At 57.2% G+C, this 57,671-nt stretch carries 40 protein-coding genes; 20 read left to right on the forward strand and 20 right to left on the reverse strand.

Going from position 1 to position 57,671, the window contains the following annotated elements; genetic code table 11:
- The first annotated feature begins 196 nt into the window (after positions 1–196).
- From CA85_RS13050 to CA85_RS13070, 5 genes are all read left to right on the forward strand, one after another.
- Positions 197–907, forward strand: coding sequence for a DUF1573 domain-containing protein (locus tag CA85_RS13050; RefSeq protein WP_186774922.1), 711 nt, complete (start codon positions 197–199; stop codon positions 905–907).
- Positions 891–2,684, forward strand: a complete 1,794-nt coding sequence (locus CA85_RS13055) for an ArnT family glycosyltransferase (protein WP_146391792.1) — start codon at positions 891–893, stop codon at positions 2,682–2,684. The genes CA85_RS13050 and CA85_RS13055 overlap by 17 nt, the downstream gene beginning before the upstream one ends.
- Complete coding sequence (locus tag CA85_RS13060; RefSeq protein WP_146391793.1) at positions 2,635–3,603, forward strand: DUF1559 domain-containing protein; 969 nt, start codon at positions 2,635–2,637, stop codon at positions 3,601–3,603. Before CA85_RS13055 ends, CA85_RS13060 begins: the two co-directional genes overlap by 50 nt.
- A 129-nt stretch (positions 3,604–3,732) precedes the next feature.
- Entirely contained in the window at positions 3,733–5,118 is a 1,386-nt protein-coding gene (locus CA85_RS13065; RefSeq protein ID WP_146391794.1) for a sulfatase, read from the forward strand.
- Between the two features lie 284 nt (positions 5,119–5,402).
- Entirely contained in the window at positions 5,403–5,849 is a 447-nt protein-coding gene (locus CA85_RS13070; RefSeq protein ID WP_146391795.1) for an HAF repeat-containing PEP-CTERM protein, read from the forward strand.
- Between the two features lie 1,080 nt (positions 5,850–6,929).
- On the opposite strand, the gene CA85_RS13080 is transcribed toward CA85_RS13070, so the two are convergent.
- A complete protein-coding gene (locus CA85_RS13080) occupies positions 6,930–9,755 on the reverse strand; it encodes a DEAD/DEAH box helicase (RefSeq protein ID WP_146391797.1) in 2,826 nt (941 codons plus the stop codon).
- Positions 9,756–9,945: 190 nt separating this feature from the next.
- On the opposite strand from CA85_RS13080, the gene CA85_RS13085 reads away from it, so the two are divergent.
- Complete coding sequence (locus tag CA85_RS13085; protein ID WP_146391798.1) at positions 9,946–11,343, forward strand: dicarboxylate/amino acid:cation symporter; 1,398 nt, start codon at positions 9,946–9,948, stop codon at positions 11,341–11,343.
- Here CA85_RS13085 and CA85_RS13090 read toward each other — a convergent pair.
- The 5 genes from CA85_RS13090 to CA85_RS13110 all read right to left on the reverse strand — a co-directional run bounded on the left by CA85_RS13090 (position 11,329) and on the right by CA85_RS13110 (position 17,315).
- On the reverse strand, positions 11,329–13,053 hold the full coding sequence (locus tag CA85_RS13090) for an SLC5 family protein (RefSeq protein WP_246112765.1): 1,725 nt from the start codon (positions 13,051–13,053) through the stop codon (positions 11,329–11,331). The genes CA85_RS13085 and CA85_RS13090 overlap by 15 nt on opposite strands.
- Before the next feature lie 149 nt (positions 13,054–13,202).
- On the reverse strand, positions 13,203–14,426 hold the full coding sequence (locus CA85_RS13095) for a Gfo/Idh/MocA family protein (RefSeq protein ID WP_146391800.1): 1,224 nt from the start codon (positions 14,424–14,426) through the stop codon (positions 13,203–13,205).
- Positions 14,427–14,512: 86 nt separating this feature from the next.
- Positions 14,513–15,001, reverse strand: coding sequence for a carboxypeptidase regulatory-like domain-containing protein (locus CA85_RS13100; protein ID WP_146391801.1), 489 nt, complete (start codon positions 14,999–15,001; stop codon positions 14,513–14,515).
- A 215-nt stretch (positions 15,002–15,216) separates the two neighbouring features.
- Positions 15,217–16,317, reverse strand: a complete 1,101-nt coding sequence (locus CA85_RS13105; protein WP_146391802.1) for a DUF1559 domain-containing protein — start codon at positions 16,315–16,317, stop codon at positions 15,217–15,219.
- Positions 16,318–16,457: 140 nt separating this feature from the next.
- Positions 16,458–17,315, reverse strand: coding sequence for a GntR family transcriptional regulator (locus CA85_RS13110; RefSeq protein WP_146392013.1), 858 nt, complete (start codon positions 17,313–17,315; stop codon positions 16,458–16,460).
- Positions 17,316–17,441: 126 nt separating this feature from the next.
- Between CA85_RS13110 and CA85_RS13115 the strand changes: the two genes are divergently transcribed.
- From CA85_RS13115 to CA85_RS13130, 4 genes are all read left to right on the forward strand, one after another.
- Positions 17,442–18,620: an enolase C-terminal domain-like protein gene (locus tag CA85_RS13115; RefSeq protein ID WP_146391803.1), complete on the forward strand. Its 1,179-nt coding sequence runs from the start codon at positions 17,442–17,444 to the stop codon at positions 18,618–18,620.
- A 92-nt stretch (positions 18,621–18,712) separates the two neighbouring features.
- A complete protein-coding gene (locus tag CA85_RS13120; RefSeq protein WP_146391804.1) occupies positions 18,713–20,113 on the forward strand; it encodes an alkaline ceramidase in 1,401 nt (466 codons plus the stop codon).
- Between the two features lie 45 nt (positions 20,114–20,158).
- The gene (locus CA85_RS13125; protein ID WP_246112766.1) at positions 20,159–21,091 is read left to right on the forward strand and encodes a dihydrodipicolinate synthase family protein; all 933 of its coding nucleotides are present in this window, start codon (positions 20,159–20,161) and stop codon (positions 21,089–21,091) included.
- Between the two features lie 240 nt (positions 21,092–21,331).
- Positions 21,332–22,687: a Gfo/Idh/MocA family protein gene (locus CA85_RS13130; protein ID WP_146391805.1), complete on the forward strand. Its 1,356-nt coding sequence runs from the start codon at positions 21,332–21,334 to the stop codon at positions 22,685–22,687.
- A gap of 513 nt (positions 22,688–23,200) precedes the next feature.
- On the opposite strand, the gene CA85_RS13135 is transcribed toward CA85_RS13130, so the two are convergent.
- The 6 genes from CA85_RS13135 to pyrH form a co-directional block, all read right to left on the reverse strand.
- Entirely contained in the window at positions 23,201–25,219 is a 2,019-nt protein-coding gene (locus CA85_RS13135) for an ABC transporter ATP-binding protein (RefSeq protein WP_146391806.1), read from the reverse strand.
- A gap of 5 nt (positions 25,220–25,224) precedes the next feature.
- Positions 25,225–26,757 (reverse strand): YeiH family protein, encoded by a 1,533-nt coding sequence (locus CA85_RS13140; protein WP_146391807.1) that lies wholly within the window; start codon positions 26,755–26,757, stop codon positions 25,225–25,227.
- Positions 26,758–26,974: 217 nt separating this feature from the next.
- On the reverse strand, positions 26,975–27,598 hold the full coding sequence (locus CA85_RS13145; RefSeq protein WP_146391808.1) for a superoxide dismutase: 624 nt from the start codon (positions 27,596–27,598) through the stop codon (positions 26,975–26,977).
- A gap of 269 nt (positions 27,599–27,867) precedes the next feature.
- The gene (locus CA85_RS13150; protein ID WP_146391809.1) at positions 27,868–29,322 is read right to left on the reverse strand and encodes a zinc ribbon domain-containing protein; all 1,455 of its coding nucleotides are present in this window, start codon (positions 29,320–29,322) and stop codon (positions 27,868–27,870) included.
- 5 nt (positions 29,323–29,327) lie between these two features.
- Entirely contained in the window at positions 29,328–29,888 is a 561-nt protein-coding gene (gene frr / locus CA85_RS13155) for a ribosome recycling factor (RefSeq protein ID WP_146391810.1), read from the reverse strand.
- 127 nt (positions 29,889–30,015) lie between these two features.
- Positions 30,016–30,768 carry a UMP kinase gene (gene pyrH / locus CA85_RS13160; RefSeq protein ID WP_146391811.1) on the reverse strand — a complete coding sequence of 251 codons (753 nt, stop codon included), beginning with the start codon at positions 30,766–30,768 and terminating at the stop codon, positions 30,016–30,018.
- Positions 30,769–31,108: 340 nt separating this feature from the next.
- Between pyrH and CA85_RS13165 the strand changes: the two genes are divergently transcribed.
- The 3 genes from CA85_RS13165 (at position 31,109) to CA85_RS13175 (ending at position 37,281) form a co-directional block, all read left to right on the forward strand.
- Entirely contained in the window at positions 31,109–33,640 is a 2,532-nt protein-coding gene (locus CA85_RS13165; RefSeq protein WP_146391812.1) for a polysaccharide biosynthesis tyrosine autokinase, read from the forward strand.
- Between the two features lie 180 nt (positions 33,641–33,820).
- A complete protein-coding gene (xrtU, locus tag CA85_RS13170; RefSeq protein ID WP_222435447.1) occupies positions 33,821–35,629 on the forward strand; it encodes an exosortase U in 1,809 nt (602 codons plus the stop codon).
- A complete protein-coding gene (locus tag CA85_RS13175) occupies positions 35,626–37,281 on the forward strand; it encodes a tetratricopeptide repeat protein (protein ID WP_246112767.1) in 1,656 nt (551 codons plus the stop codon). Before xrtU ends, CA85_RS13175 begins: the two co-directional genes overlap by 4 nt.
- Before the next feature lie 146 nt (positions 37,282–37,427).
- On the opposite strand, the gene CA85_RS13180 is transcribed toward CA85_RS13175, so the two are convergent.
- From CA85_RS13180 to CA85_RS13195, 4 genes are all read right to left on the reverse strand, one after another.
- Positions 37,428–38,834, reverse strand: a complete 1,407-nt coding sequence (locus CA85_RS13180) for a sigma-54-dependent transcriptional regulator (RefSeq protein WP_146391814.1) — start codon at positions 38,832–38,834, stop codon at positions 37,428–37,430.
- Complete coding sequence (locus CA85_RS13185; protein WP_246112768.1) at positions 38,831–40,192, reverse strand: sensor histidine kinase; 1,362 nt, start codon at positions 40,190–40,192, stop codon at positions 38,831–38,833. The genes CA85_RS13180 and CA85_RS13185 overlap by 4 nt, the downstream gene beginning before the upstream one ends.
- Positions 40,193–40,292: 100 nt before the next feature.
- Positions 40,293–41,066, reverse strand: coding sequence for a ThuA domain-containing protein (locus CA85_RS13190; RefSeq protein ID WP_146391815.1), 774 nt, complete (start codon positions 41,064–41,066; stop codon positions 40,293–40,295).
- A 37-nt stretch (positions 41,067–41,103) separates the two neighbouring features.
- Entirely contained in the window at positions 41,104–42,528 is a 1,425-nt protein-coding gene (locus CA85_RS13195) for a DUF4912 domain-containing protein (RefSeq protein ID WP_146391816.1), read from the reverse strand.
- Positions 42,529–42,835: 307 nt separating this feature from the next.
- Here CA85_RS13195 and CA85_RS13200 point away from each other — a divergent pair, with 307 nt between their 5' ends.
- From CA85_RS13200 to CA85_RS13225, 5 genes are all read left to right on the forward strand, one after another.
- Complete coding sequence (locus CA85_RS13200) at positions 42,836–43,183, forward strand: AtpZ/AtpI family protein (RefSeq protein WP_246112769.1); 348 nt, start codon at positions 42,836–42,838, stop codon at positions 43,181–43,183.
- Positions 43,184–43,297: 114 nt separating this feature from the next.
- Positions 43,298–44,452, forward strand: a complete 1,155-nt coding sequence (locus tag CA85_RS13205; RefSeq protein ID WP_186774951.1) for a type IV pilus twitching motility protein PilT — start codon at positions 43,298–43,300, stop codon at positions 44,450–44,452.
- The gene (locus CA85_RS13210; protein ID WP_146391818.1) at positions 44,453–45,790 is read left to right on the forward strand and encodes an ATPase, T2SS/T4P/T4SS family; all 1,338 of its coding nucleotides are present in this window, start codon (positions 44,453–44,455) and stop codon (positions 45,788–45,790) included.
- A 790-nt stretch (positions 45,791–46,580) separates the two neighbouring features.
- Complete coding sequence (locus tag CA85_RS13220) at positions 46,581–48,308, forward strand: adenylate/guanylate cyclase domain-containing protein (protein ID WP_146391819.1); 1,728 nt, start codon at positions 46,581–46,583, stop codon at positions 48,306–48,308.
- Between the two features lie 426 nt (positions 48,309–48,734).
- On the forward strand, positions 48,735–50,441 hold the full coding sequence (locus tag CA85_RS13225) for an FAD-dependent oxidoreductase (RefSeq protein WP_146391820.1): 1,707 nt from the start codon (positions 48,735–48,737) through the stop codon (positions 50,439–50,441).
- A gap of 391 nt (positions 50,442–50,832) precedes the next feature.
- Here the strand turns inward: CA85_RS13225 and CA85_RS13230 are convergent, their stop codons facing one another.
- The 3 genes from CA85_RS13230 to CA85_RS13240 all read right to left on the reverse strand — a co-directional run bounded on the left by CA85_RS13230 (position 50,833) and on the right by CA85_RS13240 (position 54,481).
- Positions 50,833–51,837, reverse strand: coding sequence for an NAD-dependent epimerase/dehydratase family protein (locus CA85_RS13230; protein ID WP_146391821.1), 1,005 nt, complete (start codon positions 51,835–51,837; stop codon positions 50,833–50,835).
- A gap of 12 nt (positions 51,838–51,849) precedes the next feature.
- Positions 51,850–53,169 carry a TCR/Tet family MFS transporter gene (locus CA85_RS13235; protein WP_146391822.1) on the reverse strand — a complete coding sequence of 440 codons (1,320 nt, stop codon included), beginning with the start codon at positions 53,167–53,169 and terminating at the stop codon, positions 51,850–51,852.
- Positions 53,170–53,266: 97 nt separating this feature from the next.
- Complete coding sequence (locus CA85_RS13240) at positions 53,267–54,481, reverse strand: YheT family hydrolase (RefSeq protein WP_246112770.1); 1,215 nt, start codon at positions 54,479–54,481, stop codon at positions 53,267–53,269.
- Here CA85_RS13240 and thpR point away from each other — a divergent pair.
- Entirely contained in the window at positions 54,480–55,127 is a 648-nt protein-coding gene (thpR, locus tag CA85_RS13245) for an RNA 2',3'-cyclic phosphodiesterase (RefSeq protein ID WP_146391823.1), read from the forward strand. The two genes, CA85_RS13240 and thpR, sit on opposite strands and share 2 nt — an antisense overlap.
- A 52-nt stretch (positions 55,128–55,179) precedes the next feature.
- Positions 55,180–56,214, forward strand: a complete 1,035-nt coding sequence (gene tsaD / locus CA85_RS13250) for a tRNA (adenosine(37)-N6)-threonylcarbamoyltransferase complex transferase subunit TsaD (protein ID WP_146391824.1) — start codon at positions 55,180–55,182, stop codon at positions 56,212–56,214.
- A 603-nt stretch (positions 56,215–56,817) separates the two neighbouring features.
- Here tsaD and CA85_RS13255 read toward each other — a convergent pair.
- The gene (locus CA85_RS13255; RefSeq protein WP_246112771.1) at positions 56,818–57,639 is read right to left on the reverse strand and encodes a hypothetical protein; all 822 of its coding nucleotides are present in this window, start codon (positions 57,637–57,639) and stop codon (positions 56,818–56,820) included.
- Positions 57,640–57,671: the final 32 nt, after the last annotated feature.

A 57,671-nucleotide genomic window follows, 5' to 3' on the forward strand; every position in this document is an offset into this window, starting at 1 on the left:
CCTGCCCCGCTCATCGAGGTCATCAACAAGCGCGTTATATTTCGATCGGAGTCCATCGACCAGTGTTGCATCCGGCATTTAACCATTATGCAAATCCGTATGCCGCAGGTCGATGCCAATCAGGTAAATTATTTCCGAACGACGCCTAAGTTTCGCTCGAGGCGGGCTAATAGTAGGTTTGCTCGGAGGCGTATGCGTGGCGGGCTACGCACTGACTCAGAGCAAAGTTTTTCCGAAATCGCAGGCTGTCGCTTCTCCGGCAAAACTAGTGGTTTTTCGGGGGAAGGAGGTTTCGCTTGGATCGATCATTATTGGCTCCGGTGAAAAGCATCAAATCAATTTGGTCAATCAAACCGACCAGGTTGTGCGGATCGACGACATCGTTCCTAGCTGTGGGTGCGTGTTAATTGACCCGCGGCAAATGGTCTTGCAGCCCAACGAAGCTCACAAAGTTGACATCCAAATCACGGCGGCTAACTTGGGAAAAAACACTCACCAGCTGACCGTGAAGTCGGATCAAGCAACGATTGATGAAGCCACTTTAGCCTTCGACGGAGTCAACGGTCCTCGGCTTTTACCTCGAATGTCGCTCGTTGGCGCAATCTCAGCTCAGAAAAATAATCGGCTGGTGCACAAGCTGGAACTGGAAAACGTTGAAGCAAGTCAATTAGAAGTTACTGACGTGGAACTGTTGCAAGACGACGCACCGATCGAGATTGACCTGAGTTCTGCCGAGGAATCCAACTCTCAGGAACCGTTGCAAATCGGTATTGTGCTGAAAGAAAAATCAAAGTTTCGTGGACTCTTCTATTCAAATATTCGTGTGAGCATCAGTGACAACAGCGGCAGAGTGTCGACCCGGATGACTCCGATGCTGGCACAAATTGGAGTTGAGATTGTCGACTAGCGGGACGCTCAATCGGTGGGTCGTGCGAACTTGGCCAGTCGCTTTGATGCTGGTGCTGCTTTCGCTTCAATCTGCCTGTTTGGGATGGCACGCCTATCGTTCTTCACCCGTGCATGACGAATTCGGCCACTTCTATGCTGGACTCGCGTATTGGAAGTACGGTGATGTTCAGCTATTCAATGTCAACCCGCCACTGATTCGCGGACTCGGCACGTTTCCAGCGTCACGCTCGTCCTTAATGAACGATTTGGATCGAACGGACTGGGAGCCTCCCGATCGTCCTGAATTTCTGGCTGGTCGCCGTTTGTTCTTGCAACATCCAAGCGATTTTCAATCGGGACTTTTTCGAGGCCGATTGCTGGTCAGTGTCTTTGCGCTCGTCGGGACGGTGGTTTGTTATCTGTGGGGCCGGGATCTCAGCAACCGCCTCGGAGGTTTATGCGCCGCAACCTTGTGGGCTTTCCAACCTCAGGTTCTGAGCCATGGATCCTTGATCACAAACGATGTTCCCGTCGCCGTGATGATGGTCGCGTCAGCCTATCTATTCACCAAGTGGATTCAGGGCCGAACAGTCATCCACGCCACTGGCTTTGCAGTGGCTTTTGGAGTTGCATTGATTTGCAAGTTCACTGCGTTATTGTTGGTGCCGCTCTTCGCAATGTGGATCCTAATCACCACTCGTGCCAATCAATGGAAAGCGACGCTCTACCAGTCCGGCTTGTGCCTCGCGATCTGCTGGCTGATTGTTTGCCTTCCCTATCGATTCGCCGGCGTCTTACAACCGCTCGGCGAGCATGAGTTTTTTTCGACCACACTTAGCCAGAATGACGAGCCGGTTCCGTCGTTGACGGGAAATCGGTTCCGCGGAACATTCTTGGCGCTTCTGCCCACATTGGTTCCTGCCCAGTATCTTCAGGGGCTGGACCGTCAACAGTATGACTTTGATCGCGGCCTTTCTTCCTATGCTTGGGGCAGCAATCATACGCGAAGCTGGTGGTGGTTTTACCTCTACTCGATGATGGTCAAGCTGCCTTTGGGGACTTGGTTGGCGATTGGCCTGGGACTAGCTGCCACCGTTCGCCGATTTCAACATTTCAACCAATCGATCGCGCTTGCGGCAACCTCAGCCATGTTGATCCTGTTCGTCATTTCGGTGAAATCCGGGATTGGACAACAGGTTCGCTATGTCATCCCGGCCTACCCGTTTCTGTTTGTCTCGGTCGCCAACGCGTTCTCGGATCGCGAGACGATATCGCGGCGAACACATACTCTTTCGAACCTGATGCGTGGTTTGGCAATCTTCGGCTGCTTGTTGTCTGTGTCAGCCTCATTGCGCGTGGCACCGGACTGGATGCCATTTTTCAACCAAGCTGTCGGTGGATCGTCGCAAGGATTCCGCTATCTGTACAACGATGCCACGGACTGGGAGCAGTCACGCTATGATTTGGAGGATTGGTTTCAACAGCATCCTGGTGACAGGCCGGCATTTTTAGTGACCGGTACAGTGGCACGGGATGAATTGGCGCGATCGGACACGACAGCCTCCGTGCAGGTGACTTCTGTTTTGCCAGCGATACCTGATGGCGACTGCTGGCTGATTGTCAGCCAATCATCGTTGAGCCTGAGGAGTGACGAGAAATGGCTGTGGGATCAAACGCCAGTCGATTCGATTCACGGGGCATTTTTAGTTTACAAGGTCAGCGGGCAGCAGTGCCGAGAGAACCTGAATGCCATCCCCGAAATTTGGCGTGTTCCAGAAGAAGATTCTGCACAGTGACTCCAAAGTAAGGTCTTTTGAGATGTCGATGCGAAGGTGTGCCTTTACGCTGATCGAACTTCTGATCGTGATCGCGATTGTCGGTTTGTTGCTGTCGTTAACATTGTCCGCTGTCCAGAGCAGTCGGGAAGCAGCTCGACGCTTGGACTGCTTAAATCGAATGCGACAGCAGATTCTAGCCGTGCAAAATTTCCATGCTTCATTCAGTCTCATCCCTCCCAACGGCGGCCCAGCGTCCGGCAATGACTTGTCTCTGCTAGGTGGACCCGCGATTCAACCATCGACGTTCGAACGCAACGCAAGCGATTTGCTTTTGTGGGGAGTCGGCGACCCGAAGCGAGTCGGCCAGATGCAAACTGGACCTTGGACCTACAGTATTCTCCCACAACTCGAACTGGGAAACCTGTACGATGGAACACGTCCCGTCGCGAACATTCCCATCTACGGGTGCCCGTCCCGTTCCAACCGGACTCCCACAGCCACGGTCAGTGACCTCTATGGTGAGTACGAATCAGGTGGTTTGATCATGGCGAAAACGGATTATGCAGGCAATGAGTGGCTGATGATGGATCGCCCGCATTGGAAGCGATTCCGCGACGTCGAAGACGGCTTGAGCAATACCATCGCAATCGGCGAGAAGGCCTACGATCCCACCGTGCAAACGCCCTCTTCCTGGTACTGGGATGAGCCGGTCTGGATCGGCGGGAGCAACGGGACGGTTCGTCGTGGAAAGCTCATCGTGCCGGACTTGAAAGGTATTCCCTACCGAGACAACTGGGGATCGGCACACATCGCGGGAGCAAACTTTGCGAGGGCTGATGGCAGCACCCGATTCATTGCGTCTTCCATTCAAGTCCGCGTCCTCGGCGCTCTGTTGACTCCAGCAGGCCAAGACGGCATCCAAGGAAGCGAATTCTGAAGGGAGTTGGGTTCGGGGAGGGCTGATCGCGCTGGTTTGGGATCTCCCGTTGCGCAGTCGCGTATCCACTACGATAGAATTCTGTCATCCTAATTGCACACACTCTTATCGTTTCTCAGGACGATCTCCATGCTGTCTCGACTCCAGACTCTCACGATGTTCGTTCCTCTCTTTGGCTGCGTCGCGTTGGCATGCAATGCACACGCGAAGCCGCCGGTAGGAGAGCCCCCCAACATCGTCATGATCTTCGTCGATGACATGGGACCGAACGACCTCGGATGTTACGGCAGTACCTTCCACCGGACGCCGAACATCGACAATTTGTCCGCCCAGGGCATGCGGTTCAATCAGGCCTATGCTGCCTGCACGGTTTGTTCGCCGACTCGGGTGTCTCTTTACACCGGCCAATATCCCGCGCGAACAGGCACTACCAACTGGATCCGGGGCTCAGCAAAACAATTTCCCAACGAGAAGCTCAGCGAACCTCCCAATTGGAACGTCAGCGGCTTGAAGGATGCATGGACCACCCTCCCCGAAGTACTCAAGACCGCAGGCTATACCACGGCATCGTTCGGGAAATGGCATGCCGGTGGTAGCCCTGCGGGCCATGGCTTCGACCAAAGCTATGACGACTGGAATTTCAACCGTGAAAAAAATCAAGATGATCCCAAAGGCGTTTCCCGCCTTACCAACATGGCAACCGACTTTATCCAAGAGCATGCCGAACAACCCGTGTTTGTCGTCATCTCTCATTTCGCAGTCCACACGCCGCTTCGTTTCAATAACGACACTCGCGACGCATATGCAAACCGAGTCGACCAGGACAGCCCCCAAACCAATGCCGATTACGCAGCCATGGTTGACTCCCTGGATCAGAGCGTGGGGCAGCTATTGAATTTCCTCGATCAATCGGGCAAAGCCGACGACACGCTCGTTATCTTGTATGCCGACAATGGCGGATTGGACCTCGAAGTGAAGGGGCGAGCAAAGGGGCCAGCGAACAACGATCCGCTCCGAGGGAGCAAAGGATCCCAGTACGAAGGCGGCCTTCGAGTTCCGCTGATCGTCCGCTGGCCGGGCCGAGTGCCCGCGAACCAGACCAGTGATGTACCGATCATCACACCCGATTTCCTACCCACCTTGGCTGAGATTGCTGGCGTCGATCCAGCGGAGATGCCCGAGAACGTCGATGGCGTCAGCTTCACCTCGGTGCTCGCTGAGAATGGATCGCTAGCCGATCGCCCCTTGTACTGGCACTTCCCCCACTATCACCCTGGAGGTCGCCCCGGCAGCGTGATTCGTACGGGCGATCAGAAACTCATCTATCGCCCTGACGATGGCATCGTTGAACTCTTCGACCTCGCCCAAGATCCTTCCGAAGCCCACGACCTCGCGAAAGAAATGCCCGAGCGAGCCGAGAAGCTCAATGATCAACTGCAAGCTTGGCTGGAGCGAGTGGACGCTCCTCGCACCATCCCCAACCCAAATTACAAGCGAAGAAACGCTCGGTATTGAGTTGACATGATCAAATTGTGCGCTGAATTAGCTGGTGGGCGTTAGCCGGGGCCAGCTAATTGAGTGAGATCGAAAGAGTTCCTCGCGACTGCTCAGTCGGCGACCGACTCGCACCTCGAAGCGATCCCCGCGAAAACAAATCTCCGCACGAACGGTCCGTGGATCCACGGGGGAAAAAAATCCGCTTAAAATTTCCAGACGGGGGTTGCCAAACTCGCCCCCCCTTAGAACCAGTGCCGCACACTCCATTTTAGTATTGGCTCTGGATCTTATTGGGAAATTCGATGAATTTGAAACAGATTTTAAGTTGCTGCCTGCTGGCCATGCTCGCCGCTGCGCCAGTTGACGCGGGATTTATACTTCACCCTCTGGGCACCTTAGGCGGAAGCTACAGCCATGCCTATGGAATCAACGATTCAGGACAAGTCGTTGGGTACAGTAGTACGACCGGCGACATCGCCAGCCATGCGTTTCTATACGATGGCGCCAGCATGCTAGACCTAAACGATCTGATCAATTCCAGTCTTGGCATTACTTTGAACTCTGCGAGAGGAATTACCAGCAGCGGGCAAATCATCGCTCAAGGCACCGGCGGTGCCTACCTGCTAACCCCCGAAGCTGCCTCAGTCCCCGAACCGACATCGCTCGCGATCTTCGGTGTGTTGGGACTGCTCGCATATGGTAACCGACGACGGCGTGCTGCGGCGCAATCGCAGCGCTGCGAAGTCTGATCAACAAAAGCGGCGACCGTTTTGCATTTGTCATTGCAGGCCCGATGGCAGTAGTAGGCTAGAAAAATGATTCGATGCGTTTAGCATCGCGACGAACCCTTCTTCTATCCATAGGGTTTTGCTAGCGAATTCGCTCGACGGAGGTGACTGCACTCAGTCCCGAAAGGGACGGAAGCTCTCTGCCGGGGACGCAAGTCCCCGGACATACCGTAACACGGATCAATAGTCCCGAACGGGACGACAGCGACTCCACAACTGGCGCGCACCTCTCATTTACTGCCGCCACTCACGGGGCTTCGCCAGCTTTTGCATGCTGGACCGGGGACTAACGTCCCCGGCAGAGTGCTGTCGTCGCTTTCGCGACTTCGGATCGGGACTGGCCCATGAGACTACGGGCTGATGCTGGGCTGTTAAATCTGGCTCATCCGACGGAAGCGTGCGCTGGAGGTTTTGGAGGCATGGCTCCAGTATCCAATGATTGATTTATCGGAGGTGATAGTGAACGTTAGACTGGAGCTGCTGGGAGAAACGGAGCCGAGCTCTGCAGAGGTGCTGGCTTGGCAAGGGATATCTCGGTCGCCAGCGTTTCCCTGCAAAAGCGGTACGCCAATGGTGTTGCCGGTCCCTGGCGGACATTGGTTCGTCAGGGACGCATTTTTGTAAGATTATTGGACACTAGAGCCATGCCTAGAAAAACCTGCCCCTGTGCTCCGCGCACGCTTCCATCGGATGAGCCGTAAATCTTCGTTCTTGACACAAGAATCGCTTGCGCAGGTTTTTCTTCGACCTCTCCACCAGCTTTGCTGGGGGAGAGGTCGAACGGAGCCTTTAGCGACGTTCGGGTGAGGGGGCATCGACACAGGGCCAATCACGTTGAAATGGGTGGACGGTCCCCTCCCTCGCGTACGCCTGAACGGCGTCGCTCGACCTCCCCCGCAGCAAAGCTGCTGGAGAGGTAAAATCTAACAACGTCAATGGAATAAAAACACGACGTCAACCCCAATGATTTAACAGCCCAGACTAAGCCTCACTCATAAAATCGACGTCCCTCGCGAATGAAAATGGGTCAAAAAACCCTGCTCAACCCAACAACCGCGCCAGCGTCGATGCCAAGTCTCTCAGCGCGTCATCGCTCGGCAAACTGATTTTCAATTGCGGTCGGCCTTGCTCGTCTCGCTCGATCGATTCGCTCAGTTTGCTCGTTAACGCGTCCACTTTCGCTTGGTCAGGCTCCGCCGCCGTGTTGCCGACCAGTCCACCGGCCAAGGACAGCGCTGCCGATAACAATTGGCCGCCGGCTTGGGCGACTTGCTCACGGCGTTTCTCGCCCGCCAATCGCTCCGCCTCCGCTTCGACGCGGCGTTGTTGGCTTTCGTCCACCGGCGCGGCCAACTTCGGCGGCAAGATGACCTCCAACCGACGCTTGAGATCCTCCATACCGCTCTGCATCGCTACCTCATTGACGTCGCTATCGATATTGATCGATGCGTCCGCCAAGTCTTGCTTTGCCGCCAGCGTGGTTAACAATCCTTCTTCGATCGTTGGGCAGGCGGCATGAGTAGTCACGAACTTATAGATATGGACGGGTTGCTTCTGGCCCATCCGGTAGGCCCGAGCGATGCGTTGTTCAAGAACAGCGGGGTTCCATGGCAAGTCGACGTTGACCACGGTGTTGGCCGATTGCAAGTTCAACCCGGTCGACCCCGCATTGGTCATGCAAATCACCCGGCACTCCGGATCATTTTGGAACCGCGCGACAATCTCCGCTCGCTTTTTCTGGGGCACGTTCCCATCGAGCCGCACGTACTCGCAGCCCATCTCATCCATACGCGATTCAATGCGGCTGAGCATTCGTCGCCACTCGCTAAACAAGACAATTTTGCGACTTGGATCGGCAATCAATTCGGCCATCACCTCGGTGATCCGCTCCAGCTTGCTGCTGTATTCGGCCGCCTCTTGATCACAGAGATACGTGCTGTCGCAGGCCATCCGGGCGAGCAATAGACACTTCTGCATCCGCAGTCTGTCCATTTCTGTCATGAACTTTTTGCCAGCAATTTGGGCCACGATGCGGACCGCATTGTCGTGAATCTCGAGCTGCTCGGCCGTCGCTTCACAGCGGACGACTTGGTCGGTCCGTTCGGGTAACTGCCGGGCGACTTCCGTGCGGGTCCGCCGCAGCAGGATCGGCGACATCGTTTCACGCAGCGTATCCAGATTGCGATAGGCCAGCGTCTTGCCGCGCTCGTCAACGACGTGGTGATTATGAAAAAATCGGTAGGCGGGGCCGAGCAGATCATCATCGACGAAGCGTGCGACCGTGAAGAGTTCGCCGAGGCGATTCTCCAGTGGCGTACCTGAGAGCACGAGCCGGAACGGGCTTTGAAGCTGCCGGATCACGTTGCTGGTCTTGGATTCGTAATTCTTGATCCGCTGGCCTTCGTCCAGGATGATCAGATCCCAGGGAGCGTTCTCAATCGCAGAGAGATCTCGCAACACCTGTTCGTAATTGCAGATCGTGAAGAACGCGTCGCTTTGATACTGCTCACAGCGCTCTTCCCCATTGCCAATCACGATCTGAGTCGAGCGGTCCGAGAACTTGGTAATTTCAGCTCGCCACTGAGCCTTCAGCGAGGCGGGACAAACGACCAAGACGCGGCGGATATCGGCGAGGCGGGATAGTAACTCCGCGATCCCAATGCCTTGGATTGTTTTGCCGAGCCCCATGTCGTCAGCCAAGATCGCGCGGCCTGCGCCGACGGCGAACGCGATCCCATCGAGTTGATAGGGCAGCAATTGAGCGTCGAGTAGCTCAGTCCGCAGCGGATGATTCTCAGCGTCTTGGCGAATTTCATCGCACCGCTGCTTCAAGCGTTGCTGCGTCAGCTTCCGCTGCAGGTAGGCTTCGGCATCGGGGAAAATCGTGACGTCATATCCAGCCGTCTCGAGGGCCTGCACATGCGCCATCACGGCGACGGCGTCGGTGGTGGAGCGTTCAGTGAATTCGCCGACCAACTCGCTTAACTTCTCATCGCCACCTGCCTTGGTGGATTCATGGGGCAGGTAAAACTGCAGTCCTGTTGCCCGGTCGCCCTCGAAATCACCGTATCGCAGTCCGAGCGACAATCGTTTGCGACGGTAGGGCGCCCGCAGTTTCGCCGCAGAAAATCGTTTCGATATCTTGCTCCGCACGTGCACCACATGCTTGCAAGTTCCCAACCGGTTGGTGCGAAAATCCGGACAGGTGCAGTATGAGTCGTCGCCGTCAAGACTCCGCAGCGCCACCCGGTACGTCCGTCCACTGCCGGAGCTGGTAACGACGTAATCCGTCCATGGCTTCTCCGAGTTGATCGACCGGACGGTCATCTTTTCCTCCGAGGCGCGTTTCTCCCGGTCGGCGAGCATGCGGTGCCGCAGTTCCGCTGGCGTTAAGTGCTCCAGCGGCACGCTTTCGTCCGGGGGCATGGCCAGACCGAGAACGCTCTTGGCATCGAGCAAGTACTCGAGCGCCGCGCCCACGTGAACACAGGGCGTGTCGCAGCAATCACAATTCACGGCGAGCTGTTTCTTGCGGTCCGACGAGAGTGTCAACGAGGCGATGGCTACACCGTTGTCAGTATCGGCATCCTCGACGCGGACACGGAACAGATCGCCGCCCAAGAAAACATCACGGTCGGACTGGATCTCGAACGCTTGACCACCGCGTTGGATGAGTTTCGCGCCTTCATCGAGCAGCAGCTTGCAGGCTTGGGAATAGGTCAGCGTCCCGAGCCGTTGATGAAAGCGATTGACTTTGGCTTTGGAACGCTTTGCATTGCCGCTCGTATTCCCTGCCGAATCGGCTGTTCCCCGACCGCCACCCGCTGCCGTCTTCGTCCGTTTCTTCGCTACCGATTGTGTCGCCATCGCTGCTTTCCTTATTCAATCTTATACGAATGATTCTCCCAGACGCCTATTAGATCGGGCCGTCGTCAGCCCAGCAACACGTCTCGACAGGGTATGCTTCCGATACCCATCGCATTGGCCCATAATCGAACTGAGGTAGCTGGACAGGGCAGCCCGCTCCACATTCTCCCGGCAATGAAGGACCCCCACGATGACAGACGACCCCAACGCACCCAAACACAGCAACGCGTTGACGTACTGGATCGCCGGGGCGATCGTCGCCGCGATCGCCCTCGCGTTGTTGTGGCCCAATGTCGCGATGCATTTTGAAATCGGCGGTGAGCTGTTCTTGCGGTCGCTCAAGATGATCGTCGTGCCGCTGGTATTCACCTCGGTGATGTGCGGGATCTTGGGATTGGGGGACGTCCGGCGGCTTGGCAAACCAGGCGCCGCTGCGATCGGTTACTATTTCTGCACCACGGTGCTGGCGGTGTTGGTCGGTCTAGTGGTGGTCAACATCATCCGCCCCGGTGTCGGTACGGTCGATCCAGCCCGCCTGGAGCAGCTCGACAAGGGAGCTGAAGAGCCGAAACACGTGCTGCGGAGAACGTTAGCGGAAGAGAGCGGACTGACCGAAGCGGAGGTCGCCGACGTCTTCGGTGAAATTCCCAGCGCCGCCGATGACGTGCCAAGTACGAGCACGATCTTAAAAAATCTCGCGTTGATGCTGGTCACGGACAACCTATTTCAAGCCGCGGCGGAGACGGAGTTGCTACCGATCATCGTGTTCACGATCTGTTTCGGTGCCTTGCTGACGACAATGCCAAGGCGAACCCGTACGCTCACGACGCTGGTGAGTGAAGCCAATGATGCACTCCTCGCATTCGTCATGATCTTGATGAAGATCTCGCCCCTGGGTATTTTCTGTTTGGTCACCGCTCGCTTCGGCCAGGCGCAAGCGGAAGGAAAGTTTCTGCAGGAAATTCAACAGATCGGTTGGTACTTTGCCACCGTCTTGATCGGCCTGGCGATTCATGCGTTCATCGTCTTGCCCTTGATCTTTTGGATCGTCCGCCGCGAGAACCCCTACCGCTATGCTGTCGCGATGAGCCAAGCATTGTTGACGGCATTCTCGACCGCGAGTTCTTCAGCAACACTGCCGGTGACGCTCGAGTGCGCCAAGTCCGCAGGCATCTCGAAACGGTCCTCTGACTTCGTGATCCCGCTCGGGGCCACGATCAACATGGATGGCACGGCGCTCTATGAGGCCGCCGCCGCGATCTTCATCGCCCAAGTCATTGGGATGGATTTGACCCTATCGCAACAGGCCATCGTGGCCGTGACCGCGACGTTGGCGGCGATCGGCGCCGCCGGTATCCCGGAAGCCGGACTCGTAACGATGCTGATCGTGCTCAGCGCCGTCGGGTTGCCGTTGGAGTACATCGGGTTGATCCTCTCGGTCGATTGGTTGCTCGACCGATTCCGTACCGCCGTGAATGTCTTCGGCGATAGCGTGGGCGCGGCGGTCGTGGCCGTCACGATTCCTGAGGATGGGGCATCCGGCCAGTCGGCCGATCCGCAGGTTCAGGTGAGCTCAACCGCTGGGTAAAACGAAACCGGAGAATATTATAAACAACGCTAAAATCGTGATGATGAACAATCCCCACCACGTCACAACACTGGAGTACCAATGGTCGCCGAGGTCGCTGAAAATATTCATTTTGCGCCAGTTGAAAGTGAGTTGATCGGTCACCTGCTCAGCCCGTGGCGGAGGCGTCAGCAAACTCACACCGCTGCATACTGCCAAACAGAAGAACCAGTTGATCGATGCCTGATTGGCGTAGGGCACCAGCCACGCGGGAGGGGTGGCGGCAAAGTTCAAAACCAACTTGATTGCGATGCCCAAACCGAATCCAGAGATGACCGTTACCAGCGCACCGGTACCGTTGATCCGCCGCCAGAGGATGCCAAGAACAAAAACTGCGGCAAATGGAGGTGCAAAAAACGCATAAAGCGATTGAATATACTCGAACAAACTGCCGCCAAGCCTGCCAACGAATCCGCCCAGCACGATGGAGATCGCCAGGATGACGACCGATGAGATCACGCCCACTGTGACGAGATCCCGATCCGACGCCTGGGGGCGAAACATCCGCTTGTAGATGTCGAGCGTGACGATGGTCGAGGTCGAGTTGAGCACCGAGTTTACGGTAGACTGGATCGCACCAAAGAGCGCCGCTAGCAGCAAGCCGCGCAGACCCACTGGCACCAGCGACTGGATCAGTTGCACGTAGCCCTTGTCGGCTTCAGGCTTCACCTGATCCCACGGCCCCAGCAAAATTTCAGGATGCAGCGCGAACAATATCATCCCTGGCACCACTGTGATCAGTGGCATAATCACCTTGATCCAACCTGCGAACACAATCCCCATCCGGGCATCATATTCACTCCTTGCACCAAGCACACGCTGGATCATGAACTGATTCAGCACGTTGTACCAAACGCCCACCGAGAGGATGAAAGGTAAGAGACTGATTGCTGGAACGATCGGATGAGTTGCACCTTGAAAGAGAGACATGCGATCGTATGAACCGGCGTCCCCGCCAGCAAGATGATGTGCGTTGACCGCGACAGCCTCCGCCCACTGCCCATGCGTCGCTTGATTCCGCTCGATCATGATGCGAAATCCATCGATCAAAGATCCGCCGTCACCCGCCAGCGCGTCCAAGCCAAGAATCGTGACAGTCAGGCCTCCCACGATCATGACCGCCACTGTCAATAGATCGGTCCACGCGACGCTCGATAAGCCCCCATAGATCGCCCAGATGCCCGATACGATTCCCAGTGCGATGACAGCGAACCAGGGATCCCAACCGAACAAGCTTGACAACGCCAGCGCACCGCCGTAAAGCACCGCCGCCAAGAATGCCACCACGTTGCTGATCACCGTGACGACGGCAAAGATCTGACGCAGCGCGGAGTTGAACCGGAGTTCCAGATACTCCGGCGTTGTGAAAACTTTGGCTGACAACAGAAAGGGTATAAAAAACCAAATCAAGAGAGAGAATGTAATCATATTGCCCCACTCCAGCATGGAGATGGAGATGCCGAACACGACCGCCGAACCGATCATGCCAATAAAATGATCGCTGCTGATGTTCGATGCAATAAACGATCCACCGACGACGTACCACGGGAGTTTCTTTCCGGCTAGAAAATACTCGGTGCTACTGGCCTGTTCGCCGCGTCCGGCCCAATATCCAACGATCGATAATATCGCAAAAAAGGCGCCGATTGCCAGATAGTCAAGTGGTGCCAACGCAAACGATTCAACTCCCATGCTTCCCTTTCATTCATTACAGCGGACGTCGTCGCGACTTTCCCGTTGCCAAGTGACCGAAGCTCTTGGCGAGTTCCGCTCCCTCAACAACTCACTCGATGTGTCCCGAGACGCTCTCACAGCAAGCTTCACATCACGTACTGAGGAATTTTCAATAGTTCCCCGTCCCGAAAAGCCGATTGATGGGCGACGATCCCCGCCACCGTCATGTTCAGGGACTGGGCCACGTCCACCCAAGGCTTGCGATCGCGGAGGATGGCGTCCACAAATTCGCTTGTGAGAAGGCCGTGTGACCCGCCGTGCCCGCCACCGGCAACGCCAGGTGGTAGCGGTGGGCGGTCGGTTTTGGCTTGACCCTTGCCGGTCTGCTGTCCGTAAACCCGGCCCTGCTCGCCATGCGCCGACGGCATGTCCCAGCAGACCGCCATCCGCGACATCCCACCTTCGCTGGTACGAAACAAAGCGATTTCAGATCCAAACGGGTTTTTGTAGTCGTTGTTGGCCGCCTGCAAATGCGGAATGATGCTGTGGTTGCCCATGCAAGAAACCTCTGTAAAGCTCCCGCCAGTGACACCGATGTAGTAGGCGTTGGAATGGGTTGGATAGTATTGCGGCGGCAGCCCCTTGCGCCATCCGTTGCTGTCTACCTGCTTTGTCTTGGGGTTGTACCCGCCAAGAAGCTTTCCGAAGTAGTGATAGTATTCACCCTCAGAGTAAACCAACTCACCGAACTGGCCCGCCTGGTACTGTTGGTACATCGCGTACAAATCGGGACGAAAATAGGACGTCTCAAACATCATGTACTTCTGACCGCTCTTCTTGACCGCTTCAAACAATCGGTCGGCATCTTCGAGCGATCCGAAGACCGCGGGTACTGCTGACGCCACGTGCTTACCATGCTCTAGCCCCAGGATAGCCAACCTCGCATGGCTGGGCGCATCCGTCGCGATGAACACGGCCTCAATGCGATCGTCCAAGATCATCTTCTCAAACGACGGGTAAGTCGTTTCACAGCCGCACACCTTCGCCAACTCAGCGCACTGTGAGGGGATGAGATCCGTGACCGCGACGACCTCGACGTTGGGGTGATTCTGGAAACCGAACTGCGCTCCAAAACGACACAACCCGTAGCCAGCAATGCCCACGCGAATCTTGCGATCCGAGAATGGCTGCCAGCTCTGCGATGCATTCGGGTCGGCGTGGCTGTTCTCAAAGCCCGCGATCACCTGACCACTGGCGTCTTTCGGTACTGAGCCAGTCTCTTGAGCCGATGCCGTGATGCCTGCACCAAGTGCCGAGGTGCCCAAGCCGACTGCTTGTATGAACTGACGTCGTGAAGAGAATTTGCTCATGAGTAGGTTTCCTTAGAGAGAACTAATATCTTCGATAGCATAACGCAACGCTTTTTTGCAGATGAATAAAATTACGACAGTCGATCCTATAGCTTCGGAAGCTCCTTCTTAATGGCCGGTCCCACGTCAATCGTTTCTTCCGCGGGCACACCTTCGGCGACCGTGACTTCTGCCGCCGTGGTCTTCGATGAACTGAATTGAGGGTCGACAAGACGGAACAATGCTGCTGGTGGAGCCCCGGCAGGATCGTTTGCTGCTGCGACCGGCCCGTCACTACTGATCTTGTCCACGGTTACCTTGTATGTCCCCGCCGGCGCTCCGTCATACTTTCCAAGTGTCATGATGTTGACGACGCCCATGGCGTCGGTGGATCCGCCGCTGGCCCAAGTATTCGAAGCATCTTCCGGCATGAGCTGAACGCTAGCACCTTCCAGCGGCGTGCCACCCTGCACAATCGTTACTTTGACCGGCTGCAAGCTTGGCATGCCAACGGGGAGTTCTTCTCCCGAACAGCCCGCAAAAAACGCCGCCCCTAGTCCGATGACGAGAAACCTGGAAATGGATAGTGATTTCATCTTTGCATTTCGTTGTTAAGGAGGATTATGTATGAACGCAGGATAGCGATCCCACCCGTCAGCAGTGGATGTCGATCGAAGGTGGCTAACCTATTAAATGAACCAACAGTTTCGGAACGCAAGAACTACAGATGAACTAAAACGCTCTCTCAATTTGCTTCGTCCGACGGGAGCGACAGACGAGGCATGAATCGAGGATGACGTTTGTAGATCATTCATTCGAGCGACACTGTTTCATTCCCTTGAGGCGATCCCATCGCTCCCCAAACACCATAGGGGCTCTCACCAGACTTGACCTGGTAGCTGTTGAGGTTTCCACTGTCGATCGAGTCGGACACGAATCGAACCGCCCCATCGAACAAGAGAGTTTGCACCCCGCCTTGATGATGGCTGGTAGGAGCAAACGTGCCCCAACTATCGTTATTGCCGGCGTAGGCGCAAGACGGCGAATTGGGAGAGAGCGTTGTTGTAAATCGGCTATTAATGGCTCTCCCGTCACCAAGAATCAATCCACGCCAGCAGTCCGCAGGAGTGACATAAGAGAGTCGGTCGGGGGTCATTGGAACGGTGAGACAGGGTGCTGCGGATGCAGTTGTCCCGTCGTACATCCCGTTGAAGTTCGCAACGTCGCCTCGAACGAGCGCGAGGTCTCGGGGAGCACCCACCACTTCGCTCATCGCGATCGTGCGGCTCAATCCGTCGAGAATGTCTCGAAATCGCCGCTTATTCGCGTTCATGTTGGAAGCCAGAGCACTGACCCACATGCTGCGTATATCGATTTTGGCAATGGCCATGCCTTCAGACGCATCGGACTTCGCATTGTGCCACATGGCATCACCCAAACAGAATACGTATAGGCTTTTGGAAATGTTATTGATCTCGGTCGAATCTCCGTTCGCCGCTGAGGGGCAGATGAACGCAGCTTGTGGGCCAGCAGCCTGTAGCGAGGGAGAATCCCACAGATACGAGTTAGGGGCCGCGTTCTTGGCGTCCTGCGAAAAGGCGTCATGCAGCGCACCCATCTCCATAAAGGGCATCAAAAACATAAGCCCGCTCACTTGGGGATAGGTCGCGTTGTTATTGTAGCCATGGAAATGCGTGGCTGCGGCGGGGATTTGATTGTACGCACTGTGGTAGTTCTGAATGGCCAACCCCAGTTGCTTCATGTTGTTCGAGCATTGCATTCGGCGAGCTGCCTCCCGAGCTGCCTGGACCGCTGGAAGCAGCAATCCGACCAATACGCCAATAATGGCAATCACGACAAGCAACTCGACAAGAGTGAAGCCAGGGTTCCACTTCGAAAGACAACGCTTCATCTGATTTTCTCACATAGACACGGGAAAGGAATGGATGAGCCTGTGATATTGTGTTTTTTGCTTGTCGGGCGTCGACGCTGTGATGACGGTCAATGCGTGATTGGGCAATCGCTGAAATAGAGATCGCGACGATGAATCAATCATGATTTTTGCTCCCTGGCGAGAACAGGGTGATTGTCTCGAATATGGTGAGAAAGCGCTTTCTTGGCCGCCGACCAATTCCTCTTCAGTAGAGCGGTCAGGATCTCTCGGTGCTGACGCATCGTCTCGAGCGCTACATCACGATCTCGATCCTCCCATACAAATAACAGTCTGTAGTATCGCCCCTGACGATCGAAAAAGTCTTGGATATAGGCGTTGCCCGCTGTGACGATGAGGTAGTCGTGCAAAGACTCGTTTACGCAGAGTTTCCCCCGGCCTGATCCCGGAGCCGTGTTCAATTCGAGCAGGCGTTCCAGTTCGTCGGTGTCCAGTTTCGGCCGAGCCAGTTCCAATGCTTTCAGCTCCAACGCCTCACGTACTTCAATGAAGGCAAGAAGATCGTCATGCCGAAACGGCCGCAAACGCCAGCCGCGTCGTGGAATGTGATCGAGCACGCCTTCACCAGCGAGTCGATGCAGAATGTTGCGGATCGCCGAGCGGCTGATGCCGTACTTCTCAGCGGTCACTTCCTCACGCAAATACACCGGTTCACCGCTCAGACTGAGTTGCACCAAGTCGTTAGCAATATCGTCATACGGATCACGCGGCGGCTCCGGCGACCGAGGCTCGTGATCGGCGCGGGGGCGTTTGCCACTCGGGCGTGCGACTGTCAGTCGATTGTTTTCGCCTTTCTGCAGCAACCCTTCTTCAATCAATTCCGCCACTGCAGCCCGAACAGGCGTCAGGCTGACCTGGTAATGGCCCGCGAGTGAATCCAGGGTCAGCTGAACGGGCGACTCCTGCCCCGATCTCAGCTGCGCCGCGAGGTCATTCTTGATGTAGGAAGTGATTGACATGCCCACAGCGTACTTGTCTTCGGCGACAAAAACAAGTACTTTGGCGACAAAATCAAAAACATTGTACGACCGGTAGCTCGTACACTCGGGCGACACATCACGTCACATTCGAAATTGGCTGAAGCAATGAAAATTACAGCGATCCAAACGCATGTCTGTCACGCCCGCATGCGGAACTGGATATTTGTGAAAGTGCTCACCGACCAACCGGGCCTCTATGGCTGGGGGGAGGCGACGCTGGAATGGCATACTCGCGGCGTTGTCGGCACAATCGAAGATCTGGCGCCTCTCCTAATCGGCGAGGACCCAACTTGTGTCGAACATCTCTGGCAAATGATGTGGCGGCAGCACTTCTGGCACGGCAGCGGAGTGACGCGTTCAACGGCGATTTCCGGAATCGATTTAGCGTTGTGGGATATCGTCGGTAAGGCTTACGGAGTTCCGTGTCACAAGCTGTGGGGCGGCAGCGTTCGAGATTCGATCCGATTGTATTGCCACCTTGGCGGCGGCGATCTGGAGAGTTTTTATGAGACACCCGTCGACCATGCAAAACAGTTTGCGGATCTGGCCCAGGAAGCAGTTGAAGACGGATTCACAGCGTTTAAATCTATGGCGGTGCCACCCACGATGCCAATCGAAGGCCTGGGACCAATCAAGGCGGCCGATGCATGTGTTGCTGCGATGCGCGAGGCGGTCGGAGCGGACATCGACATCATGGTGGACTGTCACGCGCGACCTTCACCCGCGATGGGCATGCAGTTCGCAAAGACTCTCGATCAGTACGGACTCTACTTTTTCGAAGAACCTTGTTGGCCGGAGAGCGTGGAAGGGCTTGCAGCCATTAACGCAGCGATCGCCACGCCCGTCGCAGCGGGAGAAAGGCTGACGCATCTGGCGGCTTTTCGTGATTTGTTCGTCGCCCGAGGATGCGAGATCTGCCAACTCGACCTGACCCACTGCGGGGGATTCACCGAAGCTCGACGTATCGCTGCGCTTGCCGACGCCTATCGAATCGCACTCGCCCCTCACAATCCACAGGGCCCCGTCAGCACAGCGGCATCGCTGGAGTTTGGGTTCTCACAGCCGAGCTACATCATCTGCGAGTCTGTTCACAATGACGTCCCCTGGCGGGATGATATTGTCGACGAAGGATTCACCGTCGATAAGAAAACTCGAACCGTGTCGGCGAACACGAGGCCTGGGCTGGGAATCTCGATCAACGAAGACGAAGTAAAAAAACACCCGTTTGAACAGGAGATTGCGCAACGTGTCTTCTATCGAGACGGCAGTGTGGGTGATTGGTAGGGGACTGCAATGCAATTGTTCACAACTCCGACGCGTGATCGGAGCCGCCAGACTTTTGGTTCTTCTCAGCGTACATTCAACATTCAGGCTCCATGAATCAACATTCACCTGCTCCGCCTCCAACTACCCGGCGACATTGTTCATTTCGAGGCCGCATCGGGATTGCCCGTGAGGACATCACGCCACCAGTTGGTATCTACTCGCGAAATTGGGGCGCGGCCACGCATGAGACTGCCGATTCGATCCATCGATCCTTGACACTCACCGCGTTGACGATTGGTCCTTTAACTGATGGTGATCCTCTTGTTCTGGTCGATGCTGACCTGGGCTGGTGGCGTGGGATGGACTTGTTTCGTCGGTTTCAGAATCGACTGCTCGATGAAGTAAACCTCGAATCGTCCCGCCTGATCTTTGCCTTGAGCCATACGCACGCGTCGCCCCCCTTGATGCAGCCCGATCCGTCGTTACCCGGCAGTGAACTGCTCGAACCGTGGTTTGAGCTCGTCTATCAAGCCGCCCTTAGCGCCATCAATCGTGCTTTGGCGACCGCTAACGAATCCGTTCTAGACTGGCAGGTAGGGCGATGTGGACTCGCCGTCGCACGCGATTTCCCAGACCCTGATCCAACGGCAAACCGAATGATCTGCGGTTACAATCCAGCTGTCGCTGCAGACGATACATTGCTGGTCGGACGCATCACCGATCCGGCAGGGACGGTCCGAGCAACACTGGTCAACTACGCCTGCCACCCAACCACACTGGCCTGGGCGAACACAGCGATCTCCCCCGACTATATCGGGGCAATGCGGGAGACGGTCGAGGAGGCAACCGGTGCGTTAGCATTCTTTCTTCAAGGGATGTCAGGGGAGCTCTCGCCGAAGCATCAATACGTCGGCGATGTCGAAGTGGCCGATCGTCATGGAAAGCAATTGGGGCATGCTGTTTTGGCAACTCTTAACGACATGGATCCGGTCGGATGTCATCTATGCTTCGAGGGCGTCATGGAATCTGGCGCGCCGCTGGCACTCTGGCAATACCAACCCCACGAGATCTCATCAGCATTGCAGGCCATCGAAGTGACAGTGGACCTGAAACTCAAAGAGTGGCCGACTGCGGAAGCACTCGAACAGCAGCGGATGGCCTGCGATGACCGAGCTCTGGAAGAACGCTTGCGACGGAAACGGGATATCCGGCGGTGGCTCGGAGATGGTTCTTCGTTCGCGCTCCCCGTGTATGCCTGGAGGATCGGTGACGCTGTGATTGTTGGCTGTGCGGGCGAGGCCTACTCGCACCTGCAGCAAGAATTGCGAAGCCGCTTTCCCGATCACGCGCTCATCTGCATGAACATTGTCAACGGTACGGTCGGCTACCTGCCGCCAGCGAATCTGTACGACATCGATACCTATCCTGTATGGCAGACGCCGTTCGATCGTGGCTGCCTTGAACGAACTGGCGAGGCGATGAGCGATGCCATCCAAAAACTTCTGGATTGAATCGCTGCAATCCACCCACCGTGTCCCTATAACCGACGATAAAGCATGCAGACCACGAAGCTGAAACCAAGCATGGAAGGTGTTTTTCCCGTACTAAGCACTCCGTTTGACGCCCATGATGAGATTGATCGCGACAGCCTTGAACGACAAATCGACTGGGCGTTCAAATTAGGTAGCAACGGTGTCTGTTCTGCCATGGTTTCGGAAATCCTGCGACTGACGTCGGCAGAGCGAGTCAATCTCAATCGACTCATCGTAGAAATGACGGCTGGTCGCGGAGCCGTTGTCGCGAGCGTCGGCGCGGAGAGCATTCAACAAGCTGTTTACTTTGCGGAGGCGGCCGTCGAAGCCGGTTGCGACGCTCTGATGGCAATTCCCCCCGTCACCACGCGGCTGCCTTTAGCGGCACTCCAAGACTACTTCAGCACACTGGCGGATGCCGTGCCCGTTCCGCTCATCGTTCAAGATGCGTCGTCTTATGTCGGCGCTGCGATCCCAACGGATTTCTACGTTCGTCTGCTCGATCAATACGGGCCGCAGAAGATCCTTTTCAAACCGGAGGGAGCGCCAATTGGACCCAACTTGTCCGACCTTCGAGACGCGAGCGGCAGCCGGGCCAGTATGTTCGACGGCTCGGGCGGCATCCTACTGATCGATGCGTTTCGCCGCGGCGTCGTTGGCACCATGCCCGGCACCGACCTACTCGATGGGATAGTAGCTTTGTGGAACGCACTGAAAGCCGGCGACGACGAGACTGCGTACCGGGTCTACTTCCCAATCTGTGCGATCGTGGCCTTGCAACTTCAGGCGGGGCTCGATGGATTCTTGGCCATCGAAAAGTACATTCTGGTGAAACGAGGTTTGTTTGCGACCGATCGCCGCCGCGAACCCAATGCCTGGACTCTCGACGCGGAAACTCGCATTGAAGTGGATCGACTTCTGGAGATGTTAACCCAAGCAATCCCCCTCCCCAAATAGCATTCTTCCGATTTATCGTGATCTCGCTCTCGCCGCATGCTGCGGCTGACTTCTGGTGAGATCCGAAGTCGCCTCCCACGTCGTTGACGATCGATGTCTGGAGACTCGCCAGCTCAGACGGGCGGAGCCGTCTGGCTACAATTGAGGAACGTTGCATCTCGTTTTTGGTAGACTCGAGGCCAGACAGTCGTTTTTATGCTGGCCCATCTTCCCTCCACGAAATCGCGATTCAGGCTTCCCATGGACAGACGCACTTTTCTAACCGGATCCACGCTCGCCACCACTGCTGCAACGCTCGCTGCGGGCGCCTATGCAGCGGAGACATCCCAACCTCGCCGAGTTGGATTGATCGGCTGTGGGTGGTACGGGAAATGTGACCTGCTGCAGTTGATCAACATCGAGCCCGTCGAAGTCGTCTCGCTGTGCGATGTCGACTCCAAGCTGCTCGACGAATGTGCCGAACTGATGCAATCGCGTCAGAAATCTGGCAAGCGTCCCCGCACCTATGCTCGATTCGACGAGATGCTGGCCGAGCAGGATCTCGACATCGTGATGGTCGCCACACCCGATCACTGGCATGCACTGGCGATGATTGCGGCGGTCGAGTCAGGTGCGGACGTGTGGGTACAGAAGCCAACGGGCGTGGACGTGCTCGAAAGCAAAGCGATGCTCGATGCGGCACGGGCCCACAATCGAGTCGTGCAAGTCGGGACACAGCGGCGCAGTACGCCGCATTTGATCGAAGCCAAAGAGCGAGTGGTGGACGAAGGCTTGCTCGGTGAGATCGCGTTTGCCGAAGTCTGCTGCTACTACCACATGCGAGCGAACTCCAATCCTCCCGTCACCGATCCACCACCGAACTTGGATTTTGATTTGTGGACCGGACCCGCTCCCCTGCGCGACTACAATAAACTGATTCATCCGCGCTCCTGGCGGGCCTTCATGGAGTACAGCAATGGCATCGTCGGTGACATGTGTGTCCACATGCTCGACCTCGTTCGCTGGCAACTCGATCTGGGCTGGCCTCAGCGAATCAGTAGCGTGGGTGGGATCCAGGTGCAAACCGATTCGATTGCCAACATCACCGATACCCAAACGGCCACCTTCGATTTTGAGGACTTGGACGTGGTCTGGACGCACCGCAGCTGGGGCAGCGCACCCGACCCGAAGTATCCTTGGGCAGCGGTCCTCTATGGTAACAAGGGGACGCTCAAGCTCAGCGTCAACGGTTACGATTTCGAACCGCATCGAGGCGGCAAAAAACTCACTGGCGAGCCCGTGATCGAACTCGACCAATATCCGAGCGATCAATCCGACGTCAAACGCTGGAAGATGGAACTGCCTGTCGCCTCAGCAATCCGCGGCCACCTGCGTGATTTTCTCGATGCGATCGACGACCGTAGCAAACCGATTGCCGACATCGAACAAGGCCACATCAGTAGCGCCTCGTGCATCTTGGCCAACAACGCCATGCAGCTGGAACGCACACTCGCATTTGATCCCGACACACACACGATCCCCGGCGATGAGGAGGCCACCGCCGCGCTTCAAAGACCCTACCGAGCCCCCTACCAACATCCTGCTTCGAAAGGCTAAGAGCCTGCTCGTCTGACAGGCTCGTCATCGTCTACGCTGTTTTAGCAACATAAGATGAATAAGTGGTTCATCCGACGGAAGCGTGCGCAGAGCACAGCGGAAGGTTTTTTAAGGCATGGCTCTCGTATCCAATGATCGTTCAAAAATGCGTCCCTGACAAACAAACGCTCGCCAGGGACCGACAACACCATTGGCGTACCGCTTTTGCAGGGAAACGCTGGCGACCGAGATATCCCTTGCCAAGCCAGCACCTCTGCAGAGCTCGGCTCCGTTTCTCCCGCCAGTGCCAGTCTAACATTGATAATCAAATCCCACAAATCAATCCTTCGATACGGGAGCCATGCCTTGAAAACCTCGGGCGCACGCTTCCGGCGGATGAGCCGAATAAGTGTCGGTTTTAGTAGTGGACGTGGCGACGAGTCCTGCGGCTTTGGACTCGTCGCCTCGTCCACTACGACAGAAATTGATCGTGCGTTGCTTACGAGCATTTCAATGAATCGGAGCAAGATCGCCTTAGTTCACCGTCGGCGGACTGGCGTCGCTAGTCGATTGGTTCATCTGCAGATTGACCATGTCTTGATAGTGACCGCCGCGGGCCAACAGCTCGGCGTGGGTGCCGGTCTCCAGGACCCGACCGTCTTCGAGCACGACGATTAAGTCGGCGCCCGCGATCGTGCTGAGCCGGTGTGCGATCACGACGGCGGTTCGATCTTGCAGCAGATCGGAAAGACTGGATTGAATCAGCCGCTCGCTCTGGCTATCTAGATTGCTGGTCGCTTCGTCGAGGATGAGGATTTGGGGGTCGGCCAGGATCGCGCGAGCGATCGCGAGACGCTGTCGCTGTCCGCCGGACAGTTTGACGCCGCGTTCACCGATGACGGTATCGTAGCCTAGCTCCATCTTCAGGATGAACTCGTCGGCAGCCGCGGCGGAGGCGGCGGCGATCACATCCGGGCGGTTCGCTTTCGGCCGCGCATAGGCGATGTTTTCATGAATGGTTCCGTCAAACAAAAAGACGTCTTGTTCGACAATTCCGAGCAGCGCCCGGTAGCTCGAGAGTTCAATGTCGCGCAGATCCACGCCGTTGTAATGGATCTCGCCAGCGGTGGGATCGTAGAATCTCGCGATCAGATTCGTGAGGGTGGTTTTGCCCGCGCCGCTGCGGCCGACCAAGGCGACGGTTTGTCCTGCGGCAATCTCAATGGAAACATCCTGCAGCACCGGAGTTTCGCTCGCTGGGTAATGAAAGGAAACCCCACGGATCGAAATCGCACCGCCCTGCGTCTGCGACGACAGACGAGCAGCACCCTCGCGGCTGGGGAGCTCTTCGTCGACTTCGAGCACATCGAGAATGCGGTCGAGGCCAGCGAGATTGTTCTGGAAGGTGACGGCGCTACCCGCGAGCGTGGCGAGCGGATCGAGCAGCATCGTCAGGTAGACCAAAAACATCATCAGGTCACCGAGCGTCAATTGCCCATGGATAATCTGGTAGCCGCCATAGAGCAGCAGGCCAGTGGACGCCAGCGGGATGACGACCTCCCAAATCGTTTCGATGATCCGCATCCACCACCAGGTAAAGAGCTGTTGGCGAACCAAGAAATCTCCCTCACGGACGTAGCGTGATGACTCCGTCCGAGAACGCGAAAAGGTGCGAACGACGCGGATACCACCAAAGGTTTCGGTCGCTCCACTATCAATTCGCTGGCGTTGTTTGCGGACATCGCGGAAGAGAGGCCGGATGCGATTGATGTAGGTCCGGTGCGTGACCCAGACGACGGGCAACAGAATCAGCCCACCGACCATCAGCTTCCAATCGACGAACATCAAAATGACGAGCGAGCCGCAGAACTGGACGATAGCCCGCCAAGGGTTATACAGCATGCTGAAGATCAAATCGGCCACGCCGCCAGCATCCTCACGGATCAGACTGGCGACCCCGCCGCTCTTCATCGCATAGACGTGGTGCAGCGGCAATCGCATGGAATGCTCGAACACGCGACGGCGGATCGATACCTGGGCCTTGTTGACCGATTTCGTCGCCAGCCAACGGCCGAGCAAGTTGATCATCGTGCCGACGGCCGTCAGCACGGTGACCACCAGGGCAATCGCCACCAGCGTTCGCATCGGCGATACAGCGGGATCACCGAGAATGCTGGTGACGCCTGGAACTGCCACCAACCACTCGGGCAACGGGCGAGCCGGCACGGTGAGCACCGAATCGATCGCGAGCTTCGTTCCCAGCGGTGGGATCAAGCGGATGGCGATGCCGACACTCAGCAGCCCCAAGGCGGCAATGATCGGACCGCGATGCCCCTGGATCAGCTGCCAGAATGCCGAAAACAACTCGAAAAAAGAGCGGGTTCGATCGCCAATTTTCTTCTGGCTGCGAGCTGCCCGCGACCCGTCGACGTCGCTGTGACCGTGGTGGGGAGCATGCGTCGACGAGGCGGACCCGGCGCCGCCCTGGCGGTGCCGCTCTTGTACGGTCGCTCGGTAGTCATCGAATCGGCGACGACTTGGGGAAACAGCCATAGAGCCTACTGTGCGGCGTTGGGGAAGACGACTTTAAACATCAGGTAAGCCATCACCAAGGTAAGAGTCAGGTTCAACGATTGGCCGCAAACGTACAGCAACAACGGCTTACCACCTTTCAAGTTCTCTTTGATCGCAGCGTAATTGGTCTCCAAGCCGATACTGACGAAGGCGAGGCAGAACAACCAGCCCCGCAACCCTTTGGTGAACCCAATCGATGCTTCGGTCCACATCCTGCCGTCTTGAACGAATCCGGCGATCAAAGAAAAGACGATCGATGCGATGATGAACCCCAGGATGAATTTTGGAAACCGCAGCCAAATCTCTGACCAACCTACGTTGATCTTTGAATTGGGATCGCGATCCATGTAGGTCGTCCAGAACACTGCGATTCCAAACGCCACGACGCCAATGAGAATGTTCTGGATCATCTTGATCGTCGCGGCCACCTCGAGGGCGCGATCACCGAGAAATTCGCCCGCTGCAGCGACCGCTCCGGTCGAATCGATCGTGCCGCCCATCCAGGCCCCGCCGAGCACTTCATCCATCCCCGTGAATCGGATCACCGCGGGCATGACCACCATCATGATGACCGTGAACGAAAGCGACATCCCGATCGCCAGAGAGAGCTCCTCTTTCTTGGCCCGACAAGCCGCCGCCGAGGCGATCGCAGCCGAGACGCCGCAGACGGACATGTCCGCTGAGATCACCATGTTGAGCGTGGGCGATTTGAGCTTCAGTACTCTCTGGCCGAACCAGAACGTCGAGATCAGCACGATTGGGGTGACGACCCAAGCGACAAAAACGCCTGGCAAGCCGAGGGCGAGCAACCGGCTCATGAGTATCTCGCTGCCCAAGAGCACGAGACCGGTCTTAATAAAGAACTCGGTGCGCGCCGCACCGCGCATCCACTTCGGCGTCCCCACGGTGTTGCTGATCACTAGACCCACGAGCAGCGCCCACAATGCGTATTCCAAGTTATAGGAGCTGACAAAGGCCTGGCCCGCCATCACATAGGAAAGCACCGCGAGCAGAAAGACGGCAGGGAAACCCAGCAAGAATTCTCGGCCGTTGCCGCCGGTGAGAAACAACACGAGGGTGAACAAGCCGCCGATGATGAGACCAGCGCCGAGGGTTCCCGTTAGCCGCGTCAGTTCGGGATTGAACTTCGGTGGGGGCGGCACCGCTGCAGGCTCACCGACACCCTCGCCCTCAGCGATACCCGCCTCGCTCGCGACGACTTCTTCCGGTTTGATTTCTTTGCGAAACGAATCGATCGGGGCGTCGTACCAGCGTTTCGGTTTATCGACCAAGGGGCCGAGAAGGTGCGTCGCCTCGGTGACCGGCTCAGCAGCGACGCTCGCCTGTGTGTCTTCCGCGGCGGGTTCCGTGGTGACAAAGCGTACGCAGAAGAGCGATACCAACAGGATCGTCCAACCGATCACGATCGCGAGCAGGTCTTCGCTCCAGAATGAGTCTGGCGACGTGGTCTCGGTCACGGGTTCGAACGTGTCCGCAGGTGTTGTTGGTTCGCTCATGTGGAATCTTCATGCCGTCGGTTGGGAAGCCGCTAGACTAGCAACATCGCCAAGGGTCCGCCATGGTCGATCGTCAACCGGCCGTCCCCGAGAGGACGGTGAAACGAGCGTAAGAAGCCATCACCCCCCCGCCGAGCGAGGGTTCCCGCTCGAGCGCCGGAAGGCAATGCAAGGGATCCGCCGAGACGTGAGCACACGCCAACGCGGTTAGTCGACGCTACTTAGCAGCCGCAAATCGCTCGGCGACGGCGTCCCAATCGACAACGTCGAAGAATGCGCTGACGTAGTCGGGGCGGCGATTTTGGTAGTGAAGGTAATAGGCGTGTTCCCACACGTCCAAGCCGAGGATGGGGGTGCCAGCGATGCCAGCGACCGCTTCACCCATCAATGGGTTGTCCTGATTGGCGGTGCTGCCAACCTTCAGCTTGCCATCGGCAACGTACAACCAAGCCCAACCGCTGCCGAATCGCGTGGCGGCCGCATTGGAGAACTCTTCTTTGAACTTGTCGAAGGAACCGCAGGCGGCGTCGATGGCAGCGGCGAGTTCACCGCTGGGTGCGCCACCTTTTCCAGGACCCATAACGGTCCAAAACAGTGAGTGGTTGGCGTGCCCGCCACCGTTGTTTCGTACCGCGCCGCGTTTGTCGGCAGGAACGGCGGAGAGGTCCGAGATCACATCTTCGATCGGCTTGGAAGCCAGATCGGTGCCTTCCAGAGCCGCATTGGCCTTGGTGATGTAGGCGTTGTGGTGCTTGGTATGGTGAATTTCCATCGTCCGAGCGTCGATGCTTGGCTCGAGTGCGTCGTAGGCGTAAGGCAATTCAGGGAGCGTGTAAGCCATGGTATTTCCGATTGATGGAGGAGGAAGCGAGATCGTGTTGTCACAACCACAATATCGTGCAATTCGCATGCCCAATCACGGTTGTGTTTGGGTCTCGTCAGCACTGCACTGGATCGACTCGGGGATACCGAAATCGTTTGCGGTAACGCCCGTCCACCTTAACAGCTCAACATCGGAGCGCGTATCGGTGGCGATTGTCTGACTTTTGCGGTGGTGAGGAAGAGGCCTGCAGAGAGGCACCGAGACGCCGGGTCGTGGAGAAGGGCAGTTCACGAACCCTTCGATTGATTGTCCCGTTCGCGTTGTCGTTCTTCTGCGATCGTGTTTTCCCTGGCTTCCGCGTTGACACTCTGGCCGATCGAATGGGCGAGTCGCCCGAGCATCGCAAAGTAGATGAACGTCGCCGCCACACCAACGAAGATGCTGACGACCGCTGTGATGGGTGCTGGCAGCAGGCTCGCGAATACAAAAATCAGGAACGTGAAGAAGAAAACGATCCCCGATGAAAAGTAGAACCCACCCCAGGCCTCCTCGCACCGCGTCACACTGCGTCCGACATCGGGCGAAAAGGGCATGAACACGCTCTGCATGTCGAGCATCGATAGTAGCACGAAGGGAAGGATCAGGAAGGTGGAAATCATCGCCATGCAGACAGTCGTCAGCGAGGTGCCGAAGGTCATGTAGCCTACAAACCATCCGGGTCCATAGGCCAGTCCGGCGGCGGCGAAGCAGAACAGCGAGGGGGCGATCCATTCCATCGGCTCGAGGGTGACGGGCCACTGTTCGACGGTTTCCTCGTCATTGGCGACCGACTGCATGATTGTGAACCCGCAGGCGAGCACGATCGCAGCAAAGAAAACGCCTGCCGCAAACAGCCCGACGACCAGTATTTCCGCGTCCAGAGCCAGTGCGATGAACGCGACGACCGAGGCGAGTGCCGAGAGGATGAGCCAGTGCGCGATCACCCCGATCTGCGTGAAGATCCCGAACACAGCGGCTGCCCAGTCCCGGATGCGGGGAACGTCTAAGTCGGGTTTGGGTTCCGTCTTTTCAGTTCGCGAGGCGGCTTCCAGGTACTCCGTCGCGGATTTGCGAAAAGGGTCGTCGGGCCGATCGGCGGCTTCCTTCATGGGAGCGAACTGGAACGCCGGCGCCTCGGTCATGTCGATTTTCGCTTTCCGGGGCACGCGTGGCGGCTTGGGAACGCGCACCATGGTGAAACAATCTCGGCAGCGAATCTGTTTGCCGGCTTGCTTCGCGGTGACGTCATTCTGTGTCCCACAGGTAGGACAGCGAACCCGGTAGTTCGTCTGGTACTGGATCTCGTTGCCGTCCGAATCGGTCCCCGCGGGCCGCTCATCCATGGAACTGGCTAGGTCTTCCACCGCTTTACTGGGTGGGGCGCCGTCTTCATCCCAGGTATCCGAGGCGGCGGGAAAATCAGAGAGCGGGTCCGTGGCACCGCCGGAATCTCCGGTGAAGCTCGGGTTTACAGGGGGCACGGGCGGCAGATCGCCCAAGTTCAACCAATCGTCATCATCATCGCCGACCGTGGAGGATGATGAGCCAGCGGCCCCGGTGTCAGCCGAGTCGCCCCCAGCATGACCGAGACCGGGCACGATGAAAGAGTGTCCACAATAGGGGCAGTCAGCACGACCGGACCCCGTGGCTTTGCGAACATCGACGGCAGTTTGGCACTGCGGGCACTGCACCGTTTGCGGCACGCTGGTTACGCCTCCAGCACTTCGGCTTCGCGAGCTTTTGCCGAATCATTCACTGTCGTCTCGTGCTTCTTCGTCAGCTCCTGGACCTGTTCTTTGCAGCGATCGCGATCGTCCTCGGTCAGCTCGTTGTCTTTCTCGGATTGATCGGCAGCTTTGTTGGCATCGCGGCGGATGTTGCGAATGGAAATTTTCGCTTCTTCGCCGAGTTCTTTGATCCGGCCGACCATTTTCTTGCGGACTTCCGTCGAAAGAGCTGGGACGTTGAGCCGGATAACGCGTCCATCGTTCTGTGGGTTCAGACCCAGGTCGCCGGCGACGATCGCCTTCTCAATCTCTTTGATGGTGCTGGCGTCGTATGGGCGAATCAAAATTTGCTGCGGTTCGGGTGTGCCGATGGACGCGAGCTGCTTGAGCGGGGTGAACGATCCATAGACTTCGACCTTGATCGATTCCACTAGACCCGGGTTGGCTCGCCCCGTGCGAATTCCGGCCAAATTGTTCGATAGCACTGAGACGGCTTTTTCCATCCGCTCTTCCGCATCCATCAGAATTTCATCGCTGGTCATATCAATCGTCTCCTACAGAGGTGGAACTTTCAAATCCAAAATGGGGCTACGCCCCTTCCAACATAATCGCATCTTGCCGCTGCCGTGGGTGCGCCGACGGGCGTCACATTCCCCTTTGGCAATCGTTTTATTTCGGTTGGGTGTCGCTCGGTTGGCCGATCCAGGTGCCCACGGTTTCGCCACGAACAGCACGCACAATGTTGCCTTCGCGTTTGAAATTAAACACCAAAATGGGTTTGCAGTGTTCGCTGCACAGTGCGATGGCGGTGCCGTCCATCACGCGAAGCTTTTTGGTGAGCACGTCTTGGTAACTGAGTTGATCATAAAGAACGGCATGCGGATTGATCTCGGGATCGTCGCTATAAACCCCATCGACCCGGGTGGCTTTGAGGATCACATCGGCATCGAGTTCGAGAGCGCGTTGAGCAGCGGCCGTGTCGGTGGTCACGAAGGGGCACCCAATGCCCCCCGACAGAATAACCACCCGTCCTTTATCGAGGTGACGAATCGCTCTGCGGCGGATAAATTTTTCGGCGACTTTGTCCACGGGCAGCGCGCTCATCACCCGGGTCGGCAGCCCGATAGCTTCCAGAGCGTCTTGCAGGGCGAGGGAATTGATGACCGTGGCGAGCATGCCCATGTAGTGTGCGGTGGCTTCACCGACGGTGGCGTTGGCGCCTGAGAACTGCGCCCCGCGGAGAATATTGCCGCCCCCGTTGACGACCGCGATCTGGCACCCGGATTCGTGGGCGAGCTTGATTTGGCCAGAGATGGTGGCCATTTCGGCTCCGCTAATACCGCGTTTTCCGGATTCAGCCAAACTTTCGCCACTGAGTTTCAAAATGACGCGGCGGTATCGTAGGTCAGCGGATTCAGGCACTTTGGGAGTTCATCGATGGAGAAGACAAATAGGCGGATCGGCCTCACAATAACGATTAGAGGACGCCTTTAGAACATGGGGAGAGAACGCGAAAGAGGGCAGCGGGGGTGGGGGTGAGCTGGGCGAAGATACTCGTCTCGCCGATGGCGGCTCGAGACCGACGTTCAGATTGGGTGGTCTGTAGGGGCTGCGGCAACTGATTCGGCATTTTGCATAAGCGAATTCCTAGCCCAACCGTATTTTAATTCCTACACTTAAGGAAGCGGAGGAGGATTCCGATTTGTTATTACATTCGGTTCCCAACGTACTTTTCTAAGACTTTTTTCAATTGTTGCGACGCATGCAAGTCATCCCAGAGTCGGAATCAGATCGCCCGACCCCCGTCGGGGCCTATCCAGCCCCAGCCCCGAGCTGGCAGGGCGGGAAGCCGGAAACAACCGACATGCTCTCAGCGATCTGGCGATATCGCTGGGCAGTGCTGATCCCGACTGTGATCGGTTTCGTTTGCGGACTGTTGCTGTATCTGAAAACGCCGGAGACGTATCAGTCGTCGACGCGGCTCATGTTTGAGTCGCATCGGCCTGCGGTGATCGATACGATGACTGGTGATATTGTCGGCGGGGTGCCCTCGGTGGATATCTTGCGATCACAGTTATTCAGCGATTCGGTGGTCAAACGCGCCTTCGAAGACCCTCATTTCGAGATCTTTCAAGACCAGTTTTCGGGGCCGGGCGCCTTTGGCGGCATGTCAGCAGGCGCGCTGAGGTTTCAGACGGATTTGCAAGATGGGCGAATGGCCTCCTCCCTCGTGGCAACATTGAGCTTTCACGGCGCCGATCCCGATCTTTGTGAAGGAGCGGTAGAGGCGTATAGCGCCGCCCTGCAGGAAATGTTTGCTGAGAAGCACCGCAGCTCTCGCGGTGAGTTGATTCGGTTGATCACCGTTGCCACCGACCAGCTGCAACCGAAAATGGACCTGATCGAGGAAAGGTACCGTAAATTCCGCATCGAAGCGCCCTTGGTTTGGAACGAACGGGGTGACGCTACCAATCCGCACCGGGAGCGGCAATTATATCTTACCGGCCGCCGTAGCCAGTTAGATGAAGAGTTGCGCCAAAAATCGGTCGAGCTGACGGCGATTGAATCCATTGCCCGCGAAGCGAGTGATCCTCTGGTGGGCATGTCCGTCATCGGCCAATTAGTCGGCAAGACCTTCACCCTCCCTCAGGCTACCCAGTTCAATCGGGACCTGCGTGAGAGCGATACCGAACTGCAGCAACTTCAGCTGGACCAAAAACTCGTGCCACTGATGATCGAGCGCAACAGGTATGCGGCCGAGTTCGGCGATCAACACCCCACCGTCAAGGCGCTCGATACCGAACTGACGGTGATGAAGAGCGAACTCAAACGCTTGATCACCGAGCAGACTCAGCGGATTTTGCAGTTGATGGAAGAGAGTCGCGGCCAGGGAGTCGACCCCAGCGTGCGAGCGAAGGAATCCGTCGATGTCATTTTGATCGCGTCCCGAGCGGAAGTCGCATTGCTCAACGAGCAAATTTCCGAGATCGAAGCGCAAATCGAGACGGAGAAGAAGAAAGCTATCGAGATCGCGAAGTTTGAACAAGAGAACATGGCGATTCTGCGAGAGATGGAGCGAAACCAAGCGTTGATCAACCAACTCGACGAGCAAATGGCGCGAATCGAGTTGAGCGAAGAAGATGGTGGGCTGCAGGTGACGTCGCTGAGGGCCCCGGGCAATGCCTACCGAATCGGTCCGAATATGGCCAAAATGCTGACGATCGGCACACTTCTTGGTATTGCGGCCGGCTTGGGTCTGGCGCTGCTGCTCGAGAAGAACGCCAACACGTTCCGCGAACCCGACGAAGTCGTTGCTGCTGTGGGGGCACCGATTTTGACCCATGTGCCATTCTTCAAGGGCAAGGTTCGCAAGAGCAAAATTGACAACCCCAACCCATTTGAAGAATTGGATCCACACCTGGCGGTTGTCCATACGCCATCCTCGGTGCCGGCCGAAGCGATCCGCTCCTGCCGAACTTCGATCTTCTTCGAACTGGCGGGAATCCAAGGCGGCAAGATTTTGCAGGTTTCCAGCCCCTTGCCGGGGGACGGGAAATCGACGATCTCGGGCAACCTGGCATGCAGCATCGCCCAGAGTGGCAAACGCACTCTGCTGATCGACTGCGACCTCCGCCGTCCTCAGATTACGAACAATTTCGACAGCGCCGAGAAGCAGGGTCTGACCGATGTACTCAATGGCACCTGCGACCATGGCGATGCCATTCACGACACACCCCTGGCAACGCTGAAGCTGATGCCGTCAGGGCCGATTCCTGCCAACCCGGCCGAAGCTCTTTCGTTGCCGGAGATGAGCGAACTTCTGGATATGCTCCGTGAAGAATTCGACTACATCGTCTTGGACACGCCACCGCTTCTCGTGGTGACCGACCCGAGCATCCTGGCGAGCATGGTCGATGGTGTGGTGGTGGCGTTGAAGATTCGTCGCAAGAGCAAACCCAACGTGAAGGAAGCAGCGACCATCCTCCGCAATGTGGGCGCTCGCGTGCTTGGAATCGTGATCAACAACTCCGACGAATCGAGCGCGAGCGATGGATACCGAGGTTATGGCTACTATCGCTACGCACGCCAAACGAATCGATACTATCGAAATACGCCTGAAAACGGCCCGATGGGTGGAAAGGTTCGCACGCCCGTGATCGTCTCGGGTCGGGGAGAGATGGGCCAGCCGGTCAATGGCTCGCCAAATCCAGGCTCGCCGAATCCGGTCGCGAACATCACCCCCGCGGCATCGCGTAACGGACATGCTTCGCATGACGATACCGATGAGTCGTAGGATTCGCGGCAACACGTCGACCCATCCCACCGATCGTCCGCCGCGACCACGGAGGACTCTACCGATTCGCGGGACTTTTGGAAGATCCGTACGCGGTCGAGTCCGTTGACGAGATGGGACAGGCAGCCGCTGCCATAGAACACTGATACTGATGGTTTGAACTGGAAATTAATGATGAGTATGGATGAAGTACAGTCCGGTACGCGTGCAGTTACTGCGGAGCGGGTGAAGCCGCAGCCGAGTGCTGCGGCAGAATCGCTCCCTCGGGCCCAATCGATCTGGACCTGGTTCTGGGGTGGGTTGATGCTGGCCTGTGTGCCGATCCTGATGATCTATCTGTCGCGGATGTGGCGGCTGGAGCATTACCAGTATTTCCCATTTGCGATTGGGATCGTCGCTTGGTTGGCTTGGAAACGCAGCGATCGTCGCTTCTATCCACCGGCGAACTTAATCAGTCTCGGTTCGCTGGCAGTAGGAGGTATCGCCTTCCTGGTGGCTGTGGGGCTGCGATCACCTTGGTTCATCGCCGTCGCCTTTTTCTGCTTTGCGACCGGTTGTTTGGCGAGCATGAAAAGCCGTCACGGTGGCTCGCTATTGGGATTGGCCCTGCCACTGTTGCTACTGATCCGCCTGCCCTTGGGATACGACCAACTGCTCGTCATCGAGCTGCAACGAATCACCACGGTCCTCTCCAGCTTAATTCTCGACGTGGTGGGGATTCCCCATGCGGTGGACCACAACGTCATCCAGCTTCCCGGGCGGGAGTTGTTCGTCGCCGAAGCATGTAGCGGGATCCAATCGGTCTTCACGTTGGCGTTCCTGAGCACCTTGTTGATTGCGATCTATCGGCGGCGACTGTGGTTGGCACCGTTCTATCTCGCCATTGCATTGGTCTTGGCCGTCGCGGGTAACGTGCTTCGAGTGACAATGGTCGCGATCGCTGATACGTGGTGGGGACTGGATTGGGCAAGCGGCTGGTCGCATGACCTGCTCGGCTACACAACCCTTGGTCTGTCGTCCCTGTTCTTGGTTTCATTCGATCAGTTGATCGTTTCGTTCCTGCATCCCACAATCAAATCGTCGGGCGTGTCCGACCACAACCCAGTCATTCGGTTTTGGAACTGGATCGTCGACGATGGTTCGACGGTGGACATGGTCGACCGATACTACAAAGCCAATCTTGCCGAAACGATGGCGAGCGAACCCGCGTACCGAACACGATTGGCACAATGGATGAACCGGTTCCAAACCAAATCTGCCGTCGTGGCAACGGCATGCGTGGCCGCGGTGCTGTTGTGCGTGACGACCGCGCGAGCGTTCTCGGTGGAATCGATGGGCTTCGATGCTGGTGCGGGAACGTTCGTTGACGGCATTATCTACGAGCCCACTGAAGGACTCTTTGACGACATTTCCGGCCAGTTCGAATTGGTCGATCATCAAATATCACGTGACAACGAAAACCCCATTTTGGGCCAGAACTCCGATACATGGAAATATCTCCGGCCCGATGATCACGACCAACCCATCACCGGCCAATTCGCGGTCAGCCAGTCGTACGGTCACTTCCATGAGCTCTGCATCTGCTACCAGGGACTGAACTGGGAACTGTTGGATCGCTATCGACGCGAAATTGATCCTCAGGCAGAGGTTGAGGTCGAGGAGTTGGATCCGAGCAGTTCGCAAGAGGTGCCAGTGGCTTATGCCATTTTTTCCCGGGAGGGCGATGCTCGAGGCTATCTCTGGTTCGCATCCATTTCCGAGAGTGGGAAAATAATGCTGCCGCCCGAACGGCCCGGCCGCTTGGGCTCCCGCCTGACCGATGCCTTTGATAGCAACGAGAGTGAAACCGATGAACCGATCATGATGCTCCAGCTCTGGGTCCCGTCACCCAAACGGCTCAACGCGTCAACGACCGATGCGATCACCAAAGACTTTGCGAAACTACGGCAGCAGATCGCTGACCAAATCAATCCGGGAGCAAATCAATGATTCAGTATCTCAACCCTTTGCAATGGATGAAATGGTTCGGCCAGTTTCTCTACGAGTGGGTCGTCTCGATACCTTGGCGACAAGTTTCCGCTGGAATCCCTGCGATGTTCCTCGTCGCGGCACTGGCTTTACTCGGGTTTCTCGCCTACAGCGACGGCGGTTCTTGGCGACGAAACCTGGTCGCTGCCCAGGTGCAGGACGCTATTAAAAAGGAGGATTATAGTACCGCCGAACTTTTGATCCGTCGCCAGATCAATGCTGGCGATGACTCCACCGATACACTCCATCGTTTAGCGCTCGCTCAGTTTCAACTCGAAAAGAAAGACGAAGCCATTGTCGTGATGCGGCAACTGGTCTCGCAGCGGCGTAGCAGCGAAGCAGCACTGTGGCTAGCTAAAGAACTCTATTCGGGAAAATCGTGGGCAGATCTGACGCCAGATCAACAAGCGGATTTCGGCGGCTTGTTGACGATGCTCGCCGAGCAGCGTCCCAATGATATGGTCGTTAAGCTGGCCTACATGGACTACCTGACCGCCAGCCAACGATACGCTGAGGCGATTCCGCTGATGCGGCAGCTGGCGAGCGTCCGCCCCATGTACGGTTGGCAAGCGGCCGTGCTCGCCCGGCGGATCGGGGACACTGATCTCGCCAACCGGTTGGCATCCACAACCCTTGAGAATGTACAGAAACTCCACAGTGAAGAACCTGCCAATCCGGCGTTGGCAGTCGCTGTGGTGCGAAACCAAATTTTCTTGAATCGGCATGAGGATGCGGTCCAAACGTTGGCTGATGCCATCGGACGAGCCAAGACTGCTGAACACCAAGCCGCGCTCCGGCAAGCGATGGGCAATACCATCGCTATCTGGGTCGCGGAGATCAAACAGCAACCCACCACGACGCCCGAGCAGCGACTGCACGTCCTCAAACTGCTGCAGGTAGCCCTGCAATACGCACCGAACAATCCGCAAATCCTCACCCTCGTCGCCGACCAAGTGCTCGCAACGCTCGGCAGCTCGGATACGGAGATCGTTGGGATCCGCAACGCGTTGGTCGAGGGCACCTCCCCCGGCATCGCCCACTTCATTCGGGGCACGACCGCGATGATGAACAACGATGTCGAGAAAGGGGAACGCCACTTGAAACTGGCCGCCCAGCACCTGCCCAACAGCGGTGCCATCCTGAACAACCTGGCCGTCGCTCTGAGTCAGAGAGGCGAGGATCATCTCGAAGAAGCGCTCAAACTCAGTGAGCAGGCGATCGCCTCGGTCGACCGACCGAGCCCGTACTTCTACGAGACTCGCGGCCAAATCCTGTTCCGAATGGAACGCTATCTCGATGCCATCGCTGACCTGGAACGAGCTCTGGCCGTAGAGGCTCTGGCTGCCAACGCCCATGAAGCGTTGGCGAGCTGTTATGAGCATCTCGACGAACCGGACCTGGCGGCCGACCACAGAGCTGCCGCCGAAGCGCTAAAATCGGGTGCGGCTGAGAAGCCGAAACCTGCGGATGATTCCGTCACGTCGGAAGCATCCGAGACATCTGGTGAATCGAAAGTGTCTCCGGAGCCTCAGAAACCGGACGGTCTCGAGTCGCCCGTCGGCGAGGAATCGTCGGAGATCCCGGCAGAAGAAGCGAGCCAATCGGACGATTGATCGCTGGACTCAACCCCCCGGGCTGTGGCCGTTCTTTGAGTTGCGAGGTTCGCGGGGGTGTCCACCATGCCGGCCGCCCCACAATTCCAGCCAATCCAGCGAGACACAGAACAGCCACGGGGCCCGGGTATCGGGCACCCAACGGCTCACACCTCGTCGATACGGTAAGCTCGCAGACGGTCGCGCAAGGTCCCACGATGGATCCCCAGCGTTTCAGCAGCTTTAGCGCGATTGCCGCCGGTGTGTGTGAGAACAACGCGGAGAAGTGCTGGTTCGATTGCCGCTAGCAGATCGGCATGCAGTGTCTCGGTGTCAGGGTGCTCGCCAAGCACGGTTGTTGTCCAAGTCTCGACGATCTTTTCGAGCGACCGGTCCGATGACAATGCTTCGCCATCGCGGCCTGGTTTGGGCGCGGGGAAATCAGTAATGCTCAACCGCCGGCCGCGAGCGACAACGGCCGCATGCGACACTGAGTTTTTGAGTTCACGAACATTGCCGTGCCAGGGCCGCCGCTGCAGTTCGGCCAGCAGATCGGCATCGATCTCCGGATCGGCATAGTTCATCGCCGCGAGAAAATGTTGGCTTAGCGGTGCGATGTCATCACGACGCTCGCGCAGTGGCGGTAGATGGATCTGGACTCCCGTCAAGCGATGAAACAAATCCTCGCGAAATGTGCCCAGTGCCACGGCATCGTGCAGATCACTATTGGTAGCAGCTAGAATGCGGACATTGGCCGTCCGCGGTTTGACGTCGCCGACCCGGCTGTACTGGCCCTGTTCTAAAACTCTCAACAGCTTGGCTTGCGTGCCGAGGGAGAGGTCGCCGATCTCGTCCAACAACACCGTGCCGCCTTCAGCCCGCTCGAACAAACCCGCTCGATCCTCGCTGGCGCCTGTGAACGCACCTTTGACGTGTCCGAATAACTCACTTTCGATGAGTTCTGCATTCAGAGCCACCGGCGCGATCGGGATATAGGCTTGGCGAGATCGATTGCTGTGGCGGGCGATCGCCGCGGCAACGAGTTCTTTACCCGTACCGGTCTCACCGGTTATCAACACCGAGAGTTCACTATCGGCCACCAGGGCGATCTGCCGAAACACCTGCTGCATCGCGGGCGACGTCCCGACCAACACCGACCGGTCGAGCGACATGGGCTGCGTCGCACTGGGGGCTGAACGCTGTGCCGATTTCTGCAGCGCCGTCCGGCACGTGCGCAACGCATCTTCGAGCTTGAAGGGTTTCGTCAAATAGTCGCTGGCACCGCTCTTGACGGCCGCCACAGCTGTTTCCAAATCGCCAAAGGCTGTGATGATGACCACGGGAGCATTGTCGGTCGCTGACAAAAACTGAGGCAATGCGGTGATACCATCGGTTTTCGGTAAGCGCACATCCAGGATCACCATGTCGGGTTGGTGGTCCCGTGCCAGCTGCAAGCCCTCTTCGGCGCTCGATGCCGTGACAACCTGATGCCCTTCACCACGCAGCATCTTTTCCAAGGCCCAGCAAATTGTCGGTTCGTCATCGACGACGAGTACAGTTTGTCGCGTTGTCATCCGAGTTTGGCATCCAGTTCAAAAAAAGTTCGATCGTTTTCACGACGCCAGCGTACCTCGCCGCCGAGCCGCTCGGCGGCCCGCCGGGCTACGGATAGACCGAGCCCCATGCCTTCCGGTTTGGACGTCACGAACGGCTCAAAGAGATCTTCAGCAATCTTCTCGGGCACTCCCGGCCCATCATCGGAAACACGCAAACGCACCAGGTCGCCTGGAATGGAACAGAGTTCCACTCGTACGTCATCACCTGCCTGCATGGCGTTGCCAATGAGGTTGCTGGCCGCGGCGATCCATGTCGGCCCGTCGAGCACGAGACCGACGATCTCATGGCCGCTATCGACCGCATCGCGAGCGGGAAAGCCATTCACCTTCCACTCCATCTCGACGTGCAGGTGGCTCGCGATCGGAGATAGGCTGCTGCGGACGTCGTCATAGCAAGATTGCACTTCGGCGGCATGATCCTCATCGACTCGCCCCGAGGCGACCAACAACAACCGACGTACATAATCTTCCGCCACCTCCATCTGTGTAATCGCAACCCCGATCCCCTCATCGTTGGAGGATTGACATTGTTGAGCATGCATCTCCACCGCCATCCGTGCTCCGGTCAGACTGTTGCGGAGTTGGTGCGCCATCCCACCGGCGATCTGGTGCAGCAGCTTCTCACTCTGTTGGCGATTGATCTGACTCCAAAGTTGGCTCAGCTGTGAGGCCATGGAGTCGACGGCGCCGCCGAGCCTCCCGATCTCATCATCGACATCATCGGCGGCGGTCGATTGAAAGTCGCCGCCCGCAATTCCTTCGACCCGTCGCTGCAGTTTGCTCACACGACTGATCAGTCGCGACGACAGCAATAACATGATGCTGGTCAAGGCAAGGATCGTCGACAGACCGGTCGCCAGCGGCAACATTGCGGCGCGACGCCGACTGGCCTCGATCTGGCTTTCATCAAACATCACGCCGACGCGGGCAACCCGGTCTTGGCGTGACGATTCATTCTTGATGGCAAAGAACAAGACACGAAACTTGCGACCGTCACGGCTCACCTGATACCGATCCTCGGATCGCTCGCTCAAGGCAGTCGTGCTATGGATCACCTCATCGGCCACGTTCACGCTGACCAGTTCCGTTTGAGTCAACTCAGCCAAGGAATCCAGCACGCGTTCGTTGAGCGGAAAATTCGAGCCCGAGAGTGATTGCTCGATCGCCTCAAAACGCGATTGCAGTTCGTCGGTTGCCCAGCGTGCGCCCAAAACATAGGAAGCAGCGGCGACCAAGGCGGCCGCGAGCAAAGCTGCAGCGACCATGGGAGCGAGCAAGCGGAATCGCAGAGATCGGAACGTCGATGTTTTTTTCACATCGGCATTCTATCTCAATCACCATCGCCGTAAAGAAACCGGTGAGCCTCTGCCCGAGCGACGCCATTCCTGTCGGGGCGACGCCCTTCGCAACGGGCGTCTACTTTTGGCTGGCCCACTGCATTCCACGGACGAGCAAGGCGAGGTACTCATCGTCTTGGAACGTTTCTTTGGAGTGCCCATAGGTGGTTCCAAAGACCCGTGCCTTGCCGTATTGGTTGGTCCAAATCACAGGATGCGACTTGCCATTGACCTGGCTCTTGGACGTCGCGAGCACTTCGGTGTGAGGCCACACCTTTTCGATCACGTAGAGCTCGTCCATGGGTGTCGAATAGGGTTCGGGGAACTCTTGCATGATCGGGTGATCGGGGGTCTGCACAGCGACGCCATAGTGAGCCTGGTGCTCATGACGACGGCTGGTCACGCCGAGGAACTCACGCCAATCGTCGATGTCTGCATCTCGATAGGTGTGCATGGCACAGTGGATCACGACCGCCGGTACGCCAGCATGGTGCACCGAGGTGATGCGGCGAATGTACTCGGCATTCTTGGTGCCTGCGAAACACTCGTTATGCACCACGAGGTCGAAACCCTCCGCCCAATCGGGCGAATCGTAGAGATCGATTTCTGCCCGCGTGCCCTTGCCCCCTTGGGCGACCACGGTCCAGACCGCTTTCAAACCCTCTTTCTCTGCCGCCAACTGCATCGCCTTGGCTTGAAAATCATAGTCATGGCAACAGCCGCTGGTGACCAAGAGAATCTGCAGCGAAGGGTCCTCTGCAGGTTCGTCGGCTCGCAAACTCCCCGCGGTCAGGAAACCGGCCAGAGCGATTGCTATCGCCATTGATGGGAACGATTGGGGGAGGAAGGTCATATGCCAGATCTTTCGCGCGTCAAAAATGGGGTGGGAACTAGTTGTTTTCTGTCAGTTCCACAGTATCCATGACCTTGGTGTTGCGTTCCACAGCGAAAACTGTGGTGCGTTGCCGCAGTCCGTCGCGAGTTTCGGCGGTAATCGGGAGCACCTGCCGTTTGTTCGGGAAGTCCAATCGCACGGTGAAGGCACCGTCCTTTTGCAACTTCACCGGATGCCCTGAAACACTCACCGATGCGGTCGGATCTGTCTTGCCGAAGACGATCAACTCGGCCTCGACATCCAGCCGCAGTTTCGATTGACGCAGCAGCGACGGGTCTCCCGTCATGCTGCCTGATTCGACCGCGTGGGGCATTCGCCGCTGCAAGCGGTCCTCGAAGGCTTCTCGCAACTCACCGCTGCCCGCTTCGAGACCACCACTGAGAGCATAGATTCGCTCGTAATCTTCCGCGATGTCTTGCCAGTGTTCATCGAGACGTTCGCAATCCCCAGGGACCGGGGTTTCAACGATATTGCTGCGACAGAGGCAGTGGAACTCGCCATTTCCAGCGAGATATCCGAGTGCGACACGATATCGCGATGGCGGGTCTTGCACATCGATGTACCAGGTACTCACGCCGCCGTGAACCGAGATATCCCGCGAGACCGTTTCGGCGCGATTGCTCGCGACATCACCCACCGCGAGCAAACGCAGCGTTGGAACTGCGGTATGCCATTGTTCGGCCAATGCCGACTGAGCACGTTGAACACTGGTCTGGGTCACCTCCCAACTCGCCTGCAACCAATACGAATCTCGCACGAGCAACGCAATTCGGTCGCGGTGCGGTGCCGTCGTGCGATGCCGTTCCGTTCCGCCGGTCACGGCCGAACCACCGACGAGCGTGTTGGTGGAGAGATCCTTGTGCTTCTGCATCAGTTCGCGGCGCCGCCGCATCTCGGCACGAATCCGCAGCGTCTTGGCCGAAACCTTGGGCTCGTCCAATTCCGGCAGGGGTGCGTCGTTGCGTGAAGTCGCTTTCCGAGACTTGCTCCGCGCGGCCGTGCTAGTGGATTTGGCACTCACCGCTTTCCGCGTTGACCTCGCCCCGGTCGAGTCTGCTGATCGCGAGGAAGCCGATGACGACTTGCTCGCGGTCAACGAAGCGCCTTTACCGCTAGCTGACTTTTTCGCCGCGATGGCTTTGGAACTGACCTTCGCGGAAGTCTTGCTCGAACCGCGTTTAGCCTTCGGAGCGGCCGCTTTGGACTTGGATTGAGCTGGCGTGCGACCGGCAGAGGGCGATGCCGTGGCCTCACTCGACTTCTTCGCCCCCGCCTGGCGGCGGAGTCGACGTTGGACTTTCTTGATCTCACCGACCAAGTCATCCTTTCGCATCGAATGCCACCCCGCGACTCCATAATTCTTCGCCATTTCGGCCAATTCTCGGCGTGTTTGCGTGCTCAGGTCGGCGTCGGTGATCATGGAGTATTCCTTGTCAATGCAACCTGAGCGGCGGCTCAGGAAACGTGCAAAATAGGCGCGGCAGGGTGCCCGTCATCAAGACCTACGGTCAAAAACCGAGATCACCCCCTGAAACATCGCGTAACGGGGTAATTTCCTGCCCAAGTATTATGGCAAGCGACCACCCAAGGTTCTAGGGCTCGCTCGCTAAATTGTCCAAATCAGTCAAAAAAGATGTGGCGAAGACAGGTTCTCGGCCGAGTTTCCGTCAAGGTCGAGGTACCATGAATACACGCTGCCGATTTCCTATTTTGAGAACATGGTCTCCATGACGGACTCGACCCCCCCTCCGCCGAATTCCGATCGCGATTCACCGGGCAAACGGGAGCGAATGCCGGACCGACGGGAACCCGAAGACATGGGGAGGTCCGAAACCCCATCACGGCGCGGAGACGCCGATTCCAGAATCCCCGTAGCCAGGGAGCGGCAATCGCTCCTGCGGCTGGCGTCCGCTGGGCTGGAATTGGCAAGTTTTTCCCTCATCCTCGGCGGTGCAGGATATGCTGTGGATCACTGGATGGACAATTCCACGCCCTACATCGCGATCGCCGGCATGCTGCTGGGGTTCTGTCTCGGTTTCTACCGGCTGATCGTGCTAGCAAGTAAAATGAATTAAAAAACCACCCCCACGCGGTGTGGGCCCCTGGCTCGTTTCGTCTTCTCCCCAAAGTCCATCACGATTATGTCACACGGTAAACCTGCCAAAGCCGCTCCTGCCTCGGGACGCGATATGTCGGCCGATGCGGTCGCCTCCCGGCTCAAAAGCTCTCTGCTTCAGGAGAAGCAGGACCTCGAGGTCGACAAAATCTTCCGAGCTTTGGTCAAGCTCGAGGGGTCCGATTTGCACATGAAGGTCGGTCAGCCCCCGATGGTCCGCGTCGGTGGCGAACTCAAACCGCTCAACCGTGGCCCGATCGAAGCCGAAGAGATGGTTCGGTTGCTGCTGCCAATGATGGACGAACGCAACCTCGTCATCTTTGAAGAGGAGGGCGGGGCTGACTTTTCCTACCAATGCGAAGTCGACGGCACGCGTTGGCGGTTTCGCGTCAATATGCTCAAGTCGCTCGGCAATATCGGCTTGGTCGCCCGCCGGATCAGTAACTTCATCCCCGATTTCCGGGGCCTGTTTTTGCCTGACTCGATCGAGAACCTCTGTCACTATGAACAGGGCATGGTCTTGCTCGCCGGGGTCACCGGTTCGGGCAAGAGTACCACCATCGGATCGATGCTCAATTACATCAACAGCCTCTATCGCAAACACATCCTCACCCTCGAAGACCCTATCGAATTCATCTTCACCGAGGACAAAGCTCTCATCAACCAACGTGAGATCGGCCAAGACGTGGTCGACTTTAGCGTCGGCATGAAGCATGCAGTGCGGGAAGACCCCGATATCATCCTCGTCGGCGAGCTTCGCGATGAGGAGACGTTCATGACGGCAATCCATGCTGCCGAAACCGGTCACCTCGTCTTCGGGACGATTCACGCCGCCAGTGCATCGACCTGTATCGGCCGGATTCTCGACCTCTTCCCCCAAGATATGCACCGCGCCATCCGCAGCGCGATCGCGTTCAATATGAAGGGGATCGTCGCCCAGAAACTGCTCCGGAGCATCAAACCGGGCGTCTCCCGCGTGCCGACGTGCGAGGTGATGACATTCACGCCGATGATTCGTAAACTCGTGCTCGAAGGGCATGACAACAAACTGCCCGACGCGATTCGCATCGGTGCCGAAGACGGCATGCAGGACTTCACCATGAGTTTGAAACAGTTGATCGATGATGATCTGATCGATCGGCCGACCGCGTTCGCGGTCGCTCCCAATAAAGACGCGTTGAAGATGTCGCTCAAGGGCATCGATGTGAAAGCACCAGGGATTATTTAAGTGGCACGAGAACCCGACGATCTTCAGTTATGGCAAACCGTCGCTCCTGTGGAATTCGTTCCCAAGATCGATTCGCGCAGCGACGCCCAAGCGCTCTTGGTCACGACCCGGCAAGGGGCGGGCTACGCAGTCGCTGGCGGTCAGTTCGCCCACGCGATTGAATCGCGAGCAACCCACGTTCTGATGGATTTCTCCAAGAATGCCTGCGCCATGCGGTACCAGGTCGATGGGACCTGGGAACAGCTGCCGCCTCTCGATCGAGAGACCGGCGATGCGATGCTCTATGCGATCAAACAGCTCTGCCAGATGAATCCCGCCGACCGGCGCGGGTCCCAAAAAGGCTCCGTCGGCTTGAAGGTCGGCAAAGAGAAATTCGACGTGCTGGTGCAATCGCAAGGCGTGCCCACCGGCGAGCGAGCGATCTGCCGGATCATTGCCGAAAAGATCCCCTTTGAAAAACTCGCTGACCTCGGCATGCGAGACACGATGATTGAGCAGTTCAAGGAACAGCTCAATTCCAATGGCAACATCGTCATGATCTCCGCCAAGAAAGGCGAGGGCGTCAGCACGGTGTGGTCGGTGGCGATCAATTCGGCCGATCGTTTCATTCGTGACTTCCAGTCATTTGAACCCGAAAATGCACCGGAGCCGGACATTATCAACGTCACGCCCAATTTTTTCGGCGGCGATACCGGCAAGACGGAGTTCGAGGTCGTTCAGCGAATGGTTCTGCGCGAGCCCGATGTGTTGATGTTCCCCAATCCACCCGACCCCGAAGCCTTGGAAGTGGTCTTGGAAAAGGTCCAGGAAGAGGATCGGCAGCTGATCTATCGCACCGCCGCTGATAGCGCCCTCGGCGCGCTGCTCACATTCATCGGACGCTATCCTGACTGCCGCTCGATGATCGCCGAAAAAATCGGCTGTGTGCTGCACCAGCGTTTGGTGCGGCGGTTGTGCGATAACTGCAAAGTCGCTTTCGAACCACCTCCGAAACTGCTCGCCCAACTCGGCATCCCCGCCGGCCGCGTCTCGGTGCTGTACCAACCCTTCGTCGCACCGCCGATCGAACAGCAAGTCGATGAGAACGGCCGCCCCGATCCGATCACCCCCTGCCATGTCTGCGGCGGGCGATCCTACTACGGTCGCGTGGGCGTGTTTGAGATGCTCCGTCCAGGCCCACAATTGCAAGCGGCCCTGACAAAAAGCAACGACGCTGGACAACTCGCCGCCGTCGCGAAATCCGAAGGTCACCGTTCCATGCAGTCCGAAGCCGTCATGGCCGTCGCCCGTGGCCTGACCAGCCTCGACGAACTCAAACGAGTGTTTTCGAGCAAATAGGAATATCAAAATGATCACTGGAACTGCTTGAAAAATTATCGAGCCAAGCCCACCGCGAATTCGTCGAATCCTATCTGTACCTGGAACGTCTTCGAAACTAGCGAAAATAAGCGGTTCATCCGACGGAAGCGTGCGCAGAGCACAGCGGAAGGTTTTTTGAGGCATGGCTCTCGTATCCGATGATCGTTCAACAATGCGTCCCTGACGAACAAACGCTCGCCAGGGACCGACAACACCATTGGCGTACCGCTTTTGCAGGGAAACGCTGGCGACCGAGGTATCCCTTGCCAAGCCAGCACCTCTGCAGAGCTCGGCTCCGTTTCTCCCGGCAGTGCCAGTCTAAAATTGATAATCACATCCCACAAATAAATCCTTGGATACTCGAGCCATGCCTTGAAAACCTCGGGCGCACACTTCCGTCGGATGAGCAAAACTAGCTAGAATCGATCGCTCGACGTTTTGTTGTAGAGATGGCCATGCGTCCGCGCGGTCGCCCACGAAGGTTCCCCGATGGCCATGCCGTTACCGAAACCCCAATTCGGTACCTGACACCTATGATCTGACCCGTGGACATATAAATCGGGGCTGAGTTTCTTCAAAAGAGAGACTCACTCCGTTTTTTCATGCGCCCACTGAGCGGAGCAGGATACGCATGTCTCGCCGAATGGGCGACAACAGGAAACCCGACTTGCCACTCCGATTCCGTACGCACGATGAGCTATGATAGGGAAAATCACGACGCACTGAACGGTGCGCATATCAAACGCTCGCCGTCAACCGGAAGAATACATTGCCTGCCGCGGCCATCGCCCCAACTGTTCCTGCTGGGTCACGGGAATCTTCGGAGCCATCATCGAAGCATGATTGGACGTTTCTCCAATGTCATGGACTGCTCGTCGTCGTCCTGTCACCGGTCATCGCCAATTTGATCGGAAGCGTTTTCAATATTCTCTACAACCTATGGCAGATTGAACCATTGCTGTCCGCCGGACAGATGACCCGTTTCACATCGTGTTGGCAGTGCTTCAATTTGGTGGTCTATCCGCTTGCCGTGCTGTTGTTTCTGATTCCAATATTTCAGTTGCGCCCCATTCATCGAGACCTGATCAACGGACGCACCGTCGCCGCTGGGGTATTGACGCGTGCACAAAGGAAAGTAGTCAATTTGCCATGGTGGTTCTTGGCGGTTGCGTCAGTAGGATGGCTGATCTGCATTCCCGTCTTTCTGATTGCACTGGCTGGATTGGACGAACCGTTGTCGAGCAATGTCGTTGTCCATCTGACGACGTCATTCTTGATCGCATCACTGATAGCCGTCACGCAAAGTTTTTTTGCCGTTGAACTTGTTATCCAGCAGGCCCTGTTTCCGGTGTTTTTTCAGACAGAAACGCCAGCCAATGTTGCGGGAACGGCACCCATGACGATTTCTCAACGCGGGCTGATGTGGTCAGCTTCCGCCGTGGTAAGCCCGGTTCTTTCACTGGTTCTCCTGATTTTGGTCCCCGATGCAACCGAAACCGCCCCCAGGTTTGCGATCGTGGTGGCGGCGGTGGCAATCAGTTTTGGATTGGCGACGTCTTGGTTGCTTGGGCGACTCGTTGCATCGCCGGTCATCGAACTGAAACGTGCCGCAATGGCAGTCGCCAGCGGGGACTTTTCTGCCAGAATCAAAACCCTCCGCGCCGACGAGTTCGGGCTGCTCATCAATCAGTTCAATTCCATGATTGCGGGACTCGCCGAGCGTGAGCATTTGCAGGCAACCTTTGGTCGGCACGTTGGGCGTGAGGCCGTCAAGCAAATTTTAGCGGCTCAAGATAGCCTCGGAAAAAATTCGGGAACTCTCGGCGGTGTCAATCAAACTGTCACGGTGATGTTCGTTGATGTGCGGAACTTCACCGCTCAAGCGGCAGACACTCCCGTCGATGATGTCATCGCGGGACTCAACTTAATGTTTGGTGAATCCGTGAAAATCGTTGAGCACCACGGTGGAATGGTCAATAAATTTCTCGGCGACGGACTCATGGCCATCTTCGGCGTCCCATCGAGCAACGGGCGGCACGCCGACGCAGCAGTCGTGGCCGGCCGTGAGCTCATCCAACGCATCGAGGCTCTGAAAGAAGAGTTCGCTCGCGTAGGTTGGGCCGAAATGAGAATCGGTGTCGGTATCAATACCGGCGTTGCAATGGTCGGCAGTATCGGAGCGCCCGAACGTCAAGAATACACGGCAATCGGTGATACCGTGAACGTGGCAGCCCGCGTTGAGGCGCTGACGAAATCCACTGGACATGACTTGCTCATTACCGGGGCAACCTACGATGCGCTAACGCCCCCGACATCCTTTGTCGAGTTGCCCCGACAAAGGATCAAGGGCAAGTCCGCAAGCCTGCGGATTTACGGGCCCGATAGTGATAGCTACCCGAGCGGGGTGCCCGAAAAGGGGTGCCCGAAAAGGGGAAGGGTGCCCGAAAAGGGGAAGGGGGTGTTTTTGGTCGCCACAGATGAAAATGATTCGACATAATCGAAAAGCAGAGTAGATCGACCCCGAAATAAGCAGCGAATTGCTGCAAATACTGCTCAATCTATACCTTCCGATGGTCGGAGTTCTTACCCGAGACCGGGTCATTTCCCGATAGAAAGCACCTACGACAAACGCGGGTGTAAACATGTGCCACTCGAGACATCACACACCTCGCATTCCCAGGTTAACTGCCGCAAGCGTCAAACTCAGCCTGCCCCCGCGGGTGGCTGGGGTCAAACTGCACGACAAGGTGCTGTGTCCCTATTGCCCCTTCTATTGCCACCTCTATTGCCACCTCTATTGCCACCTATTGTCCCCTATTGTCCCCGGAGCATCTCCAAACCGCAGCCCGATTGTTTTGCGAAGACTGGTCGACTACGGTGAGAGCAAAACAGTGTTCAATACCGTGAAGGCTTCGACATCATCATGCGACTATGTTTCCTTATTGTCTCGTTCACTGCAGCCTCATTCGTAGGCACCTGTCCAGCGGCAGAGCCAGCCACAGCCTTCGCAGAATCACCGCCGCGGTACTACGCGCCGGTTGAACGCACCAAGGCCCAACGCCTCACTTTCGATGTCGCTGTCTACGGCAGCACCCCGGGTGGAATCACCGCCGCAATTCAGGCGGCGCGGATGGACAAGGAAGTCGCACTCATTTCGTTCGGCCCCCATGTCGGCGGCCTGACCACGGGTGGTCTGACAGCGACCGATATTGGCACGAACACATCCGTCGGCGGGTTGGCTCGCGAGTTCTACGACCGAATGGGAAAGATAACTGATTTCAGCTCTCATGAGGCCGAGATTAAGTTTCTTGAGATGCTCAAAGAAGCTGGCGTTACGGTACTGCTTCGCCGGCCGTTAGAGTCCGCTGAGCTCAGCGACAAGCGGATCCAATCGATCTCGTTAATGACTGGCGAGACGATCGTTGCGAAGATGTTTATCGATGCGACCTACGAAGGAGACTTGTACGCAGCCGCAGGCGTCTCCTATCGAGTCGGCCGCGAGCCAAGGTCCGCCTTTGACGAATCGCTCGCAGGACAATGGCAGACGGAATCATGGAAAGGCGTGTACCAGTTCTGCGATCTGCCTATCAGCCCGTTCGTCCATCCGGGTGACCTGAACTCGGGCCTCCTCCCAGAGATCGCGATCGAGCCCGCCGGCAAGCCTGGTCAAGGCGACTACAAGGTCCAGGCTTACAACTTCCGCATGATCTTGACAAACAAGGACGGCAAGATCCCCTTCCCCCAGCCCAAACGCTACGACGCCGGTCGATATGCACTGTTGGCACGCTTTCTGAACTTCGATGCCGATATCAAATGGACACTGAACTACACCACCGAGCCAATGACCGACGGTCCGGTGCAGATGCGTCGTGGCGACTCCAATAACGCCGGTAGCCTCTCCAGCGACTATGTCGGCGGCAACTATCAATGGCCCGATGGCACCTACGTCCCTGGCTCGTTCGATGAACTGCCCGAGCCTCGCCGAGGATTGCCGATGCCCATGGCCGCGCTGTACGAGTTGCGCGAAAAGATCTTTCAAGATCACATCGACTACCAGGTCGGCATGATGCATTTCCTGGCCAACGACCCAAGTATCCCCAAGCCGCTGCAGCAACGCGTCAATACGTTCGGACTGGATCCCAATGAGTTCAAGAGCTCAGGTCACTGGCCCCACGAACTCTATGTCCGCGAAGGCAGGCGGATGGTCTCGGACTACATCATGAACCAAGACAACTGCGAGGGAAAACGGATCGCGGAGGACTCGGTCGGCCTCGCTTCATACGCGATGGATTCACACTTCTGCCAACGCGTGGTTGTCGTGCGCGACGGCAAAACTACCGTCCGCAATGACGGCGGATTCGGCAAGCCATGTCCCACGCCCTTTCCCGTCGCGTACCGTTCGATCGTGCCAAGCAGGCGTGAGTGCGAGAACCTGTTGGTGCCCGTCACTCTGTCATCCACCCACGCCGCCTATGGCTCAATCCGCATGGAACCGGTTTTTATGATCCTCGGCCAAAGCGCAGGTGTCGCCGCTTCCATGGCGATCGATGCAAAGGCAACAGTGCAAGACGTTCAATACGACAAGCTGCGAGAGCAACTACTAGCAATTAGCCAGAAGTTGCAGAACTAGTTCCTTTGGATGGCGAAGATAGCCGCCAGCCAGGGACACAGCACTCTAGCTACGATTTTGACTTCATCCATGCAGGGAAACAGGGTGACTTTAGAGGCTGGCGGCAAAGTTCCTGAAACTGCGAGGTGAATGATGTCCCGAATGGCGCGCTGTGAAATCTTTGAATTGACGAAAGGTGTCCGGTATCGTTTCTATAGAAATTGACGAAAGCAGACACCTTTGGGCGAGCTTTGTGTGGGGTCAGCGACGGACATATTGTTGAATTGAGAGCGGGCCGCCTGCGAGCTGCGGCGGGCTGAATTCTTCGCACGCCAAGGGCGGGTTGCCGCCTGCCCAGTGACTGGTGTAAGAACTGCCGGAGACTACGACAATAAATCGGCAGGAAAACACGTTAGAATGCGTTCCGAGCGAGGTCGGTAACAGCCAACTCCGCCAGACCCTCCTCCATGCTCACGCGCGGCTCATAGCCGAGTCGCTGCTTGGCCGCGGTGATGTCGAAGTAATGGTCTTTGGCGAGCTGGGCCGCGACGAAACGGGTCATCGGTGGTTCCGATTTTCGGCGCAGTGTTTTGTAAACCGCTTCACAGCCCGCCCCGATCGCATAGGCAGATCGATAAGAAATATGCCGGCTTGGCGGTGGTTCGCCATAGGTTTCGCAAAGCCGGGCGATCCACGGCCAACACAAGACGGGTTCATCTTGAGCGATGAAGTAGGATCGTCCCGCAGCCGATTCCGGCGTGGCATCGAGCGTATCGACGGCACAGAGGTGCGCCAGTGCCGCGTTGTGCACATGCACGGTGTCGATTCGATTCTGCCCGTCACCGATGATCCGCAGCTTCCCGGATCGGGCTCGCTCGAGCAGACGGGGCACGAGGTGAGGGTCGCCGTTGCCCCAGATCAAATGCGGCCGCAGTGACAGGGTTCGCAACCCGCCTGCTGTATCCGCGGCGATGACTTCCTGCTCCGCAATCGCTTTGGTATGCGGGTAATGGCACAACCAACGGTCAGGATAGGGAGCCGATTCATCGATACCGCTTTGATGGCCGCCTGCGAAGGTCACACTGGGGCTGCTCGTGTAGACACATTTTGTTACCCCGGAGTTTTGGCAGGCCGCGAGGACGTTTCGGGTGGCGACCACATTGTTGTCAAAGAAGTACCTCCATTCTCCCCAAACGCCGGCCACGGCCGCAGTATGGATCACAGCATCCACCTCTGTGATTGTGCGTTGCACGTAAGCGGCATCGGTTAAGTCGCCACGATGGTGTTGCATTCCCGCCCGTACGAGCTCGGGTGTCTCTCGCCGGGAGAGCCCGACGACATCGTCACCTCGGCTGAGCAGTTGGCGAACGATCTCGCCACCGAGAAAACCGCTGCATCCGGTCACCAATATTCGCATCAAACCTTCCTGCTATTCCGCTGTTTCGGCCAGTTGCACGGGGTCTGGTTCGCTGTCCGTCTCGGGGATCGTTTCCCCGTCGTTCTTGGCCACCGCAGGATACTTTTGGAAAACGAAGTGGAGAATGCCCAGGGCGATCAGCAGCAGGAAGGAACCGAAAATGAACGGCGCGCCAGCGAAGGGAGCGCCGTTGTAGCGGATCGCGGTATCCTCGTGCGTGAAGTATCGAAACAAACCAGCGGTGAAGATCAATGGCGCGAGAATATTCGTCAGACTGAGCAACGAGGTCAGGGCACCCTGCACGCGGCCCTGCTCTCGCGGATCGACCCGGCTCGTCACTAGGCTCTGGATCGCTGGGCCGGCTAAACCGCTGAGCGAACCGAAGATGATAATGACGGGAATCATCCATCCCGCAGTGGCCAATCCATAGCATAGGAACGCGACGCTCGAGACGCTCAGCGCCATCATCAGTGTGCGGCGTTCACCAAACCGGCGGATGACAGGACGGACGAGCCCGCCCTGAACGACCACCGCCATGATACCGACCAGGGAAAGCATCAAACCGTTGGTGACCTCACCCCATCCGAAGCGGAATCCCATCGACAACACCCACACGTTTTCGAGCCCGCGTTGGGCCAAAGAACTAAACACAAACGCCGCCGCCAACCCGAGCACCATGGGATAGGCCCGCAGGCGCGTGATCGTGCCAAAAGGGTTCATGCTCCGCCAAGTGATCGTCGAGCTCCGCTTTTCCGGTGGCAACGACTCCGGCAAGATGAAATAGCCGTAGAGCCAATTGATCAGCGACAATCCGGCGGCGACGAAGAAGGGCAGCCGCAGGGAGATGCCTCCTAAAAATCCGCCTAAAGCCGGTCCAATGATGAATCCCAAACCAAACATCATCCCGACCAAACCGAAGTTGCGGGCTCGATTCTCATCATTGGAAACGTCGGCGATATACGCGTTACTCGTCGAAAAACTCGCCCCCATCATCCCAGCAATGAAGCGACCGACGAACAGCCAGCCGACCGAGTTGGCCAGCCCGGTGATGATGAAATCGACTCCGAGTCCAAAGAGCGACCCCAAGATGATCGGCCGCCGACCGAACCGATCCGATAGTGCCCCGAGCACGGGGGCGCAGAAAAACTGCATCAAGGAATAGGTTGCCGCAATGATGCCGACGTACCATCCCGCAGCCGATTCGTCACCGCCGACAAAGCTTTTCACCAGCTCAGGCAGCACCGGGATAATAATCCCGATCGCCAAAATATCGATCAACAGCGTCAACAGAATGAACGCCATCGCAGCAGGTCGTCGTGGAGGCGCGGTCAAACGGAAAATCTTTTCTGAGGGATCGAGGCGAATGAGGGGCCGACAGTTATACACGAGTTCTCTGCAAGAGCGAGACTGCTGCCCAATCCGGCTGAGCCTATCCGACGTCGCTCGCCGCTGTTAATGATCGCGCCGGCGAGCTCGCAAACGCACTCCCATAGAAGTCGCTCACCAGCTCATCGGTCCACCCGGTCCGGTCCCGCTGCATGAATCCGTGGTGACCACCAGCGGCCGAAATATGGACTCGCACGGCACCGTGATGAAGACCAGCCGCCTTCGGAGCTGTCCCCTGCTGCGTTCGCTGGGCAAGTCGATCGGCAAGTGTCGTGAACGACCGCACCGGCACCAGCGGATCGTCCGCCGACGTGACAATCAGCGTGGGGACTGCGATATCAGCGGCGACCGAGACCGCTGAAGAGGCTCGGTAGTAATCTCGCTCGTTGTCAAACCCAGCCAGCGGCGCTGTGAACTGGCGATCGAACTGCCGCAGCGTCTTGGGCTTGGGCAGCCGCAGCATTGCTTGATAATCGTCACGTTCTCGCAGCGGTGCGGACGCTCGGCGAAGCAAATGTTTGATGAAATACCAGTTGTAGAACCGCAGTTTCGCCGACTCCATCGCGTCACTGCAAAGCTGCAAATCCATCGGCGGGGCGATCGCCAAAAGCGGGCCTACCCGGTCCCAGCCCACTGGCGCGGTGTGCTTCCCGCTACCAACCCGTCCGGCGGCGAGCAGAAGTTGGTTCGCACCGAGCGAAACACCGAGGGCTCCGATGGGGCTGGAGACATCATCGACAAGGCGGGCGATGAACTCGATCGCTGCTAATACATCTTCGCTACGTCCCGCATGGGTGATCGAGCGGCACAGCGGAGCGGAATCACCACAACCTCGCATATCCAAACGAAAAGTGCGAATCCCGTGCTCGTTGAGCCGTCGTTGAAAACGCACCATGTAACCGGCGGAGTGACAACCACAGATACCATGCAATAATAAAACCGATCCCTTCGCCGGGGTCCAATTTTGAGGCTCGTCGTCATGGGCGACAAGCGTGTCACCGTCGGCCAACTCGATACTGTGGCAGCGATGGACCGCGTCGCCAACGTGATCAGTGTGCCCCATCCGAGCACCGATTAGCGTTTGCAGATGACCGCCACGCAAAATGCGGTGCTGTTGGAAAGGGGGAATCGGTAGTTCCGCCAGCCATCGGCACCCCGCCTGCACGTCCATGACCGAAGTAATCGTCTCATCTCGAACCACTGCCGCAGCATCCGACGCTTGGGCTACCGCGTAGTTTGTCGTACAACTATCCATCATGAAAACCATTCGAACCTTTCTTGCCATCCCGCTGCCCCCACCGCTCGCCCGAAGTGCGACGCAGTGGATTCACGAAATGAAGAACGGGGCGGGGAATCGGAATCGCCCAACGGAAAAAAGCCCGGCGGAGAATCGCGCAACAGTGTCGCCGGAATCGTCGGTTTCTGCGATGGGTATTAAATGGGTTCCCGAAGATAATTTGCATCTCACACTCAAATTCTTGGGAGAGGTCGACAATGTCGAAGTCCCCCAGGTTTGCGAGATCGTAGAGGCGGTTTGTGAGCCGTTAGATCCTTTTGAGCTGATCTTCGTCGGGGCGGGATTTCTGCCGGACAAAGATCGGGCTCGCGTCCTGACGGTATCGATCGAGGACCCCACCGATACTTTGGCGAAAATCGTCAGCCAAATGGAAGACCGGTTTGCCGATATCGGGTTCAAACGCGAACCCCGCGACTACGTCCCCCACCTGACGCTCGGCCGAGCCCGCAGTGGCAGCAGACGGCTGTCCCAACAGGCGATCGACTTGTGGGCGACCCATGAGAACGACCCACTCGGCGAAATGACCGTCGACAGCGTCCAAGTCATCGGCAGCTTTCTCGATAAACGTGGCCCGACCTACAACATCATGGATACCGTGGAATTTTAGCGGCAACCGCCGAGATTCTCGACCGATCCCCTCACCTCGGACCTTCTGAATCGTGCCTGACGATGTTCTCTTGGCGATCGAATCAACCTGTGACGAAACCGCTGCCGCCGTGGTCAGCCGTAGCGGCCGCGTGTTGGGCGAGTGCATCGCCACCCAAGAAAAACTGCACGAGCGTTTTAGCGGCGTGGTCCCCGAGATCGCGGCCCGCGCCCACCTCGAACGCATTTTGCCCGTAATCGACACCGCGCTGCGCGAGGCGGGCATCGGCGGCCGGCACCTGCACGCGATCGCTGTCGCCGACCGACCTGGCTTGGCCGGTTCGCTGCTCGTCGGCGTCGTCGCAGCCAAAACCCTCGCGATGGCGTGGCAGAAACCGCTCGTCGCGATCAACCACTTGCACGCGCATTTGTATGCCTGCCAACTCAGCCGCGGCCCCGAAAGCGTTTATCCTGCAGTGGGTTTGATCGTTAGCGGCGGTCACACAACTCTGTATCTGTGTCACGATCCGGTGAACCTCGAGTACCTCGGCGGCACGATCGACGATGCGGCAGGAGAAGCGTTCGACAAAGTCGCTGCCATGCTCTCACTAGGCTTCCCCGGCGGTGTCGAAGTCGCACGCTGGGCAGCCCGCGGCAACGACCGCGCCTTCTCCTTCCCCCGCTCGAAACAACACGATGGCTCGGATGACTTCAGTTTCAGCGGTCTGAAAACAGCTGTGCGGTACGCCATCGTGGGGCCCGGAAGGCAAGATTTTTCCACACTGCAGCTAAGCGACGAAACCAAAGCGGACGTGTGCGCCTCGTTCGAAGCCGCCGTCGTCGACGTCTTGGTAGCCAAAACCCGCAAAGCAATCAAACGCTGCGGCGTGCAGCGGCTGCTCGTCGGTGGCGGCGTCGCCGCAAACCAACGGCTGCGCCGTGACCTCGCCGCTGCGGCTGAGCAAGACAACTTCGAAGTCGTGATCGCCCCACCGGAGCTGTGCACCGACAACGCCGTGATGGGCGCGATCGCCTGGAAACAAATCGACCGCAACGACTTCGCGTCTCTCGACCTGGACATCACTCCCGGACTGCAACGCGGGTTTTGAGGACTCATCCGACGGAAGGGTGCGTTGGAGGTTTTGGCTCCAGTATCCAATGTTTGATTTGTCGGAGATGATGGTGAATGTTAGCCGGGAGAAACGGAGCTGAGCTCTGCAGAGATGCGGGCTTGTCAAGGGATATCCCGGTCGATGGTACGCCAATGGTGTTCCCGGTACCTGGCGGACATTCGTTCGTCGGGCACCCATTTTTGTAAGATTATTGGATACGAGAGCCATGCCTAGAAAAACCTGCCCCTGTGCTCCGCGCACGCTTCCGTCGGATGAGCCGTTTTAAGTAGGGCCGGTTCCCCCGGCCACGTACACCCGTGCCGCGAATCAGTGGACTGGCTGCAGCTATGGGATGCCCAGTCGTGACGCCGTCGTCACCGAGTACTGGAGACGGCCGGTAGGAACCGGCCCTACTTGGCTAGTCCCTGGCGACGAGTCCCCTTTGATCATTGGATTCGGCTGGGAACGAGGTGCCTCGGTAGGAGACGGCCGGTAGGAACCGGCCCTACTTGGCTGGCGACGAGCTACTTTGATCATTGGATTCGGCTACAAACGAGGTGTCGCGGTAGGAGACGGCCGGTAGGAACCGGCCCTACTTGGCTAGTCCCTGGCGAGGAGTCCCCTTTGATCATCGGGTTCGGCTACAAACAAGGTGCCGCGACAGCGACCGGCGGCGGTCCTGGGACCGGTGGCGACCAGCAATCGCTGGGGTGCGACACCCACGATTCCTAAGGAACAGCTGAAGTCGTAGCGCCCAATCATCTGAAAATCGTCATCGGTCTTTATCAAGGGATGATCTTTGCCGTAGCAACCAAACCACCAGAAACCATCGTGATACGTCGCCGTTTGGATGCCGAGTTCGGTCCACTTGCTGTCGATCACATGTTTCGTTTGAAAGCTGAAATCGGCGTCGTATTCGTAGACGTAGTTCTCTTGAACTCCGCTCGGAAGTCCACCCACCACGTAGAACCGATCGCCATGGACGCCGATCCCTCCCGCCCCATGGAATACCTCTTGCACCTCATGTTTTGCGATCGGATCGAGTGTTTCGGCGTCATAGACGTAGACCCACGAATCAGCGTTCCCTTTGGGATCGTTGAACTTTCCTAGATTCACCGCAACAAAGATCTGACCATCGCGGTGACAGAGATCGCCATGGTGATCGGCAACAGGAATTTTCTTTTCGATCTTTCCTGTCTCGTCAGTCTTCACCAATTCGGTTGTGAACGACCAGAAAATGGAGCCCTGGTCGTCAAGACAAACACCTTGCAGGTGTCGCGAATAATCGCCTTCGCACTCGACCGCGCCAATCTCCAGCGACGTTGGTGATGACTGGGCATCCGATGTTTCTTCGGCCCGAGTCCAGCCGCCGGGTAAAAAGCAAACGCTGAGTACGAAAACGATCAAGGGTCGATACTTCATGAAGTCGCTCTAAAAGAGTTTTTAGGAAAGGT

Source organism: Allorhodopirellula solitaria (assembly GCF_007859855.1).
Lineage (GTDB): Bacteria > Planctomycetota > Planctomycetia > Pirellulales > Pirellulaceae > Rhodopirellula > Rhodopirellula solitaria.

Bases quoted from the DNA above. Each gene is read 5' to 3' on its own strand.
- CA85_RS13060 (WP_146391793.1), top strand. From the start codon at position 2,635: ATGCCATCCCCGAAATTTGGCGTGTTCCAGAAGAAGATTCTGCACAGT.
- CA85_RS13065 (WP_146391794.1), top strand. From the start codon at position 3,733: ATGCTGTCTCGACTCCAGACTCTCACGATGTTCGTTCCTCTCTTTGGC.
- CA85_RS13070 (WP_146391795.1), top strand. From the start codon at position 5,403: ATGAATTTGAAACAGATTTTAAGTTGCTGCCTGCTGGCCATGCTCGCC.
- CA85_RS13080 (WP_146391797.1), bottom strand. From the start codon at position 9,755: ATGGCGACACAATCGGTAGCGAAGAAACGGACGAAGACGGCAGCGGGT.
- CA85_RS13085 (WP_146391798.1), top strand. From the start codon at position 9,946: ATGACAGACGACCCCAACGCACCCAAACACAGCAACGCGTTGACGTAC.
- CA85_RS13095 (WP_146391800.1), bottom strand. From the start codon at position 14,426: ATGAGCAAATTCTCTTCACGACGTCAGTTCATACAAGCAGTCGGCTTG.
- CA85_RS13100 (WP_146391801.1), bottom strand. From the start codon at position 15,001: ATGAAATCACTATCCATTTCCAGGTTTCTCGTCATCGGACTAGGGGCG.
- CA85_RS13105 (WP_146391802.1), bottom strand. From the start codon at position 16,317: ATGAAGCGTTGTCTTTCGAAGTGGAACCCTGGCTTCACTCTTGTCGAG.
- CA85_RS13110 (WP_146392013.1), bottom strand. From the start codon at position 17,315: ATGTCAATCACTTCCTACATCAAGAATGACCTCGCGGCGCAGCTGAGA.
- CA85_RS13115 (WP_146391803.1), top strand. From the start codon at position 17,442: ATGAAAATTACAGCGATCCAAACGCATGTCTGTCACGCCCGCATGCGG.
- CA85_RS13120 (WP_146391804.1), top strand. From the start codon at position 18,713: ATGAATCAACATTCACCTGCTCCGCCTCCAACTACCCGGCGACATTGT.
- CA85_RS13125 (WP_246112766.1), top strand. From the start codon at position 20,159: ATGCAGACCACGAAGCTGAAACCAAGCATGGAAGGTGTTTTTCCCGTA.
- CA85_RS13130 (WP_146391805.1), top strand. From the start codon at position 21,332: ATGGACAGACGCACTTTTCTAACCGGATCCACGCTCGCCACCACTGCT.
- CA85_RS13135 (WP_146391806.1), bottom strand. From the start codon at position 25,219: ATGGCTGTTTCCCCAAGTCGTCGCCGATTCGATGACTACCGAGCGACC.
- CA85_RS13140 (WP_146391807.1), bottom strand. From the start codon at position 26,757: ATGAGCGAACCAACAACACCTGCGGACACGTTCGAACCCGTGACCGAG.
- CA85_RS13145 (WP_146391808.1), bottom strand. From the start codon at position 27,598: ATGGCTTACACGCTCCCTGAATTGCCTTACGCCTACGACGCACTCGAG.
- frr (WP_146391810.1), bottom strand. From the start codon at position 29,888: ATGACCAGCGATGAAATTCTGATGGATGCGGAAGAGCGGATGGAAAAA.
- CA85_RS13165 (WP_146391812.1), top strand. From the start codon at position 31,109: ATGCAAGTCATCCCAGAGTCGGAATCAGATCGCCCGACCCCCGTCGGG.
- xrtU (WP_222435447.1), top strand. From the start codon at position 33,821: ATGGATGAAGTACAGTCCGGTACGCGTGCAGTTACTGCGGAGCGGGTG.
- CA85_RS13175 (WP_246112767.1), top strand. From the start codon at position 35,626: ATGATTCAGTATCTCAACCCTTTGCAATGGATGAAATGGTTCGGCCAG.
- CA85_RS13180 (WP_146391814.1), bottom strand. From the start codon at position 38,834: ATGACAACGCGACAAACTGTACTCGTCGTCGATGACGAACCGACAATT.
- CA85_RS13190 (WP_146391815.1), bottom strand. From the start codon at position 41,066: ATGACCTTCCTCCCCCAATCGTTCCCATCAATGGCGATAGCAATCGCT.
- CA85_RS13195 (WP_146391816.1), bottom strand. From the start codon at position 42,528: ATGATCACCGACGCCGACCTGAGCACGCAAACACGCCGAGAATTGGCC.
- CA85_RS13200 (WP_246112769.1), top strand. From the start codon at position 42,836: ATGACGGACTCGACCCCCCCTCCGCCGAATTCCGATCGCGATTCACCG.
- CA85_RS13205 (WP_186774951.1), top strand. From the start codon at position 43,298: ATGTCGGCCGATGCGGTCGCCTCCCGGCTCAAAAGCTCTCTGCTTCAG.
- CA85_RS13225 (WP_146391820.1), top strand. From the start codon at position 48,735: ATGCGACTATGTTTCCTTATTGTCTCGTTCACTGCAGCCTCATTCGTA.
- CA85_RS13230 (WP_146391821.1), bottom strand. From the start codon at position 51,837: ATGCGAATATTGGTGACCGGATGCAGCGGTTTTCTCGGTGGCGAGATC.
- thpR (WP_146391823.1), top strand. From the start codon at position 54,480: ATGAAAACCATTCGAACCTTTCTTGCCATCCCGCTGCCCCCACCGCTC.
- CA85_RS13240 (WP_246112770.1), bottom strand. From the start codon at position 54,481: ATGATGGATAGTTGTACGACAAACTACGCGGTAGCCCAAGCGTCGGAT.
- CA85_RS13255 (WP_246112771.1), bottom strand. From the start codon at position 57,639: ATGAAGTATCGACCCTTGATCGTTTTCGTACTCAGCGTTTGCTTTTTA.